This window comes from Klebsiella sp. BIGb0138, from assembly GCF_004342285.1.
In the GTDB taxonomy this organism is placed as follows: domain Bacteria; phylum Pseudomonadota; class Gammaproteobacteria; order Enterobacterales; family Enterobacteriaceae; genus Klebsiella.
The window spans coordinates 227,224-283,275 of sequence record NZ_SMCV01000005.1 but is presented as its reverse complement, the minus strand read 5'-3'; the positions used below and the strand labels follow the sequence as shown (position 1 = coordinate 283,275).

Sequence of the window (56,052 nt, the reverse complement as noted above, 5' to 3'; positions counted from 1 at the left end):
GGCAATTTGCGCATAGTTGCTGGTCAGCGTGTGGGCGGACTTTTTGCCCTTCAAATCCGCAAAGGTGTGAATATCCTGATTGTTGTTATTCACGATAAGGACCGCTTTCGGCGTGATATAGGGTACAGAAAAATCATATTTCGCCTGGCGTTCCGGCGTAATCGAGACCTGATTAATCACCGCGTCGTAGCGGTTAGCATCCAGCCCGGCCACCAGACCGTCCCACTTGCCTTCAACGAACTCCGCTTTCACGCCAATCCTCCGGGCAATTTCACGCGCGATATCGACATCAAACCCCACCAGCTTGCCGGAGGTATCATGATAGGTAAAAGGCGGGAAGGTCCCTTCGGTGCCGACTTTAAACACCCCCGCCGATTTTATCTTCGCCAGGTTTTCGCCGGCGTAGACCGCGTGCGTCACGCTCAGCTGAATGGCGGTAGCCAGCAATGCGGTCATCAGTACTTTCATCATTCACTCCTTCATCTGGATTGCCGTGTTATTTTTTTAAATTTCCCAGGAATCGGGAAACGTCTCCGTCAGCGTGGAAATAAAAAGCTGCGTACGCGTTTTCCTGGCCCGGGTAAAAATGTCCCGCGAGGTCCCGCTCTCCACAATGTGGCCGGACTCGAGGAACACCACCTGGCTGGCAATATTTGCCGCCAGCCGAAGATCGTGGGTCGCCATCAGCATCGTCGTCCCCTCCTGCGCCAGCTGACGCAAAACGGCGATCACCTCCTGGGCTAGCTCAGGATCCAGCGCCGAGGTCGGTTCATCGCAGAGCAGCACTTTCGGCGAGGGGGCCATCGCCCGGGCAATGGCGACCCGCTGCTGCTGGCCACCGGAGAGCATCGCCGGCCAGGCATGGCGTTTGTGCGCCAGGCCGACTTTAGCGAGCAGCTCTTCCGCCCGCGCCCTGGCCCGTTCGCGGGGCCATTTCTGCACCACCATCAGCCCCTGCATAATGTTTTCCAGCACCGACAGATGCGGAAATAGCTGGAAGTTCTGAAAGACCATGCCGGTTTGCTGGCAAATACGACGAATGTCCTTTCTTTTTGGCGCCGCGGCGGGAGAGAAAATAATCTCCTCGTTGCCAATTGTTAATTTCCCGGCCTGCGCGATTTCCAGTAAATTAATACAGCGTAATAATGTACTTTTACCGCTGCCCGATGGACCAATCAGCGCCGTCACGCTGCCTTCCGCAATCGTTAAAGAAATATTATGCAGCACCTTCTGCTGGGCAAAATTTTTATCAAGTCCGGACAGCGTTATCATTATGCTCTTCCTTTATCAGCGTATTTCTTTCTAAACGTAATTCCAGCCGGGACTGTAAATACGCTAAGACCGAACTAATTAATAAATAGAGCAGGGCCGCTTCGCTATACAGAATCAGCGGCTGGTAGGTGACAGCGGCAATACGCTGGGCGGCTAAAAAGAGCTCCGGTACCGTAATCACCGATGCCAGCGAGGTATCTTTGACTAAGGAGATAAAGGTATTCGACAGCGGCGGCACCGCCACTCGCGCCGCCTGCGGCAGGATAATATAGCGCAGCGCTTGCCCCCAGCTCATGCCGATGGAGTGCGCCGCCTCCCACTGCCCTTTGGCGACCGATAGCAGCGTCGCCCGGATCACCTCCGAGGTAAAGGCGCCGACGTTCAGGGTAAAGCCGATAACCGCGGCAGGAAAGGCATCCAGGGTAATCCCGACGCTGGGCAGCGCGTAAAAAATCAGGAACAGCTGCACCAGCAAGGGGGTGCCGCGGATAATCCAGACATAAAAACGCACCACGCTTTTCAACGGTGCCGGGCCATATAAACGAATCAGCGCGACAATAAACCCCAGCAGCAGGCCGAGGAAAAAAGAAATTAAGGTTATGGGGATAGTAAAAACCAGCCCGGCATAAAACATCGGCCAAAATGAACTTATTACTAATGAAATAAATTCCGCCACATCTCACCTTTTCGCGCAGTCATCATTCTTTATTACTGCCCCAGCGGGGGGCAGCTTATTAAAAGAGCTTACCATGCACGCCAGCCCAGCAGCATGTATCAATACTGGCATTGAATAGCCGACTTTGTGCTTTAAGCTCCCCACCGGCGGCCGTCACTGCCGGTGTGTCGGCGCATCGTTGACGCCATCGGTGAAATAACGCAGCCGCCGGAATAATAAAAATGGTCAGCCGTAAAAACGTTCGTCCGGCTATAGAATATTTTCGCCAACCCTTTCCTGAAATAAAGATAAGCGCCGGGCGCGAGGCGCTAATTCGGTGAAAAATACGGCAAAAAAGGCCTTATCTGGAAATCAACACGCCCAGGCGGCTAACAGGCTTTCCCTCCGGATGGCCAAAAAGCATCTTATATTCCATTTTGCTCTTAATGACGGACAAATATTCTTTAAATTACCAATTTTGCAGACCTACCATTCAAATATCTCGATACGAATGGGCAAATTGTTATGTCAGTCTTTCACTCCGTTAGCGACCTGATTGGTCACACTCCGCTGCTTCAGCTGCACAAGCTGGATACCGGCCCCTGCAGCCTGTTTTTAAAGCTGGAAAACCAGAACCCGGGCGGGTCGATTAAAGACCGCGTCGCGCTGTCGATGATTAATGAGGCGGAACGGCTGGGTAAATTAAAGCCCGGCGGAACCATTATTGAAGCGACGGCCGGTAACACCGGACTGGGGCTGGCGCTGATCGCCGCGCAAAAAAATTATGCCCTGACGCTGGTGGTTCCCGACAAAATGAGTCGGGAAAAAATTTTCCATCTGCGCGCCCTGGGAGCCAAAGTGCTCCTCACCCGCTCGGATGTGACGAAGGGCCACCCGGACTATTATCAGGATTATGCGCGCCGCCTGGCGGATGAAACGCCGGGAGCCTTCTATATTGACCAGTTCAATAACGAAGCCAATCCGCTGGCGCACGCCACCACTACCGCGCCCGAAATATACGCTCAGCTGGACGGCGATATCGACGCCATCATCGTCGGCGTCGGCTCCGGCGGCACCCTCGGCGGCCTGCAGGCCTGGTTTGCCAGACACTCGCCAAAAACCGAATTTATTCTTGCCGACCCGGCGGGATCGATCCTTGCCGACCAGGTTGAAACCGGGCGCTACGGTGCAACAGGCTCCTGGCTGGTCGAAGGGATTGGCGAAGACTTCATTCCACCGCTGGCCCATCTGGACGGCGTCCGTACCGCATATCGCATCAGCGATGGCGAAGCGTTCGCGACCGCCCGCCAGCTCTTACAAACCGAAGGCGTGCTGGCCGGATCGTCAACCGGCACCTTACTGAGCGCCGCGCTGCGCTACTGCCGGGCGCAGACCACCGCGAAACGGGTGGTGACCTTCGCCTGCGACAGCGGCAACAAATACCTCTCCAAAATGTTTAACGACGACTGGATGCGCCAGCAGGGCCTGCTGAGCCGGCCGCCGCGCGGCGATTTAAGCGATTTTATCGCCCTGCGCCACGATGAAGGGGCTACCGTCACCGCGGCCCCCGACGATACCCTCGCCGCCATCCTCGCGCGCATGCGTCTGTATGACATTTCCCAGCTGCCGGTGCTGGAAAACGGCCGCGTCGTCGGTATCGTCGATGAGTGGGATCTGATCAGCCACGTCCAGGGCGACAGCCAGCGCTTTTCGCTGCCCGTTCGGGAGGCGATGACCCGCAACGTAGAAACGCTGGATAAACACGCGCCGGAAAGCGCGTTGAAAGCCATTTTCGATCGCGGTCTGGTGGCCGTTATCGCTGACAACGAACGTTTTTTAGGTCTCATCACCCGCAGCGACGTGCTGACGACCTGGCGCAACCGACTTGAACACTAAGGACGAAAGATGAAAAATTTGCATACGTTGAGCGTACATAGCGGCGTCTTTAACGACGGGCACGGCGCCGTAATGCCGCCGATTTACGCTACCTCCACCTTTGCCCAACCCGCGCCGGGGCAACATACCGGCTATGAATACTCGCGTAGCGGCAACCCGACCCGCCACGCGCTGGAGACGGCGATTGCCGAGCTGGAGAGCGGCGCCCGCGGCTACGCGTTTGCGTCAGGCCTGGCGGCGATTTCCACCGTCCTCGAGCTGCTGGATAAAGACAGCCATCTGGTGGCCGTCGATGATGTCTACGGCGGCACCTATCGGCTGCTCGAGAATGTCCGCCGTCGCAGCGCGGGGCTGCGGGTCAGCTGGGTCAAGCCCGACGATCTGGCCGGTATTGAAGCGGCCATTCAGCCGGATACGCGCATGATCTGGGTCGAAACCCCAACCAACCCGTTGCTTAAGCTGGCGGATCTCAGCGCCATCGCGGCGATTGCCCGTCGGCACAATATTATCAGCGTCACCGATAACACCTTTGCCTCCCCGATCGTCCATCGCCCCCTCGAGCTGGGCTTCGATATCGTGGTGCATTCGGCGACGAAGTACCTGAACGGCCATTCCGACGTTGTCGCCGGGCTGGCGGTCGTCGGTGACAATCGCCAGCTGGCGGAGGAACTGGGCTATCTGCAAAATGCGGTGGGCGGCGTGCTTGACCCGTTCAGCAGCTTCCTGACGCTACGCGGTATCCGGACGCTCGCGCTGCGTATGGAGCGTCACAGCAGCAATGCGCTGGCCCTCGCCGAATGGCTTGAACAGCAGCCGCAGGTGGAGAAAGTCTGGTTCCCATGGCTGGCATCGCACCCCCACCATCAGCTGGCGCGCCGGCAGATGGCCCTGCCCGGCGGGATGATTTCGCTGGTGGTGAAAGGCGATGATGACTATGCGCAGCAGGTCATCAGCAAGCTGAAGCTGTTTACCCTTGCGGAAAGTTTGGGCGGCGTGGAAAGCCTGGTCAGCCAACCGTTCAGCATGACCCACGCCTCTATTCCGCTGGAACAACGGCTGGCCAATGGCATTACCCCTCAGCTGATTCGCCTTTCCGTCGGTATCGAGGATCCACAGGATCTGATCGCCGACTGGCAGCGCGCACTCAGTGAGTAAACAAAAAACCCGCCGGACGGCGGGTTTTTGCTTTTGCTGACAAGGCGGCGCCTATCAGCACTCAGCTAAACAGTTTGCCTTTCAGCAGACTCATACCCTCTGACAGTAGATCCTGCTGGGCGGGCGCCTCGCCCGCTGGCGATAAACCATCAACAATGTCAGGCAGATATTGCGCGATCAGCGCCGACGCGGTTTGCGGATCGATCCCGAGTTTCGCCCCGAGATCCTGCAGCGTAGAGGATCCGAATACCGAGGTCACCTGGTCACTGGAGACCGGCAAATTATTTTGCTGGCTAATCCACGACTCCACGATCTCGCCGAGGCCGCCGCTGCGGAATTTCTCCACAATTCCCTGAATCCCGCCCTGCTGCTGGATCCAGCTCATTATGGCCTGTAGCTGCTCCGCTTTACCGGCCTGGCCGCCCAGCATACCGCCGATTTGATCAAGTAATCCCATTGCAGACTCCGTATAAATGGGGGGTGGTTAATGAACGCCGATTTTCCCGTCTTACTTCGCCGGAATAATCAGTACCTGTCCCGGATAGATTTTGTCGGGATGGGTCAACATCGGTTTATTGGCTTCAAAAATCCGCGGATAGTCATTCGCGGAACCATACATGTTTTTGGCAATCGCGCTCAGGGTGTCGCCGGATTTCACCGTGTAGTAGCGGCTTTCCGCTCCGCTTTGCGTCACGGTAACGTTATCGCTGACCTGAGCAATACCGGTCACGTTACCCACCGCCACCATAATTTTCTCTTTATCCTCCTGCGAAGCCACGTCGCCGGTCACCGTGGCGGTACCATCTTCTGCCACGGCAATATTGACCTTGTCCGCGCCAGGCAGATTAAGCGCATCGATGTGCTTTTTCAGCTTGTCGGCCTGGTCCTCTTTGTCGCCGCCTGAAACCGCGTCCCAGATTTTCTCACCCGCTTCCTTCACAAAACTCAACAATCCCATATTCCCTCCTGTGACTGGCAATGACCTACGAAAAACTTATATCAGACCCAATAAGCGTAGTTCATAAATAGCGTTTTCCCTCTTTCAGTAGATACTCCACGAAACGGGTCAGCTTCGGCAGCGGGCGAAGATCCTGACGCCAGAGCAGATGTATCGGCCGTGGCCGCGGGGTATACGCCTCCAGCACCCGCACGAGTTTTCCACTGGCCAGCTCCTCGGCCAACAGAACTTCCGGCTGTAGCAACAGCCCGGCTCCGGCAATCGCCGCCATCCGCAGCGCATAGCCGTCATTGCAGCGCAGGATCGCATCGCGCTTCCAGCGCACCTCCGCTTGCGCGCCGGGCAGGATCCACTCATTCCGCGCGGTCCATACCGTATGGGACAGGCAGAGATGATCCACCAGATCCTCTGGCGCCGTGGGCGTGCCGTGGCGGGCGAGGTACGCGGGCGCAGCGCAAATCACCATCCGGTATGGACAGAGATATTTCGCCACCAGGTCGGTGTGGTGAATATCGCCAATGCGGATCGCCAGATCGAACCCTTCATCCACCAGATCGATCGTCCGGTTGGTCAGATCCAGCTCCACGCGCACATCCGGCCACGCCTGTAAGAAAGCGGCGGTCAGCGGGGCGATCGCACAGGCGCCAAAGGAGGTCGGCGCGCTGATGCGCAGCGTCCCGGCGGGGGCAAGGCGCAGGCGTTCTACTGAACTTTCGGCAATCGACACCTGTTCAAGCACCCGCTTAGCCTCTTCATAGTAGACCCGACCGGCATCGGTCAGGCTTTGACGCCGGGTGTTGCGTTCCAGCAGGCGGGTAGCGAGCTGACGCTCGGTCAGGGCGATATATTTGCCGACCATCACCGCCGACATCTCCAGCCGCGATGCCGCTTCGGTAAAGCTGCCGCACTCCACCACGGCGATAAACGTCTCCATTCCGCGGAGCTTATCCATATTACAAACCTCTGGTTAGTAATCATCTAACTTTTAGCCAGTTTATCCGATGTCGGTTTCATTAAAGAATAGAGACTCACCACAGATAAGGAGTCAGCCATGAAAATCGTCGTTATTGGCGCCAGTGGAACCGTAGGCCGTGCGGTTACCGAAGAACTGAGCCGCCGCCATGAAGTCATCCGCGTCGCTCGTACCCAGGGCGATCGGCAGGTTGATATCACCTCCCAGGCGAGCGTCGAGGCGCTATTTGCAGACGTGGGTCAGATCGATGCGATTGTCTCGGCCACCGGCAGCCTGTTCTTTGGTCCGCTGGCGACGATGAGCGATCGGGATTTCAACCAGGGTTTGCAGGATAAGCTGCTGGGACAGATCCGCCTGGCGCTCACCGGCCAGCATTATCTGAAAGATGGCGGTTCGATTACGCTGATTAGCGGCATTGTCGCCCATGAGCCGATTGCTCAGGGGGTCAACGCCACCACGGTGAACGCCGGGCTGGAAGGTTTTGTCCGCGCCGCCGCCTGCGAACTGCCGCGCGGGATCCGCATCAACCTGGTCAGCCCCACCGTGCTGACCGAGTCGGCCGCGGCCTATGATGGCTTCTTCCCCGGCTTCGCCAGCGTACCGGCGACGACCGTCGCCCAGGCCTATCGCCGCAGCGTGGAAGGCGTGCAGAGCGGCCGGGTCTACACCGTCGGTTATTGAATTGCGGCGGGTAAAAATGCGCCTGAATCAGGCGCATACTCTTAAGAAATCGCCATCCAGCGGCGCAGGTTATCCAGCATCGCCAGACATTTTTCCAGTTCGCTCAGGGCAATAAATTCGTCCGGCTTGTGCCCCTGCTCCATGCTTCCCGGCCCGCAGATAAGCGTTGCCACGCCCGCCTCGTCAAACAGGCCGCCTTCGGTGCCAAAGGCGACGGTAGAGAACGCCTCGCTGCCCGCCCATTGCGCCAGCCAGCCGGCAAAAGCCGACTGCGGGTCGCTTAACAGGCCTGGATACTGGCTCAGCGCACGCAAGGTAATATTTGCCTCCGCCGCCACCGCCCGCATCGCCGGCACTAACTCATCGCCGGCATACGCCTGCAGCTCGCTAAGCGTCTGCGCAAGGGAGACATCCGGCAAATGGCGAATTTCAAAATCAAACTCGCAGCTTTCAGGCACAATATTGAGCGCCGCGCCCCCCTTAATCACCCCCACCTGCAGGGTGCTGTAAGGCGGGTCAAACCGGGGATCCTGCCTGAGCGCCAGCTTTTCACCCAGCATGCCTAAACGGCTAATCAGCTTTGCCGCATACTCGATAGCATTCACCCCACGAGGGGCATAGGCCGAGTGGCAAGCCTTACCGTGCACCTGGCAGCGCATGGCTAATTTGCCTTTATGACCATAGACCGGGCGCATCTCCGTAGGCTCGCCGATGATGCACAACGCGGGCTTGTCTTTTGAGGCCTTAAGATGATCCACCAGGCTACGAACGCCAAGACAACCCACCTCTTCATCATAGGAAAAGGCCAGATGCAGCGGCATGCTTAACGGCTGGGCGAGAAAGGCGGGAATAGAGGCCAGCACGCAGGCAATAAACCCCTTCATGTCGGTGCTGCCGCGCCCGTAGCACAGGCCATCGCGGAGGGTCAGCTGGAACGGCGGAACCGTCCAATGCTGACCGTCAACCGGCACAACGTCGGTATGGCCGGAGAGCATCACGCCACCCGGCCCCGGCGGGCCTAACCGGGCGTAGAGATTCGCCTTTTTACCTTCTTCATCGTAGAAAAGCCGGGTCTCAATGCCGAAACCGCCCAGAAGGCGGTTAATGTAGTCAATCATCTGCAGATTGGATTCACGACTGGTGGTATCAAACGCCAGTAGCGTGGCCAGAAGCGTTGTCACCTCATGATTCATCGCCTGGTACTCCGTAACTGGGGGCCTCCCGGGGATCGAGCGCGCGCGTAATATAGGCCTGCATCTGCGGTTCATACGCCTGCCAGAGCGCGGCAAGCTCAGCAACAGGATCGTGCTCGCTCCAGTCAACGCGCAGGTCCACCAGCGGCCATGAATAGTCATCCACGACTTTCACCGCCGCCGAGTGGACCGGCCCCGCTTCGCCGCCGCAGGCCAGTCCGGCCTGCAGCGCGGCAACCAGACGCATCGCCATTTCACCTTCGCTTTGCCCGAAGCCGGCGACCATCGCCTCAATCACCGAGGCGCTGGCCAGCATATTGCCAGCGGCAATGCAGTTCTCTCCTTCGGCAACGTGATAGATGCCCAGCGTCTTATCGCCGCTGAATGAGGCCGTCCTGCCGTTGGCATCGATGGCGATAATCTGCCGGTAGCGGCTAAAGTCATCCTCCGCCAGCGCTCTGCGTAGCGCCTTCTCTGGCTCTAAACCTTGTTCCAGTTGCGCCAGCGCCAGCTGGCCGAGCGCCGGCAAAGTGATGTTCTGGCTGGACACCGCCCCTACTCCGGCCTGCAGCCAGGGGCAGCGGGCACCGACGGCGATACTGGAGGAACTGATGGCAATACCAAACTGCCCGCTTTCCGGGCAGTATGCTGCGATAGAAAAGGTCATCGTCGCTCCTTATTTGACAAAATCATCGGGAATTACGGCAATCACATCGATCTCCATCAGCCATTGCGGCTGTGCCAGCGCGGAAATCACCAGCCCGGTGGAGATAGGGAAGACCCCTTTCAGCCATTTCCCCACCTCCTGATACACCGGCTCGCGGTAGCGCGGGTCAATAATATAGGTCGTGGTTTTCACGATGTGCGACAGATCGCTCCCCGCCTCTTCCAGCAGCTGCTTGACGTTTTTCATCGCCTGCTCGGCCTGCGCCTGCGGATCGCCCAGCCCCACGAGGTTACCGGCAAAATCGGTCCCCACCTGTCCACGCACATAGACGGTATTCCCGGCGCGAACCGCCTGACATAAATCGTTATCGAGAGTCTGATTGGGGTAGGTCTCTTTGGTATTAAACATGCGAATGCGGGTATGCGTCGGCATCATTTTTATCCTCTAAGTAAGCGGGTGTTCAGCGCTGGCCGGCATCCCGGTACTGGCTGTATTTACGCTGGGTGGCGATATGGTCGGCGATGTGTTTCGCGTCATGCCACACGCCCCAGATGAAGGTCGAGCCACGGCGTGACAACCACGGCAGTCCGAGGAAATAGACCCCGGGTTCGCTGGAGACGCCGCGTTGATGCTGCGGACGATGGTGCTCATTAAAGGCATTCACATTGAGCCAGCTGTAATCCACGGCGTAGCCGGTCGCCCAGATAATGGTGGTGATGCCCGCGTCCGCCAGGTTCAGAGAGAGGATCGGCGAGGTCATGCACGGCGGGTCAGGTAAAAACTCGCGGGCGGCAGGTTCTTCCGGCAAATCCAGGCCATTGGCCGCGATGTAGGCATCCGCGGCATCCAGCAGCGCGAGGTAGTTCTCATCCCCGCGACGGATGTTGTCGCACAGATCCGGCTGGAAGGTGGCGGTACCGGATACAAAGTCTTTTGTCAGCCCCACCAGGGTGATACCGCGCTGCGCCAGCTCGCGAAAATCCACCGTGTGGCCGCCGTGGGCGCCGCTGACCGCAATCGTAACATGTTCTTTACCCGGGGCGCTGGCAGGCGCATCCCACAGCCCCAGCACCCCCAGCCACCAGCAAAAGTCGCGGTTGCGATAAGCGCGCGGCGGACGGTCGTGGGCGCCCACGGATAAATAGACCTCGCGACCGGCACGCAGGAGTTCGTCGGCAATCTGTACCCCGGAGGAGCCCGCCCCGACGACCAGCACGGCACCGACCGGGAGCTGCGCAGGGTTGTAGTAGCCGGCGGAGTGAATTTGATGAATACCGGGCTCTTTCGGCGCGATTGGCGGAATGACCGGTTTCTGGAAGGGCCCGGTGGCGGCCACAATACGCTGTGCCTCAATGACCCCCGCGGTGGTTTCAATGGTAAACCCCGGGCGCCCGCTGTTGCGTACCGCGCTCTTCACCTCAACGCCGGTACGCACCGGCAGAGCGAATTCCCGGACGTAATCTTCAAAATAAGCCGCCACCTCGTCCTTCGGAATAAAGCTGTCGGGGTCAGCGTCTTTAAATTCCATCCCCGGGAAGCGGTCATGCCACGCCGGGCCGTTCGCCACCAGCGAATCCCAGCGCCCGGTGCGCCAGGCTTCGGCAATACGCTTTTTTTCGATAACCAGATGCGAGATCCCAAGCTTCGTCAGATGCTCACTCATGGCAATACCGGCCTGGCCTCCGCCAACGATCAGCGTATCAATCTCTGTTTTTTCTACGGTCATAATGTGTCCTTCGAATGGTGTTCAATCGCCAGGAATAAACCACTGCGCAGGACCGAGGTTAATAAAGCGTAACAATCAGGTAAATTATTATAAATTTAGAACCTGAGAATAAAATAGTGATGCAGAGCGCAGCACGTTGAATCTACAAGATAAAAACAACATTCCCCCTCAAACCGGGTAAAAATATAATGAGTCAAAGGGCGAATTATCCAGGAAAAATAAATAGCAAGTTTTTCGGCATATAAAAAATATCGCCAGAGGATCGTTTTTTCCTGTTCAGAAAACCCGCTACCGGCGAGCCATACGGCTCCTCACCCTGACACGGCGGCCCGGAACCTTGTTCCGGTTCGGGATGGTCAGCGGATGATGCGCCGCTGTTTTCCGTTATTTTTCGTCATCGTTAATGCGGCGCCGTTAACATAGCGTCGCATCGTCGGCGATATTCACTATTAAAGGCCAATCCCGGAGGGATATACGCTGTAAGCGACTCAACGATCGGCCGCCATTTATTTTTTAGCGATGCATATGATGACTCTGAATACTCCTGCGGCGAATGCGCTCACCTGCTCTTTTATCGCTGTGCAGCGCCTGCCTCCCTCAGTCCGCAGGCGAAATGATGCCAGCGGGATGACATCCGCTTTCCACAGCGGGTACACTCAGGTTCCCGTTTCCCCTTCGCGACTGAGCTATGCTAAAGAAATTACCATTTATTATCCCGCCGTTGGCGCTTATCGCGCTGCTTGCCTGGTGGCTCACGCCGCACTATTCCGCAGAAGATGAGGCTTACTACCGCTCGGTTTTCTGCGTCATCGATCGTCACGATAGTGGGACGTTTCTCCGCGACATGGAAAACATCGTCGAAGGCGGCAACTCGGATTATGCCCTGCACAAAACCCATTTTATTCCGGCGCTGGCCGAGCGAATGCGCCAGACCTGGCTACAGTTAAGTCAGGAAGAGCAGGACAGTATCCGTGAGGATCAGCAGCGCTGCCGTCAGCTGATGAGCGAAAAGCAGCAGGGTTAAACCTTACCCTGTTAACCCGTCGGTCAGGGGGATACGCGGCGGCCTGCCCGGTATTCCCGCGCGCCCGCCTTTTCCCCGGGAAAAGTACGGAAATAAACTCCTGCCGACGAGCATAAAAAAGAGTTGATCTGATATGCACAAACTCTTACTTTGCTAAGCAGTTTTCACACGAGATAAGACGATGCCGACAATTACAGCCAGCAGTATGCAAGAAGCGAAGGAATTAATAACCTGTGGAAAATACAGAGAAATCGTGCTGAATTTTGATATTGATGCTGATGATTTCTTTACTCTCGCCACCTCCCAGCAGGCAACAAAAGTCACCATACTCAACAGAAACAACCACTCACCGGTCAAAGCAGAAAAATAATAAAACCTCTGAGGTATTTTTTATGTGGCTATTTATTGGCACACTCGCCATCGCCTTTCTCTCCTCCCTGATGCTCATTTGGCTCGACGATCGCATCGCTGAGCGGGATTAATTCCTGTTCCGACGCTCACCCCCTCTCCACAAACAGGCTCGTCTTCCGTTACCGGGACGACGAGCCGCGTGCTTGTCCAGCCATGCGCTGACCGCAGCTGCCAACGCCATATAGCCCACGAGGGAGAATCCGGGCAGGATAACGCGCGGCGGTAGTTCGCTGGCGCGGCAATACTGTCACCCCGCGTGAGGCTGGCGCGGATAAAGGTCCGTTGCGGTGGAAAATCGGCGCTAAAATCATCCCGCAGGGTCTCATCCAGCATAAATCCAGGGAGCAATACCACGGGCAGGGCATCAAGGCTCATCGGCTCATCCGGCGTTTTGCCGTTCATCACCGGACTCTGCGCCGGGCGGCGCAGAGTCAACTCAGGCAGGTTACAGCGATTTCGCCAGCCGTTCGACGGCGGTCATCAGCCCCTCTTCCGACACCGTAGAGTAGGAGAGACGCAGCGTGCGGGTATCCGGGTTATCGTTATAAAACGCTTCGCCAGGCACGTAGACCACGCCGTTTGCGAGGGTCTTTTTCATCCATTCCATAGTATCGAACGGATAGCGGAAACGGGCCCACAGGAACATACCGCCTTTTGGTCGGCTGAACTCGATGTGCTCGCCCAGACGGGATTCGAGAGCGTCAGCCAGCGCCACGCACTTCTTACGATAATCTTCGCGGATCAGCGCGATCTGGCTATCCAGGCGGTTCATCGTCAGATATTCCGCGGTGATCACCTGAGATAACATATTGGTGTGCAGATCCGCCGCCTGCTTGACGATCACCGTCTGCTGCGCCAGCCAGTCCGGCATCACGATCCAGCCGATCCGCATTCCCGGCGCAAGGATTTTGGAGAAGGTCGAGGTGTAGACCACCCGATCTTCACAGCCCAGCTCGACCGCGTGCTGATACAGCGGACGGCGCACTTCATCGGTGAAACTGATTTCACCGTACGGATCATCTTCGATAATGACAAAATCATACTGCTTCGCCAGGGCAACCAGCCGACGCCGACGATCTTCACTCAGGGTTTTACCGCCCGGGTTACCGAAGGTCGGCACCAGATAAACGGCTTTCACGCGGGTGGTCGTCAGCAGATCCGCCAGCTGTTCAACCAGCATCCCGTCATCATCGGTATCCACGCTGAGAATATTCGCCTGCGCCAGCTGGAAGACCTGCAGCGCCGCCAGATAGGTCGGACGCTCGACGACGATCGCATCGCCCGGATCGAGCAGGGTACGAGCCACGATATCCAACGATTGCTGTGAACCGGAGGTGATATAGACATGGCTTGCCGGACAGGCCACGCCGCGCGTCTGGCACAGCTCGCTCACCGCCTGACGCAGCGGCGGGTAGCCTTCGGTCAAACCATACTGGAATGCATCATTGAAACGCCCCCCCATCACCTGCTGCACCGCCAGATTCAGACCTTCGGTATCAAAAAGCTCCGGGGCCGGGATCCCGCCCCCCAGGGAGATCACGCCAGGCAGTTTACTGTGCTTGAGAAGTTCGCGGACGGCGGAGGGTTTGAGTTCACCCGCGCGGGCGGCGAGTCGCCGATCGTGCATATTATTTTCCTTTTCTGTTTCTGTCTTGTTGTTGTATTGGTAGCTCATAACATAGCTTGCTTGCAGGATTTGTCGCCCGGACAGGCCGTTCAGACGCTATCCGGGCAGCCGGTTACCGGCCGTCTTTGTCTTTCAGCACAATTAACGGTTCGATATCACTCTCTTTTTTGACCACCAGCGAATCATCGCCGCGCAGGCAGGTACCGCCGTAGTTACCGCCGACGGTAAAAGTACAGACCTGAATGTATTTACCATCCACCTTCGGCAGGCACCATAGCTGCTGGTAAATATTCTTACGATCGACAAATTTCCCGCTGGTTTTATCCAGCACTTCGTCTTGCGGACCAATCAGGTCGATATTGCTGCCGCAGCGCCCGGAGATAGGTTTCACCGCATAGCCGGTTTTCGCCAGCTCTTCGTTGACCACAAAATCGGTATCCAGCAGATAGCGATGATGCGGGAACAGCGACCACAGCACCGGCAGAATCGCTTTGTTGCCGGGGATCACCGTCCAGAGCGGTTCAAATACCAGGACTTCCGGGCGCAGCAGGACGTCAATCAGCCGTACCTCCCCTTGCGGATGCCCGGTACGGATCGGCACCGCGGCATACTCGTCGGCGCTGACTTCGCGCACCTGTTCGATGGCGGTTTCCCAGGCCCAGGTTTTCCAGACGCAGTTTACCAGGCGCCCGTCCGCGTCGATCAGCTGTCCGGCGGCGTCCCAGCGCAGTTCATCAAGGCCAAAGAGGATTTTACTCTCGAAGCCGGCCTGGGTGAGCGAGCGCTGGATAAAGCGGGCGTGATAGTGCTCCTCCAGATCCTTATCCTGCATGATATGCACGAAAGGACGGGCCCGACTGTGCTTCCAGGCGCCCGCCAGCTCGTCCAGCAGGTTTTCCGCCGGGTTATGCCCGGTGCCGTAATAGCCCTGTTTCAGCCACTGCTCGAGGATCAGACCGCCTTCGGTATGGCAGGAGGCGGAGTCGGCATTGTATTCATAGACCTTCAGCCCGCGCTCATCCATACAGAAATCCATGCGCCCGGTAATCATATGATGACGACGTCGTTGCCAGGAGAGACGCAGGCGCGGCCAGAGGATTTTGGGGATATCGAACAGCGCCAGCAGGTTGTCATCTTTCATCACCTTGTCGGTGGCGTGCAGGTACATCAAATGCAGCTCATTGGTCGCTTTGATCAGCTCCTGCTCGGCGCTTTCGGTGATAGTGAAATACTGGTAGGGGTCTTGATTAATGAAGTGACCGTTGGCTTCAACGTAGGCTTTTTGCAGCGCGTCCTTCTCGTTCAGCCAGTTACCGCGGAACTGGCCTTTATTCGGCAGGCGCGCCCCGTGGATCGCCATCGCTTCACCGGGCAAGACCGGCTGCGGCAGACTGTGCTCGGTGTCGGCGGTCTGAATCATCCAGCCCAATATCTCCGTATCGGCAAAGGTATCCTTGATGGTGTAGAGGCCGTCTTTGACCTCCAGCGTGAGTTCACGGGTCCATTGCTGGCCCTGCGGCAGCGCGGTGTGAATCACGTTTTGCTCGGCGATTCTGACCTTATTGCCGACCAGTTGGGTAATCACCGCGACATGGCCGGTATGTTTAAACTCACCGCCCTTTTGCCAGATCAGCAGGGAGCCGGCTATCGGCGGACGGCGGGAACCATTGGCGAAGGCCTGGAGCGGCAGAATATTGTCATTAACCACTTCGCGCAGAAAGCGCAGGGAGAAGATTTCATAGGCCATGCCGACATCGGTAAAGACAAAGCCGTAGGTGAGAAACAAAAAGCGGCGGGCGAACTCGACGCACTGCCATTTGTGCCCCATATACTCATTGCCGATGTAACTGCGGAACGTCGCGTCATCCGGATAGTCTCGCGGATTTAAGCTACTGTAATTCGATGAATAAATTGCTACGCCGCCCGGCGCGTAGCCTAACAATGTACCAAAAGGGGCATCGCTGCTAGTCGATCCTTTACTCATTAGCCTGACCTCAAATTAATGCAGCCCGGGCAGTTGGCGGAACAAAACTCCCTCTTCTTATCCTGCCGCAGGCACTTACCAGACAGAGGTGGAATCATAATACCACTCATTCGATTCGCTATTTGTGCCCTGTGGGAAAATAACCCGGCGCCTTCAGGTAAAAGTGATATCGTTATTTGAGATATCTCCCGGTAATACTTCGGGTTGCATCGGCGTTGATGGCAACACGAATGAGACAGGGAAGAACAACGAATAACGCAAACGTCAGGAGTTGATTATGAGCACACAACCTCATCTGCAAGCCCAACCGCTGGTCTGGGGCCACGGCCCGCGTACTTTTGAAGTTTTCCTCGAACCAACCTGCCCGTTTTCAGTCAGGGCCTTCAACAAGCTCGACGACCTGCTGGATGAAGTCGGCGCCGATAATGTGACGATCAAGATTCGTCTGCAGTCCCAGCCGTGGCATCTGTTTTCCGGCGTCATCGTACGCTGTATCCTTGCCGCCTCCACCCTGCCGCACGGCAGAGAGCAGGCGCACAAGGTGCTAAAGGCGGTCGCCGATCATCGCGAAGAGTTTGAATTTACCGACCACTGCAGCGGGCCGAATATGGATGCCACGCCGCAACAAATTATTGAGCGCATCGAACGTTACAGCCACGTTCAGCTCGCAGCGGCCTTTGCTCGCCCGGAACTGCAGACGGAGATCAAATGGCATTGCAAATATGCGCGGCAGAATGGTATCCATGTCTCGCCGACCTTTATGGTCAACGGCCTGGTCCAACCGGACCTCGGCAGCGGTGACGATATCAGCGTGTGGGCCGAGCGGATTATGGCCTGAGCCCCGTGCAGCCGCCCCGGTAGCGCCAGGATTACCGGGGCGATAGCGGCCTGAGGCCGGCGGTATTAAGCCTCAGTGTGTTAAACCCGCGTTGTCACTCCTGCTACACTCCTTCAACACCTCACTAAAAAGGCAGGTCATCATGTCAGAGAATAACTATCAACCACCTAAAGTGTGGGAATGGAAGCAAAACAACGGTGGCGCGTTCGCCAACATTAACCGTCCCGTCTCCGGCGCTACTCATGAAAAAGCGCTGCCGGTCGGCTCACATCCGCTGCAGCTGTACTCTCTGGGAACGCCAAATGGCCAGAAGGTGACGATTCTGCTGGAAGAGCTGCTGGCGCTGGGCGTCAGCGATGCGGAATACGACGCCTGGCTGATTCGCATCGGTGAAGGCGATCAGTTCTCCAGCGGCTTTGTGGAAGTGAACCCCAATTCAAAAATTCCCGCGCTGAGCGACCACTCCACCACCCCGCCGACCCGCGTGTTTGAATCCGGCAGCATCCTGCTTTACCTCGCAGAGAAGTTCGGCTTCTTCCTGCCGAAAGATCCCGCCGGCCGGACCGAAACGCTTAACTGGCTGTTCTGGCTACAGGGCGCTGCCCCGTTCCTCGGCGGCGGCTTTGGTCACTTCTATAACTATGCGCCGGTGAAAATCGAGTACGCCATCGACCGCTTCACCATGGAAGCCAAACGCCAGCTCGACGTGCTGGATAAACAGCTCGCCCGTAACCGCTATGTGGCCGGGGAAGAGTACACCATCGCCGATATGGCCATCTGGCCGTGGTACGGTAACGTGGTGCTGGGAGGGGTGTATAACGCAGCCGAATTCCTTGACGCCGGAAGCTATAAAAACGTCCTGCGCTGGGCGCAGGACGTGGGCAACCGCCCGGCAGTAAAACGTGGCCGTATCGTTAACCGGACTAACGGCCCGCTTAACGAACAGCTACATGAGCGCCACGACGCCAGCGACTTCGACACCCGGACCGAAGATAAACGCCAGGCGTAATGCGCCAGCGACCGGGGGCCTCGGCCTTCGGTCGTTAACTTTCCAGCCGGTATCCGGCCATAAAGTAGCGCATCGCGGTGCAGGAATGTCCCTCCTTGAAAAAATCCATCACCATATTCCTGTCCAGACCATAGCGGCGGGTCAGAATCCCGGCCTCCCACGCGCTAAGCTGACGATCGCCGGTTTGTTCAAACATGCGCTGAGAATAGCCGAGCACAAACCCGCGCTTATAATCCGCACAAAAACCGGCCGCATTGCTGGCGCTTTCGGCCTGAGAGGCCTTTAGCCCGGCCATTAAACCTTTACCAAAATGGTTATCCATCGCTTTCACCCTCAATCGTTATATACAAAATTATATAGCGATTTTTTGAGCGAGTGCTAGCGCTATTTCCCCCATTTTTAGCTGAGGTATTGCGCAAACCACGCCAGGGTTCGCTGCCAGGCAAGCTCGGCTGCCGCCCGGTCATAGCGCGGCGTGGAGTCATTATGGAAGCCGTGATTGACCTGCGGATAGACGTAGGCCTGATAGACCTTATGCTGCGCCTTCAGCGCCTCTTCATAGGCGGGCCAACCGTCGGTGATCGGTTTATCCAGTTCCGCGTAGTGCAGCAGCAGCGGCGCATGAATTTTGGCTACGTCATTAAGCGGCGGCTGGCGGCCGTAAAACGGCACCGCGCAGGCCAGTTCCGGGATCGCGACGGCGGCAGCGTTGCAGACGCCTCCCCCGTAACAAAACCCGGTTATCCCCACCTTGCCGTTCGCCTGCGGGTGTTTTTCCATAAAGGCGACGGCGGCAAAAAAGTCGTTCATCAGCTTCAGCGGATCGACTTTCTGCTGAAGCTCGCGCCCTTCATCATCGTTGCCGGGATAGCCGCCGACCGAGCTCAGACCATCCGGCGCCAGCGCGATATAGCCCGCCTTTGCCACCCGTCGGGCGACATCTTCAATGTAGGGGTTAAGGCCGCGATTCTCATGAACCACCACCACGGCCCCGGGTTTCGCGGTCAGTTTCGTCGGCACCACCATGTAGGCGCGAACCTCTCCGTGGCCGTCAGGAGAAGGGTAGTGAATATATTCCGCACGAATATCGGGATCGGTAAACGGTACCTGTTCAGCAAGCGCATAGTTGGGTTTAAGCAGATTAAACAGCGCCAGCGCGGTCATTCCGCCCACGGCATATTTCCCGGCCAGCTGTAAAAACTGCCGTTTACTGATTTTGCCGTGGGCGTAATAGTCGTAATACTCCAGTAGTTCTTGCGGAAAATCTTTCGCCGTCAGTCGCGTCATCGTTTGTTCTCCGGAAATAAGGCCCCTTTAAGCAAAGCATAAGCTCGCGATGACGCCAGCAATCTTGCGCATTGTGATCCAGCAAACGCCGCCGAAGTGCCATACTAGTTAATATAGAAACGATGTTTTAACTCAATAAGGAGAGATGATGTCCTGGTTAGCTGACCCCACCCGCTACGAGCGGATGCAGTATCGCTATTGTGGTAAAAGCGGTTTACAGCTGCCCGCGTTATCGCTGGGGCTGTGGCACAATTTTAGCCACGGCAACGCGCTGGATGACCAACGCGCCCTGCTGCGTAAGGCTTTTGATCTGGGTATTACCCATTTCGACCTGGCCAATAACTACGGCCCGCCTCCCGGCAGCGCCGAGGAAAATTTTGGTCGCCTGCTGCGCGAGGATTTTGCCGCCTACCGTGACGAACTGATCGTGGCCACCAAAGCGGGCTATACAATGTGGCCCGGTCCCTACGGTAACGGCAGCTCGCGAAAATATCTGCTGGCCAGCCTTGACCAGAGCCTCAAGCGTATGGGGCTGGATTACGTCGACATTTTCTATTCACATCGCGTCGATGAAAATACGCCGATGGAAGAGACCGCCGCGGCGCTGGCGCAGGCGGTGCAGAGCGGTAAAGCTTTATATGTCGGCATCTCCTCCTATTCGCCGGAACGCACCCAGCAAATGGCCGCGCTGCTGCGCGAATGGAAAATCCCACTGCTTATTCATCAGCCCTCCTATAACCTGCTTAACCGCTGGGTCGACAGCAGCGGCCTGCTGGATACCCTCGAGGAGCATGGCGTCGGCTGCATCGCCTTTACCCCGCTGGCGCAAGGCCTGCTGACCGGCAAGTATCTCCAGCAGATCCCGGAAGGTTCGCGGATGTTCTATGAAGGGAAAAGAGACCGCGGCCTGACGGAAAATATGCTCAGCGAGGCAAACCTGCGCAGTCTGCGTTTATTGCAGGAGATGGCCCACCGCCGCGGGCAGAGCATGGCGCAGATGGCGCTGAGCTGGCTGCTGAAAGACGGCCGGGTGACGTCGGTACTGATTGGCGCCAGCCGCCCACAGCAGCTAGAGGAGAACGTGCAGGCGCTGCAAAATCTGGCCTTTAGCGCCGAAGAGCTGGCCCAGATCGACCAGCACGTGGCGGACGGCCAGCTCAATTTATGGCAGGCCTCGTCGGATAAATAAACCGTTCACCCGGCGGGCTGTCTCATGCCGCCGGGCAGACGAAATCAGTGCTTAACCTTGGTCAGGCGATCGAGATAGCCCATCACAAACGCCGACAGCACAAAGGTCAGATGGATAATGACATACCACATCAGCTTGTTGTCCGGCACGTTTTTGGCATCCATAAATACCCGCAGCAGATGGATCGAGGAGATCGCAACGATAGAGGCCGCCACCTTATTTTTCAGCGACGTAGCGTCCATTTTGCCCAGCCAGCTGAGCTTTTCTTTTCCTTCGTTGATATCCAGCTGGGAGACGAAATTTTCGTAGCCGGAGAACATCACCATCACCAGCAGTCCCCCCACCAGCGTCATATCCACCAGCGACAGCAGGGTAAGGATCAGATCCGACTCACCCACGCTGAAAATATGCGGCAGGATGTGGAGAATCTCCTGAAAAAATTTGATCGACAGCGCAATCAGCCCCAGAGAAAGGCCAAAATAAACCGGTGCCAGCAACCAGCGCGAGGCATACATAGTATTTTCCAGAAAGCGTTCCATAAGATCCTGTGAGTTAACCAAAACGGCCGCCATTATATCGCAACCCGCCGGCGCGAATACAACAGCCAGCCCGCGTAGCCGGTGAGCTGCAGGCATAAAAAAGGCTGGCGCAAGGCCAGCCTGGGGAGATCGGTCGGGGAGTTACTGCGCTTTAACGGTTTCTTCACCCACCAGACCAATCTTCAGATAACCCGCCTGATGCAGGGTATCCATGACTTTCATCATCGTCTCATAGTCCACGGTTTTATCCGCGCGGAAGAAGACGGTGGTGTCTTTTTTACCGTCAGTCAGCGCATTCAGCGCGCCGATCATGCTCTCTTCGGTCACCGGGTCGTTGCCGAGGAACATGGTTTTATCCGCTTTCACCGACAGATAAATCGGTTTTTCCGGGCGCGGCTGAGGCTGGCTGGAGGAGGCCGGCAGGTTCACCTTCACATCCACCGTGGCCAGCGGCGCGGCCACCATGAAGATAATCAGCAGCACCAGCATAACGTCGATAAACGGCGTCACGTTGATGTCATGCATCTCGCCGTTATCATCGAGGTTTTCGTTAAAATGCATCGCCATAAAGCATCAACCTACCCGTAATTTCTGCGCGGTACGCACCGGCGTAGTGCCGCTGGCGCTGAGGTCCAGATCGCGGCTTTGCAGCAGCAACACCTGGGCGGCGACATCGCCGAGAGTGGCTTTGTAGCTGCCGATCATGCGGGCAAAGATGTTGTAGATAACCACCGCCGGAATCGCGGCAAACAGGCCGATAGCCGTCGCCAGCAGCGCTTCGGCGATACCCGGTGCGACAACCGCGAGGTTGGTGGTCTGCGTCTGGGCGATACCGATAAAGCTGTTCATGATGCCCCAGACGGTACCAAACAGCCCGACGAACGGAGAAATCGCCCCGATGGTCGCCAGGTAACCGTTGCCGCGGCCCATATAACGGCCCACAAACGCCACGCGGCGCTCAAGGCGGAAACCGGTACGTTCTTTAATACCTTCGTTATCTTCGACGCCTGAAGAGAGTTCCAGTTCGTTCTGCGCTTCGTTAATCAGCTGGCAGCTTAAGCTCCTGGCATGGAAACTGTTGGCAATATCGCTGGCCTGATCGAGGGAACGAGCTTCGCTCAGCAGTTGCTGTTCGCGCTTGAGGCGGCGCTTGCTGGAGAGAATTTCAGCACCCTTGCCGAAGAAGATAGCCCATGTCACAACCGACGCCAGAATCAGGCCGATCATCACCACCTTTACGACAATATCGGCATGATGATACATACCCCAAACGGACAGATCCGCCTGCATCAAATTATTACCCACACTGAATCTCCACGACGTAAATCATAAATTCTGAGCATAATAATATCAAAACGGCATCGAATTGATAGTGGTTCTCATTAGTATTTACACTGTGCAGCAAATCACGTTTATATTCCCTGCGCTTACGCAGAAAAAAAGTTGTCAACGGCGCGTTTGGTAAAATTTTCGCCTGTATCAGCGCTTCCCCGGTACACAATGGGGTAATCATGCTAGTTTAGACGTCCAGACGTATAAAAACAGGTTTGAAAAACATGGCTGACAAACATCTTGATACTACGCTCGTCAACGCCGGGCGCAGTAAAAAATATACCCAGGGCTCGGTAAACAGCGTGATTCAGCGTGCTTCGTCGCTGGTTTTCGATACCGTCGACGCTAAAAAGCACGCCACCCGCAACCGGGCGAAGGGCGAGCTGTTTTACGGTCGTCGCGGCACGCTCACCCATTTTTCCTTGCAGGAAGCGATGTGCGAGCTGGAGGGCGGCGCCGGCTGCGCGCTGTTCCCGTGCGGCGCGGCAGCGGTCGCCAATACGATTCTGGCTTTTGTCGAGCAGGGCGACCATGTCCTGATGACCAATAGCGCCTATGAACCGAGTCAGGATTTCTGTACCAAAGTTCTCGCCAGACTCGGCGTTACCACCAGCTGGTTTGACCCGCTGATTGGCGCCGATATCGCCCGCCTGATCCAGCCCAATACCCGGGTGGTGTTTCTTGAGTCCCCGGGCTCGATCACCATGGAGGTGCATGACGTCCCGGCGATCGTCGCTGCCGTCCGCAGCGTGGCGCCAGAGGCGATTATCATGATCGACAACACCTGGGCGGCGGGCGTGCTGTTTAAAGCGCTGGATTTCGGCGTGGATATCTCGATTCAGGCCGCCACCAAGTACCTGATTGGCCATTCCGACGCGATGGTCGGTACCGCGGTGTCCAATGCCCGCTGCTGGGATCAGCTGCGGGAAAATGCCTATCTGATGGGGCAAATGGTCGATGCCGATACCGCCTATATGACCAGTCGGGGCCTGCGAACCCTGGGCGTGCGCCTGCGTCAGCATCATGAAAGCAGCCTGCAGATCGCCGAATGGCTGGCGCAGCATCCGCAGGTCGCCCGCGTCAACCACCCGGCGCTGCCGGGAAGTAAAGGTCACGAGTTCTGGCAGCGCGACTTTAGCGGCAGCAGCGGTCTGTTCTCTTTTATCCTCAATAAACGCCTGACCGATGCCGAGCTTTCCGCCTATCTCGACAACTTCAGCTTGTTCAGCATGGCCTACTCCTGGGGCGGTTTTGAATCGCTGATTCTGGCCAACCAGCCGGAGCAAATTGCCGCGATCCGCCCGGGAGCTGAAGTCGATTTCAGCGGCACGCTGATTCGGGTCCATATAGGTTTAGAAAATGTTGACGATCTGCTGGCGGATTTAGCGGCGGGCTTCTCCCGTATCGTGTAAAGTGACAGCAAGTGGCAACAATGGCGGACGTTCTGTTAAAAACGGCCGCTTTTGTTGCGCCCGAGATCAAGGTGTTCGGGCCGCTTCAGGAGTACACTAGTCAAAAATACGGTACCACTTAGGAAAGTCCATGGTTGTCATTCAAGAGATTGTCGCCGCGCTGTGGCAACATGATTTTGCCGCACTGGCGAACCCTCAGGTTGTCGGTTTTGTGTATCTGGTTATGTTCGCGACCCTGTTTCTGGAAAACGGTCTGCTGCCGGCCTCGTTTTTACCCGGCGATAGCCTGCTGCTGCTCGCCGGCGCGCTGATCGCCAAAGGCGTCATGGACTTTGTGCCCACTCTCGCGATCCTGACCGTGGCGGCCAGCCTCGGCTGCTGGCTCAGCTATCTGCAGGGGCGCTGGCTCGGCAATACCGCCACCGTCAAAGGCTGGCTCGCCCATCTGCCGCAAAAATATCATCAGCGTGCCACCTGCATGTTTGACAAGCACGGTCTGCTGGCGCTGCTCGCCGGGCGTTTTCTGGCCTTCGTGCGCACCCTGCTGCCCACCATGGCCGGCATTTCCGGGCTCTCAAACCGCCGTTTCCAGTTCTTCAACTGGCTGAGCGCGCTGCTGTGGGTGGGTGTGGTCACCGGCCTGGGATATGCCCTCAGCATGATCCCGTTCGTCAAACGCCATGAAGATCAGGTGATGACCTGCCTGATGATTCTGCCGATCGCCCTGCTGGTTGCCGGGCTGGTGGGCACTCTGGTCGTGGTTATCAAGAAAAAATTCTGCAGCGCCTGACCGCGCGAACCCGGGAGCGACGCTGCGCCGCCTTCCCGGGTTCGGCAGCCGCCGCTCCTCGCCCGTCACATTCCCTGAATCATTCTGATCCGCGCGGCGTCTTCGCCCGGCGTCATGCCGAAATAGCGTTTAAACTCACGGCTGAACTGGGAGGCGCTTTCGTAGCCGACCCGCATCGCCGCCGCGCTGGCCTTCATGCCATCGTGGATCATCAGCATCCGCGCCTTATGCAGGCGATAGCTTTTGAGATACTGCAACGGCGAGGTGCTGGTCACCGATTTGAAATTATGATGAAACGCCGAGACGCTCATGTTGGCTTCCGCCGCCAGCTGGTCGACGCTGAGGTTCTCGGTGTACTGGCTTTCAATGCGTTTCAGGACGCGGCTGATCAGGCTGAAATGGGTTTGCCGGCTCACCAGCGCCAGCAGCGCCCCGCCGCACGGCCCGGTGAGCACGTAATAGAGCATCTCGCGGATAATCTGTTTGCCCAAAATACGCGCGTCCAGCGGGCGTTCCATCACATCCAACAGTCTTTCCGCCGCACACAAGATTTCCTCCGATAAGGCTGCCGAGTTGATCCCGCTCGAAGCCATCGCCGGCTGAAACAGCTCATCCTCACCAATATCCATCAGCAGCTCCTGGAGCTGGAGAATATCCACATTCAGCCGCATCCCTGCCAGCGGAACCTCGGGGGTGGCGAAGGTCTCGCACTCAAAGGGGAGCGGTACCGTCAGCAGCAGGTATTCATTGGTGTCATAGCGAAAAGTCCGCTCGTTGATGTAGCCAATTTTATGCCCCGAAAAGAGAAAAACAATGCCGGGCTGGTACATCACCGGCGTGCGGGTACCCGGCTGCGTACCGTAGAGCAGGCGAATATCGGGCAGCAGCGTACTGAGTTTTTCCTCATTTTCTTTCAATGCGTTAACTTTTTCCGTCAACAGCTGGCATATCTCGGCGCGGTTCATTTACGGGGGTTCTCCAGACGTTTTTGCACTCTTGCATTGTGCGCACTTTCCTGCCTTTTCTCCAGTCCCGTAGAGAAATGGGCAAGACAACGGCAGGAATGTGCATTGAGAGGAGCAGGTTACAGGACCACAATGACCGTCATCTGGCCGAGGCATCTTCTCTGTCGGCAGTTTTACTATTTGAGGGCACGAGCAATGAACAATTTCGATCTACATACCCCAACCCGCATTCTGTTTGGCAAAGGCGCCATCGACAATCTGCGCGATCAAATCCCGGCAGGCGCACGTATTCTGGTGACCTACGGCGGCGGTAGCGTGAAGAAAACCGGCGTGCTTGATCAGGCGCTGAAGGCGCTGAGCGGTTTCGAGGTGCTGGAGTTTGGCGGCATTGAACCGAACCCATCCTACGAGACGCTGATGAACGCCGTCAAAATCGCCCGTGAAGAGAAGGTCACGTTCCTGCTGGCCGTGGGCGGCGGTTCGGTACTGGATGGCACCAAGTTCATCGCCGCGGCGGCGCATTATGATGAAAACGTCGATCCGTGGGAAATCCTCGAAACCCGCGGCAACAACGTCAAAAGCGCGATCCCGATGGGGTCGGTGCTGACGCTTCCGGCAACCGGTTCCGAATCCAATAAAGGCGCCGTCGTTTCGCGTAAAACCACCGGTGACAAACGGGCCTTTATGTCATCCCACGTACAGCCGGTGTTTGCGATTCTTGACCCGGTTTACACCTACACCCTGCCGCCGCGTCAGGTGGCCAACGGTGTGGTTGACGCATTTGTCCATACCGTCGAGCAGTATGTCACCTACCCGGTTGATGGCAAAATTCAGGACCGCTTTGCCGAAGGCATTCTGCTGACTCTGATTGAAGATGGCCCGAAAGCGCTGCAAGAGCCGGAAAACTACGACGTGCGCGCCAACATCATGTGGGCAGCGACCCAGGCGTTAAACGGCCTGATTGGCGCTGGCGTACCGCAGGACTGGGCAACGCACATGCTGGGTCACGAGCTGACCGCGATGCACGGCCTCGATCATGCCCAGACGCTGGCCATCATTCTGCCGGTACTGTGGAATGAAAAACGCGACGCCAAACGCGCCAAACTGCTGCAGTATGCCGCTCGCGTCTGGAATATCACCGACGGCTCTGAAGATGAGCGTATCGATGCCGCTATCGCCGCGACGCGTCAGTTCTTTGAGCAGCTGGGCGTCGCAACCCGTCTTTCCGACTACGGTCTGGACGGCAGCTCCATCCCGGCGTTACTGGCTAAACTGGAAGAACACGGCATGACGGCGCTGGGGGAAAATCAGGATATCACCCTCGACGTCAGCCGTCGGATTTACGAGGCTGCACGCTAAGTTTTCCCTGTCCCCCCTCCTCGTCTTCAGCTGAACTCGCGCGAAGGCGAGGAGTTTAACTACCGTTTTTAGCTATTTCGTCCAGACTTAATGCTACCCCTCAGCGGAATGTATACCGCTGAGTTTCATTAACAGGAGGAAGGCATGACACATCCAACCGTTATAAAACTGCACGACGGCAATCTGATGCCACAACTGGGTCTCGGCGTGTGGAAAGCAGGCAACGAGGAAGTCGTCTCCGCCATTCATAAGGCGCTGGAAGTCGGTTATCGCTCTTTTGACACCGCCGCCGCGTACCAAAATGAAACCGGCGTCGGTCATGCGTTAAGCCGCGCAGGCGTCGCTCGCGATGAGCTCTTTATCACCACCAAGCTGTGGAACGACGATCAGAAACGCCCGCATGAAGCCCTACAAGAGAGTCTGCGCAAACTGCAACTCGACTATGTCGATTTATACTTAATGCACTGGCCGGTTCCGGCGATTGACCACTACGTCGATGCCTGGAAAGGCATGATTGAGCTGCAAAAACAGGGGCTGACAAAAAGTATCGGCGTCTGTAACTTCCAGGTCCACCATCTGCAGCGGCTGCTGGATGAAACCGGCGTCGTGCCGGTGATAAACCAGGTGGAACTCCATCCCTTACTCCAGCAACGTCAGCTACACTCCTGGAACGCCACGCATAAAATCCAGACCGAGTCCTGGAGCCCGCTGGCGCAGGGGGGAGAAGGCGTGTTCGATCAGAAAATTATTCATGAGCTGGCGGATAAGTACGGTAAAACCCCCGCGCAGATTGTTATCCGCTGGCATCTCGACAACGGCCTGGTGGTGATCCCGAAATCGGTCACGCCGTCACGCATTGCGGAAAACTTCAACGTCTGGGACTTCCGTCTCGATAAAGACGAACTCAGTGAGATGGCAAAACTGGACCAGAACAAACGTCTGGGTCCGGATCCGGATCAGTTCGGCGGTTAATCTTCTTTCCCGCCGAAGAGCGTTTCTTATACCGTCCCGGATCGCGGCACAACCGCCCAATCCGGGTTTTCCCTATCATCCTGTTACCCCGGCAGGCATCGCGCCGCCGGGGAATACGTCTTAGCGGGAAGCGGATTTAATCCGTTTTTTCGCCGTAGCCGGCGTCTGACGCTGATGCGCAACCGGCGTATGTTTGGTCAATGCCGGGCGGGTATTGCGGTTCTGACGACGCGCTTCGCGCATCTCATCCAGCGTTGGCGCGGGTACCAGACAATCGCGGCGTGAACCAATCAGGTGCTTCTTGCCCATCGCTTCCAGCGCCTGACGAATCAGCGGCCAGTTTGCCGGATCGTGATAGCGCAGCAATGCTTTATGCAGACGACGCTGCTTGTCGCCCTTCGGCACCACCACCTCTTCACTCTTATAGCCAATCTTACCCAGCGGGTTCTTGCCGGTGTAATACATGGTGGTCGAGTTGGCCAGCGGCGACGGATAGAAGTTCTGCACCTGGTCGAGACGGAAACGGTTCTTCTTCAGCCACAGCGCCAGATTCACCATATCTTCGTCGCGGGTGCCCGGGTGCGCAGAGATAAAGTACGGGATCAGATACTGCTCTTTACCCGCCTGTTTCGAATAGGTATCGAACAGCTCTTTAAAGCGGTCATAGCTTCCCATTCCCGGCTTCATCATTTTCGACAGCGGACCTTCTTCCGTATGCTCCGGCGCAATCTTCAGATAGCCGCCAACGTGGTGGGTCGCCAGCTCTTTGATGTAGCGCGGATCCTCAACGGCGATGTCGTAACGCACGCCAGAGGCGATGAGGATTTTTTTAATCCCTTTCAGGTCGCGGGCGCGGCGGTACAGATTAATCGTCGGCTCGTGGTTGGTATCCATATGCGGGCAGATATCCGGATAGACGCAGGATAAACGACGGCAGGTCTGCTCGGCGCGCGGGGACTTACAGCGCAGCATGTACATGTTGGCCGTTGGGCCGCCAAGATCGGAGATAACGCCGGTAAAACCGGGAACCGTGTCGCGAATCGCTTCGATTTCGTTAATGATCGAATCTTCGGAACGGCTCTGAATGATGCGCCCTTCATGTTCGGTGATCGAACAGAAAGAACAGCCGCCGAAACAGCCGCGCATAATGTTAATCGAGAAGCGAATCATCTCGTAAGCCGGAATGCGGCTGTCACCGTACGCCGGGTGCGGGACGCGCTTATACGGTAGCGCAAACACGCTATCCATCTCTTCCGTCGACAGCGGGATCGCCGGCGGGTTAACCCAGATATACCGTTCGCCATGCTTTTGCATCAACGCCCGCGCGCAGCCCGGGTTGGTTTCGTGGTGCAGGATACGTGACGCATGGGCGTACAGCACCTTGTCCCCTTTCACCTTTTCAAAGGACGGCAGCAGCACGTAGGTCTTTTCCCACGGCTTCGGACGCGGCGGTTGAACGGTCACGCGTTTAGCTTCTTGTTTTGGCGGCGCAACGGTTTTGTTATCCGCGCACGGCAGATCTTCGCCATACGGATGCGGGATGGGGTCAATTTTACCCGGGGTATCCAGACGGGTGGAGTCGACGCCGCTCCAGCCGGGGAGCGCCTCTTTGACCATAATGGCGGTATTGCGGACGTCACGAATCTGGCCGATCGGCTCACCTGCGGCCAGACGATGCGCCACTTCAACCAGCGGACGCTCGCCGTTGCCAAACATCAGCATATCGGCCTTGGAGTCCACCAGCACCGAACGCCGCACGGTATCGGACCAGTAATCATAATGCGCGGTACGGCGCAGGCTGGCTTCAATACCGCCGAGAATAACCGGCACCTCTTTCCACGCCTCTTTGCAGCGCTGGGTATACACCAACGTGGCGCGATCCGGACGTTTACCGGCGACATTGCCCGCGGTATAGGCGTCATCATGACGCAGCTTGCGGTCAGCGGTGTAGCGGTTGATCATCGAATCCATGTTGCCCGCGGTAACGCCGAAGAACAGATTCGGTTTCCCCAGACGCATAAAGTCATCTTTGCTGTTCCAGTCAGGCTGCGAAATAATCCCAACGCGGAACCCCTGCGCCTCCAGCATGCGGCCGCAGATCGCCATGCCGAAGCTCGGATGGTCGACATACGCATCGCCGGTGACCAGGATGATGTCGCAGCTATCCCAGCCAAGTTGATCCATCTCTTCGCGTGACATGGGTAAAAATGGCGCGGGACCAAAGCAGGCGGCCCAGTACTGCGGCCAGGAAAAAAGGTCACGATCCGGTTGGATCAGGGATATTGCGCTCATATTGCTTCCGGGGAAAAAAATGATAAAAAAATAACCAAAGGGCGGCGATTATAAGCCGGATTGCGGACAGAAATGAAGGGAGATTTTCTTATGCCCTGACCGCTGCTGGCCGGGGCATCGGGGATTACGGCGCCGGATTGACCAGGATCTGGCCAATCGAGCCGCGATCGGCGAGTTCCAGCGTCTGGCTTAAGAACTGGAACGGGAAGTGCGGCCAGGAAGGCTGGGTGTAGTACACCAGCAGCTCCACCTGCCCGTCGACCCAGACGGTATCTTTCCAGCCGCGGTCTTCCGGGAACGGCGCGGAACCGTTCACGTTCCGCACCTGGAACATCACCCCTTCGATATGGAACGACTGCGGTCGATCGGCACGTACCGTCCAGCGCTCCCATGTGCCCTGCTGCGCGGTCACGTCAATGCGCTGCGGGTCCCACAGGTTGCCGTTAATCCCCGGATCGTCGCCAAGGGAGATATCGCGAGAGCGAATCGCCGCGCCGGACAGAACTTCCGTCGGCAGCAGACGCACCGGCAGGCTATCGGTCACCAGCGGCAGCAGGCCCGTTGGACGCAGGGTTAACAGCAGCGTGGAAATCAGGATGCTCGACGGCTCGAAGAAGCCGCGAATGCGGTCAACGATGCTTGCCGCTTCACCGCAGGTAATCGACACCTCATCGCCGTTGGTCATATCGACCAGAATTTCACGCCGCTCGCCGGGCGCCAGCGACAGCTGCTTTAACGACACCGGGGCCGGTAAAAAACCCTGGTCGCCGGAGATAACGTGTATCAGCCGACCATCGCTCATCTGCAGCTGGTAGCGCCGGGAGTTAGAGGCGTTCAGCAGGCGCAAACGAACCCAGCCGCGCGACACTTCAACATACGGACTCTGGACGCCGTTCACCAGCAGCGTATCCCCGACAAAGCCGCCGCTGCCGGGTTCGCTGTATTCCGGCGTACCGAAATTATCCAGACGCTTGTCCTGAATAATCACCGGGAAATCATCGACGCCGTAATGGTTGGGAACGGGGAGATTTTTACTGATTTCATCTTCCACCAGCCACATGCCGGCAAGACCGTTATAGACCTGTTTAGCCATATGGTTCGGGGTATTCGCCTGATACCACAGCGTGGCGGCGCTCTGGCGAATCGGCAGCACCGGCGCCCAGTCGGCATTCGGCGACATCATGCGCGCCGCGCCGCCAATCAGCGGACCGGGAACCTGCAGACCGCGGATGGTCATGGCGACGTTTTCCGTCAGGCGGTTACTGTAAATCAGCTTTACGTCATCGCCATTCCACACGCGAATCGTCGGCCCAAGATAGCGGCCGTTCACCCCCCAGACCGACGCGCGGGTGCCGGAGGTAAAGGACCAGTGGGCGCGTTGCAGAGTCAAAAACAGCGGCTGGCCGCGACGGGACTCCAGCAGCGGAGGAACCGGCAGGACGGGCTGTTGGCCGGCGGCATGTGCGTTCAGCGGCACGGCTCCCGCGCACAGCGCTACGCCTGAAGCCTTAATAAACTGACGCCGACTGAGTGACATATTAACTCCATGAAATACTGACAAATCAAAAAGGGAATTCGTTTCCCGCTAGCAATCTGCTCGCGTTATCGCGGCGTTTCCTGTTTTATTTCTTTGCTGCGGCTTCGCGCTCCGCGACTTCGCGATCCAGCTCTTCAATTTTCGCGGCCATCAGCTCGCGGCAGTGCGTCGCCAGCGCGCGTACGCCCTCTTTACCAAACTGGCTGGTATCGACCGGCGGCAGCATTTCAACAATCACCAGGCCGTTATTCAGGCGATTGAGATTAATTTTATTCGATGTATTAGAAACGCATACCGGAATAATCGGCACGCCGGCGGCGATGGCCGCGTGGAAAGCGCCGGTCTTAAAGGGCAGCAGGCCGCGACCGCGGCTGCGGGTCCCTTCCGGGAACATCCAGAAAGATATTTTACGTTTTTTAAAGGTATTCACCACCTGCGAGATCGTCCCATGCGCTTTCGCCCGGTTATTACGATCAATCAGCAGGTTACCCGTTAGCCAGTAGAGCAGGCCAAAGAACGGGATCCATACCAGGCTCTTTTTGCCCACGGTCACGGTCGGCGGCTGTACGATATTGGATGCCGTCACCATATCATAGTTGTTCTGATGGTTAGCAATGTAGATTGCATTGCCATAGTTTTTCGCATCCGCAGGCTTACGCGTTTCGACCTTCAGACCGAATAACGGGGACAGCCGGCCAAACAGGTGCCCGAAGGTGGCAACGTGCTTAGGATTACGCGGGCTGAACAAACAGTAAATACAGCCAAATATACAGACAAAGATACAATAAATAACAACAATAATGAGTCGAAAAATAAATAGCATAGCTACCTCTAAAACCCAAACCGCTTAGAATGATACCCGCAAACTTTCGCTGGCATGTGCGTTCGCAGGATAACCCGGTCCACCGGTCCGCTGCGTACTGCACGCGCCTGAATCCCTCGTCGTCGCTCTCTTTCCGCGACCCGAAGATAGGGGGTACTTACTCGCTGTTCAGCAGATTGCAGGCGTCGGGCATCAGTTGCTGACGGCCTCGACGTATCTTGAATGATTTTGCGTCTATTGTTAATCGCAACATCTGAATAAACAACGATTTTGCGGCATATTTTAGCATCCTCTACCCTTCGGTAGAGGATCCTTATCTTACTCTTCGCTATCACCCGCCGCTGCGCGACGCGGCGAATCGATTTCCACACGGTCGATTTTCTGCAGCCCGCGCATCAGTGAGCCGCGGCGACCGCGTTCCCCGGTGACTTTCTGCAGCTCTTCCGGACGCAGTTTAATCTTGCGCTTACCGACGTGGATAGTCAGGGTGCTCTGCGGCGGCAGCACAAACAGGTGCGCCAGCCCATCCTGCCCGGAAGCCGCATCCGCCGACGGAATATTGATAATCTTGTTCCCCTTGCCTTTCGACAGCTGCGGCAGATCGTTCACCGGGAACATCAGCATACGCCCGGCGGAGGTGATCGCCAGCAGCATGTCTGACTCATCTTCAATCACCAGCGGCGGCATCACCCGGGCGTTATCCGGCAGCGTAATCAGCGCCTTGCCCGCGCGGTTGCGCGCCACCAGATCGTTGAAGGTGCAGACGAAACCGTAGCCGGCGTCGGAAGCCATCAGCAGCTTGCGATCGTCATTCTCCATCAGCATATGCTCAACGCTGGCCCCCGGCGGCAGCGTCAGTTTGCCGGTAATCGGCTCACCCTGACCGCGCGCCGACGGCAGCGTAATCGGATCGATGGCGTAGCTACGCCCGGTCGTATCAATAAACACCACCGGCTGGTTGCTCTTGCCTTTCGACGAGGCTTTCCAGCTATCGCCCGCTTTGTAACTCAGCCCCTGGGCGTCAATGTCGTGGCCTTTGGCGCTACGTACCCAGCCCATTTGCGACAGCACGATGGTGACCGGTTCGGACGGCAGCATGTCATGCTCGCTCATGGCTTTCGCCTCTTCGCGCTCGCGCAGCGGGGAACGCCGATCGTCGCCGAAGGCGTCGGCGTCGGCCTGCAGCTCTTTCTTCAGCAGGTTATTCATCTTCCGTTCGGACGCCAGAATCGCCTGCAGCTGATCGCGCTCTTTTTCCAGATCGCTCTGCTCGCCGCGGATCTTCATCTCTTCCAGTCTGGCAAGATGACGCAGTTTCAGCTCAAGGATCGCTTCCGCCTGGGTTTCGCTGATGCCGAAGCGGGACATCAGGGCCGGCTTCGGTTCATCCTCGTGGCGGATAATTTCGATCACCTCATCGATATTCAGAAAGGCTACCAGTAAACCTTCGAGGATATGCAGGCGCTTGAGCACCTTCTCCAGGCGATAGCTCAGGCGGCGACGCACGGTATCGCGACGGAAGGTGAGCCATTCCGCGAGGATCTCCAGCAGGTTTTTCACCGCCGGGCGGTTGTCGAGGCCGATCATATTCAGGTTGATGCGGTAGCTTTTTTCGAGATCGGTGGTGGCGAACAGGTGGTTCATTACCTGCTCCATATCCACGCGATTAGAACGCGGGACGATCACCAGACGGGTCGGGTTTTCGTGATCGGACTCGTCGCGTAAATCGTCAACCATCGGCAGCTTTTTATTGCGCATCTGGGCGGCGATTTGCTCCAGCACGCGGGCACCGGAAACCTGATGCGGCAAGGCCGTGATCACGACCGCGCCATCTTCTTTCTTCCACACCGCGCGCATACGCACCGAACCACGACCGTTCTGATAGATTTTGCGGATCTCGGCGCGCGGGGTAATGATTTCAGCTTCGGTGGGGTAATCCGGCCCGTGGACGATATCCAGCAGCTCGTCGAGCGAGGTCTGCGGTTTTTCGATCAGGGCTATCGCCGCCTGCGCCACTTCGCGCAGGTTGTGCGGGGGAATATCGGTTGCCATCCCCACGGCGATACCGGTGGTGCCGTTCAGCAGGATATTCGGCAAACGCGCAGGCAGCATTTTCGGCTCCTGCATCGTTCCGTCGAAGTTCGGCACCCAGTCAACGGTTCCCTGGCCCAGTTCGCCGAGCAGCAGTTCCGCATACTTCGACAACCGGGATTCGGTATAACGCATTGCGGCGAAGGATTTGGGATCGTCCGGGGCCCCCCAGTTTCCCTGGCCGTCCACCAGCGGGTAGCGGTAGGAGAAGGGCTGCGCCATCAGCACCATGGCTTCATAGCATGCGCTATCGCCGTGCGGATGGTATTTACCCAGCACGTCACCGACGGTGCGGGCGGACTTTTTGAACTTCGCGCTGGCGTTCAGCCCCAGCTCGGACATCGCATACACGATGCGACGCTGTACCGGCTTCAGACCATCGCCAATAAACGGCAACGCCCTGTCCATGATGACGTACATGGAATAGTTCAGGTAAGCATTTTCCGTAAATTCATGCAGCGCGAGGCGCTCTGCCATATCGCTCATTAATCGTGAATCCTCAATCTGCGTACCGACCGTGCGGGCGGCAAAACTACCGGCGATAATACCCTATCTGACGCCCTGAGTCACAGGGCGTTAGACCGGTTGAAGATTCTGCGGTTAAGCGTAGCAAAGTCACCCGGGTCAGCGGCGTTACGGGGTGACTTTATTGATTTGCTTGACGTCGATTTCCACCGAGTTCCAGTCTTTATCGACCTCCCCCTGAATTTCGACCGTATCCTGCGGCGTGACGGTCAGGCCGTTCCAGCGTTTATGGTCGATATCGACATTCACCGTCCCGGTGGCGTCCTGGAATTTATACACCTCGTCAGAGACGCGCTGAACGATTTTGCCGCGCAGAGTGACCCAGGTATCGTCACGCAGCGATTTGGCATTTTCCACCGTCGTCACGCTACCGCTCGGGCCGATAAAGCCGCCTTTTGGCGTGGCAGTCTGGCTGGTTTGTGTCGAGCCCGGGCCGGTGAAACCGCCTTGTTCAGCCGCCAGCACCGGCATGGAAATCAGAGCAACGATAGCGGTCACTGCAGCGATTTTCTTCATGATATGTTCTCCCTTTATGTTGATATCGTTACCATTACAGCAGGCAAAACTTAACGACTTCTTAAGCGGAAAAAAGAAATTTTATTGCTGTACAGTACGCGCCACAACGCGCTTTACTGCGCGTATTCATGATGGCCACAGGAGCAGGCAATGCGCATTTTACTGGTGGAAGACGACAAGCTGATCGGCGATGGCATTAAAGCCGGACTGGCAAAGATGGGCTTGAGCATCGACTGGTTTACCCGTGGCGAAGAGGGAAAAGCCGCGCTCTACAGCGCCCCTTATGACGCGGCGATCCTTGACCTGACGCTGCCGGGCCTTGACGGGCTGGATATCCTGCGCGAATGGCGCGCCACGGGCCGCCACGAGCCGGTGCTGATCCTTACCGCCCGGGATGCCCTCAGCCAGCGGGTCGAAGGACTCCGCCTCGGCGCCGACGACTATCTGTGTAAACCTTTTGCGCTGATTGAAGTGGCCGCCCGCCTTGAGGCGCTGGTTCGCCGCGCCCACGGGCAGAGCAGCAGCGAGCTGCGCCACGGTCGCGTCACGCTCGACCCCAGCGGCCTGACGGTGACGCTGAACGGCGAAAACCTGGCGCTGAAGCCGAAAGAGTTCGCCCTGCTGGAGCTCCTGATGCGCAATGCCGGACGGGTCCTGCCGCGAAAGCATATCGAAGAAAAGCTTTATAACTGGGACGATGACGTCTCCAGCAACGCGGTTGAAGTTCATGTTCATCACCTGCGCCGCAAGCTCGGCAGCGAATTTATTCGTACCGTCCACGGTATCGGCTATACCCTGGGTGATGCATGAAACCACTGAGCCTACGCGTCCGCCTGACGCTGCTTTTTTTCCTGTTGACCAGCGCCGCCTGGGGCATCGCCAGTTTTATCGCCTGGCAGCACACCCGCGACAAGCTGGACAAGCTCTTTGATACCCAGCAGCTGCTGTTTGCCCGCCGCCTGAGCGCAATGAACTTCGACGAGCTGCACACGCTGACCCCGCCGGTACAGGCAAAGAAAATGAAACATGGCCATCTCGATGATGATGCGCTGGCGTTCGCGATTTTCACCGCCGACGGCAAACGGGTGCTCCACGATGGCGAGAACGGCCAGGACATTCCGTGGCACAACCGTCGGGAAGGGTTTAGCGATGGCTATCTGGAAAACGACGATGACGAATGGCGCTTTCTGCAACTGACCACCCGCGACGGCCGCTACCGCATTGTCGTCGGCCAGGAGTGGGATTACCGGCGGGAAATGGCGCTGGATATCGTCACCTCCCAGCTGACGCCCTGGCTGATGGCGCTGCCGCTGATGTTCCTGCTGCTGATTGTCCTGCTGAGCCGGGAGCTGGCGCCGTTGAAGCAGTTGGCCCGAACGCTGCGCCTGCGCGCGGCGGATTCAGCCGAATCGCTTAACGTCGACAAGGTGCCCAGCGAGGTCCGGCCGTTGGTTGATGCGTTGAATCAGCTGTTTGCCCGTACCCATGACACCATGATGCGCGAGCGTCGGTTTACTTCCGATGCCGCGCACGAGCTACGCAGCCCGCTTGCCGCGCTGAAGGTGCAGACCGAAGTCGCCCAGCTGTCGATAGACGACCCGCAGGGGCGCGACAAGGCATTGGCGCAGATGCATCAGGGGATTGACCGCGCAACCCGCCTGGTCGACCAGCTACTGACCCTCTCGCGTCTGGATTCACTGGCGCAGCTTGATGACGTGCAGACCCTCGGCATGGACGAGCTGCTGCAATCGGCGGTGATGGAGATGTACCATGCTGCGCAGCAGGCCGGCATCGACCTCCGTCTGCATTTGAAGGCTGCCAACGTCACACGCCCTGGTCAGCCGCTGCTGCTGAGTCTGCTGGTGCGCAATCTGCTGGATAATGCCGTGCGCTACAGCCCGCGCGGAAGCCGGGTGGATATCACTCTCGCGGCGCGCGGATTTGACGTGCGCGATAATGGCCCGGGCATCAGCGCCGAGGCGCTGGCGCGTCTCGGCGAGCGATTCTATCGCCCCCCCGGCCAGGATGAGCCCGGCAGCGGGCTGGGGCTATCTATCGTCCGGCGCATCGCCACGCTGCACCGCATGACCGTCACCTTCAGCAATTCGTCGGCGGGCGGCTTCGAAGCGCGGGTGCGCTGGTAGCCGGGATTATTGCGAATAACGCAAAAGACTTTGCACATTTTGCTCATTTTACCGCCCCGCCTCACGGGGTAAAATCAGTGACAAACTCGAAAATCGAAGGGTAAAAAATGAGCAACATCCTGATTATCAACGGTGCGAAAAAATTCGCCCACTCCAACGGCCAGTTGAACGACACCCTGACCGAGGTCGCGGATGGTTATCTGCGCGACGCCGGGCATGATGTTAAAATCGTCCGCGCCGAAAGCGATTATGCTGCGCAAGAAGAGGTACAGAATTTCCTCTGGGCCGATGTGGTCATCTGGCAAATGCCGGGCTGGTGGATGGGCGCGCCGTGGACCGTGAAGAAATATATCGATGATGTCTTCACCGAAGGCCATGGCTCGCTGTACGCCAGCGATGGCCGTAGCCGCTCCGACGACAGCAAAAAATATGGCTCAGGCGGTTTGATTCAGGGCAAACGCTATATGCTTTCCCTGACCTGGAATGCGCCGATGGAGGCCTTTACCGATAAAGAACAGTTCTTCCATGGCGCTGGCGTTGACGGCGTGTATCTGCCGTTCCATAAAGCGAACCAGTTCCTCGGGATGAGCGCTCTACCGACTTTTATCGCTAACGACGTCATTAAAATGCCGGATGTGCCGCGCAACATCGCAGAATATCGCAAGCATCTGGCGCAGATTTTTGGTTAACTAAAGATCTACATACAGAAGGAGTTGAGTTAATCATGTTGACAGTGATCGCAGAAATTCGCACTCGTCCGGGCCAGCATCACCGCCAGGCCGTGTTGGATCAGTTCGCCAAAACTATTCCGCTGGTTTTACAGGAAGAAGGCTGCCACGGCTATACGCCGATGGTCGACCATGCCGCAGGCGTCAGCTTTCAGAGCACCTCGCCAGATTCCATCGTGATGGTGGAACTATGGGACAGCGTGGCCCATCTCGAAGCGCACCTGCAAACCCCGCATATGAAAGCGCACAGCGAAGCGGTGAAAGGGGACGTGCTGGAAGTCAGTATCCGTATTCTGCAGCCGGGCGTTTAAGCCAGCGCGCAGCCGGGAAAAATACCCGGCGAAGCAAAGAGAAGTGAACCAGAACTGGCGCAGCGCCAGTTCTGATTAAAGCCGGTATCAGGCTTCCAGGTCCGCCATATCCCCTTTTTCCTGCAGCCAGTTGCGCCGGTCTTCCGAACGTTTCTTGGCTAACAGCATATCCATCATTGCCGTTGTCTGCTGCTCATCTTCGTCGCTGATAACCAGCTGGACCAGACGGCGGGTATTAGGGTCAAGCGTGGTTTCACGCAACTGCATCGGGTTCATTTCCCCCAGCCCTTTAAAGCGCTGTACGTTGGGTTTGCCCTTCTTACGCTTGAGCTGCTCCAGTACCCCGGCCTTCTCTTCCTCCGTCAGCGCGTAGTACACCTCTTTGCCGAGATCGATACGGTACAGAGGCGGCAGCGCGACATGGACGTGGCCGTGTTTCACCAACGTGCGGAAGTGCTTAACAAACAGCGCGCACAGCAGCGTGGCGATGTGCAGACCATCGGAGTCCGCATCCGCCAGAATGCAGATTTTACCGTAGCGCAGCTGGCTCAGGTCATCGCTATCCGGGTCGATACCAATGGCCACCGAAATGTCGTGGACCTCCTGCGAGGCCAGCACTTCGTCTGACGAGACTTCCCAGGTATTAAGGATTTTACCCTTCAGCGGCATGATCGCCTGATATTCCCGGTCGCGCGCCTGCTTGGCAGAGCCGCCCGCCGAGTCCCCTTCGACCAGGAACAGCTCGGTACGGTTCAGATCCTGCGCGGTACAGTCCGCCAGCTTGCCCGGCAGCGCAGGGCCGCTGGTCAGCTTTTTTCGCACCACTTTTTTCGCCGCGCGCATCCGGCGCTGAGCGCTGGAGATCGCCATCTCGGCGAGCAGCTCCGCCGCCTGCACGTTCTGATTCAGCCACAGGCTGAAGGCATCTTTCACCACCCCGGAGACAAATGCCGCACACTGGCGTGAAGAGAGGCGCTCTTTAGTCTGCCCGGCAAACTGCGGATCCTGCATTTTCACCGATAGCACATAGGCGCAGCGATCCCAGATATCTTCCGCGGAGAGCTTCACGCCGCGCGGCAGGATATTGCGATATTCACAGAACTCACGCATCGCCTCCAGCAGCCCCTGACGCAGACCGTTGACGTGGGTGCCGCCCTGCATGGTCGGGATCAGGTTAACGTAGCTTTCGGTCAGCAGCTCACCGCCTTCCGGCAGCCACAGCAGCGCCCAGTCCACCGCTTCGGTTTCGCCGGAGAAGTTGCCGACAAACGGTTTTTCCGGCAGCAGCGGCAGGCCATTAACCGCTTCACACAGATAGTCGGTCAGCCCATCCTGGTAGCACCAGCGCTGCTCGCTGTTGTTCACCTGATCGCGGAACACGATCTCCACGCCGGGGCATAGCACGGCCTTGGCTTTGAGCACATGCGTCAGACGCGAAACCGAAAAACGCGGGCTATCAAAGAAGCTTTCATCAGGCCAGAAGTGCACGCTGGTACCGGTATTGCGTTTGCCGCAGGTGCCGGTCACGTGGAGCTCTTCGACCTTATCGCCGTTCTCGAAAGCGATACTGTAGATCTGACCGTCGCGGCGGACGTTAACTTCCACGCGTTTGGACAAGGCGTTGACGACCGAAATCCCCACCCCATGCAAACCGCCTGAGAACTGGTAGCTCTTGCTGGAAAATTTGCCGCCCGCATGCAGGCGACAGAGAATCAGCTCAACCGCCGGAACCCCTTCTTCCGGGTGGATATCAACCGGCATCCCGCGCCCGTCGTCGATCACTTCCAGCGATTGGTCGGCATGAAGAATAACCTCCACGCGTTTCGCATGGCCAGCCAGTGCTTCATCCACACTGTTATCAATAACTTCCTGACCAAGATGGTTAGGACGTGTTGTGTCAGTGTACATCCCCGGACGGCGGCGAACCGGCTCAAGCCCGGTGAGTACCTCAATGGCATCAGCGTTATATGAAGATTGCGTCATGGTGTGTATTCGTAGGTAGTCCAGGGCTGCTTAACGCAGACCCAGAAAATCGATAATCTGAGTGAAATGATCTTCAAAGCCGACAAATGCGTGATTGCCGCCCTCCTCTACCGTCTGCCGGCATGAGGCGTAGTAAGCAACGGCCTGGCGGTAATCAAGCACTTCATCGCCCGTTTGCTGCAGCAGCCAGATTAAATCAGGCGCTTCCAGCGGGTCGATTTGCATAACTTTGAGATCGTAAATATGGCGAGACTCTAGCACATATTGCTGCCCCGTGTACGGATTCTCATTGGGGCCCAAAAAATTGTTCAGCAGTTCAAACGGGCGTACCGCCGGGTTAACCACCACCGTCGGCAGCATAAAACACTGCGATAGCCAGGTGGCATAGTATCCCCCCAGAGACGACCCCACCACGCCCAGCGGTTCCCCGCCGCGTTCGAGGACAATCGCTTCCAGTAATTCCGCCGCCTCTGCCGGATAGGCGGGCAGTTCCGGCACCACCATCGTAATCTCGGGAGAGGTCTGCGCCAGCCACTCCTTTAGCGCCATCGCTTTGGCCGATCGCGGTGAGCTGTTAAAACCATGCAGATAAAGGAGGGTAGCCATCAGTATCCTTCTGAAGCAATATCCGGGTGAAACTTCACGCCCTCAAGGCGGCAAACTTCGGTGATCAGAGTGCCATCGGCATGCAGTTCCAGCCAGCGCCAGCCGGGAGAAACGGTATCCAGCGTGAAGTTGGCGCAGTGCGGCTTAAACTGCACGCAGGTCGAAGGCGTGGCCATCATTCGGCGCCCGTTCCAGTCGAGGTCCAGCTCCTGGTGAATATGCCCGCAGAGCAGATGCTTAACCCGAGGATAGGCGGTCAACGCGCGGTCCAGCGCGCCGGCATTACGCAGGCTATGCTGATCAAGCCAGCTACAGCCCGAAGGCAACGGATGATGATGCAACAGCAGCAGCGTATATCGTTCGGGTTCTTCCGCCAGCTTATGCTCCAGCCATTCCAGCTGAAAGTCGCTCAGTTCGCCGTGCGGCACCCCGAAAACCTGGCTATCCAGCAACAAGATTTGCCAGCGATCGCCCAGCAGAACCCGCTTGGCCGGGGAGATGCCGGACTCCTGCAGCGTGCTGTACATCGCCGGCTGGAAATCATGATTGCCCGGCAGCCAGACGCAGGGCGCGGCGAAACTCGCGATGCCCTCAGCGAAGTGCTGATAGGCCGCGGCTGAATGGTCCTGTGCCAGATCGCCTGTTGCTACAATCAGATCGCACTGACGCTGTGAGGCATGGATGGCATCCAGCACGGCCTGATAGCTTTCCCAGGTATTGATGCCCAACAGCGTTTCATGCTTTTCAGCAAACAGGTGAGTATCAGTAATTTGTAATATCCTGACTCTGGTCTCACCAGCCAGAGGCAGATTTAACAGGCTTTCCAAATGGTGTCCTTAGGTTTCACGACGCTAACAAACCGGAATCGCCATCGCTCCATGTGCTAAACAGTATCTCAGCCAGTCCGCCAGGAACTGATTAATTTGATGCTTTTCGTCGCGTTGATGCAACTTTTTATTAGGATAATCATACTTTGCTTTGAAGCGAAAGATCTGCTGAGTCGAACACACTTCAGCCACCATCGCATCATGATAAAGGCGCACCGTCATTGACGGCAGGCTCCAGTAACTCACTGCGGGGACCGTCTGCTCAATCGACACCAGTGTAGTGTAGCGGGTCGATTCGACGATAGTTAATCGATATTGCGCATTGCCCACCTGATAGCCCGCCACATCGCCGGCCGCATCGGTTCGAGGCAACAGGCGGCGCAACTGAGCAAAATTGGTTTCACACAGGCGCATCATTTCCGGGAAGTCAGGTGTATAACGCTTCATTTTGTCCACTCATTACGTAAATTGTGATAATGCAATTGCAGCCATTGCAAGGCGATGACAGAGGCTGCGTTGTCGATTTTCCCCTCTTCAACCCACTGATAAGCCTGCTCCCGACTTACCACATGCACCCGGATGTCTTCATGTTCATCCGCCAGGCCATGAATGCCTTTGGCCGTCGCGGCATCCACTTCCCCCACCAGAATCGACAGCCTTTCGCTGGTGCCGCCGGGGCTTGCCAGATAGCTCAGAACCGGTTTGGTCCGCCCAACGTCCAGCCCGGCCTCTTCGACCGCTTCCCGGCGGGCGACATCCTCAGGCGTTTCCCCTTCTTCTATCATACCGGCGACCATCTCAAGCAGCCACGGACTCTCGCTGGTATCATACGCGGCAATGCGAATCTGTTCGATCAGCACAACCTCATCGCGTATCGGGTCAAAGGGTAGCAAGACGGCGGCATGCCCGCGCTCAAAAATTTCTCGCGTCACTTCGCCGCTCATCCCGCCGTTAAACAGGCGATGGCGAAAGCGGTATAAATCCAGCGAAAAAAAACCACGATAAAGCGTTTCGCGTGCAATAATTTCTACATCGTTTTTCGAGAAGGTAATTCCCTGCTGATTGGGCTTGTTCATTGTCTGTGTCCTGCGCATCCGAAAGTAAGGATTTATAAGCCGTTTGGCTACCGTTTTACAGTCTGTATGTTAGATTGGTGCAAATTACCGCCGGATGGCACGTAACGCCAACTTTTTACCGCGGCAGAGTCGATACAATCAGCAGATATATTTAGAATTTGGGCGGCGCTTTATGCTTCACAACAAGGAATGCAAATGAAGAAATTTTTCCCCATCCTTATCGGCCTGGGCCTGACTGGCTTCAGTGCCATGAGCCAGGCAGAAAACCTGATGCAGGTTTATCAGCAGGCGCGTATCAGCAACCCTGACCTGCGTAAATCAGCAGCCGATCGCGATGCTGCATTCGAAAAGATCAACGAAGCACGTAGCCCGTTACTGCCTCAACTCGGTCTGGGCGCGGATTATACCTACACCAATGGCTACCGCGACAGCAACGGCGTGAACTCTAACGTCACCAGCGGCTCGCTGCAGCTCACGCAAACGCTGTTTGATATGTCGAAATGGCGTGCCCTGACGCTGCAGGAAAAAGCAGCCGGTATTCAGGACGTCACCTATCAGACTGACCAGCAAACGCTGATCCTCAACACCGCTACGGCTTATTTTAACGTACTGAGCGCCATCGATACGCTCTCCTATACCGAAGCGCAGAAACAGGCGATCTATCGTCAGTTGGATCAGACCACCCAACGCTTTAACGTCGGCCTCGTGGCGATCACCGACGTGCAGAACGCCCGTTCACAGTACGACTCGGTGCTGGCGAACGAAGTGACCGCGCGTAACGATCTCGATAACGCGGTGGAAGCGCTGCGCCAGGTAACCGGGAACTACTATCCGGAGCTGGCGTCGCTGAACGTCGACGGTTTTAAAACCAACAAGCCGCAGACGGTCAACGCCCTGCTGAAGGAAGCGGAAAACCGCAACCTGTCGCTGCTGCAGGCGCGTCTGAACCAGGACCTGGCGCGCGAACAGATTCGTCAGGCGCAGGACGGCCACCTGCCGACCCTGGATTTAACCGCCTCGACCGGGGTGTCCAATACCTCCTATAACGGTTCTAAAACCAACGACCCAACGCGCTATGGCGACAGCGACGTCGGGCAGAATAAAATCGGTCTGAGCTTCTCGCTGCCGCTGTATCAGGGCGGGATGGTTAACTCGCAGGTGAAACAGGCGCAGTACAACTTCGTCGGCGCCAGCGAACAGCTGGAAAGCTCGCATCGTAGCGTGGTACAGACCGTTCGTTCTTCCTTTAACAACATCAATGCTTCTATCAGCAGCATCAACGCCTACAAACAGGCGGTGGTCTCTGCGCAGAGCTCACTTGATGCCATGGAAGCGGGATATTCGGTAGGTACACGTACCATCGTGGATGTGCTGGATGCCACAACCACGCTGTACAACGCCAAACAGCAGCTCTCCAGCGCGCGTTATAACTACCTGATCAACCAGCTGAACATTAAATCCGCGCTCGGTACGCTGAATGAGCAGGATCTGATTGCGCTGAACAATACGCTGGGCAAACCTGTCGCAACGTCGCCGGATAGCGTCGCGCCGGAGAACCCGCAGCAGGACGCCAGCGCCGACGGCTACAGCGGCAATGCCGCTCCGGCAGCCACACCGGCGGCTACCCGCACCACGAAAACCAGCGGCACGAATCCTTTCCGCCAGTAATCGTCCTTGCGTGAAGGCGCTTCGCTTAACGAATTTCGCTAAGCGAAGCGCTAAACGTAAGGCAACGTAAAGATCCCCTGCTTTCCGCCCCTCTTCGCTTCATTTTCCACCAGTCATCCTCTATCCTGAGCGTTAACAAACCGCAATACCACTGGGTCCTGGAAGACAAATATGAAACGGACAAAAAATATTAATCATGCCTCGTTCCGTAAAAGCTGGAGCGCACGTCATCTGACGCCGGTCGCTCTTGCCGTTACGGCCGTATTTATGCTCGCCGGCTGTGAACAAAGCGACGAGACGGTTTCTCTGTATCAAAATGCCGACGACTGCTCTGCGGCCAACCCTGACAAAAGCGCGGAGTGCACCACCGCATTCAATAACGCCCAACAAGAAGCTGTACGTACCGCGCCGAAATACGCCACGCGTGAAGATTGCGTAGCCGAATTCGGTGAAGGCCAGTGCCAGCAGGCGCCGGCTCAGGCAGGCGTCGCGCCGGAAAACCAGGCGCAGGCGCAAAGCAGCGGCAGCTTCTGGATGCCGCTGATGGCAGGCTACATGATGGGTCGCATGATGGGCGGCGGCATGGGCGCGCAGCAGCCGCTGTTCAGCTCGAAAAACCCGGCCAGCCCGGCCTACGGTCAGTACACCGATGCCGGCGGTAAGAGCTACGGCGCCGCGCAGCCCGGCCGCACAATGAACGTACCGAAGACGGCGATGGCGCCAAAACCGGCCACCACCAGCACCGTAACCCGCGGCGGGTTTGGTGAATCGGTGGCGAAGCAGTCCACCATGCAGCGTAGTGCGGCAGGCACCTCTTCTTCGCGCTCAATGGGCGGCTAAACACCATGGAAAGAATCAGCATCACGGAGCGCCCGGACTGGCGCGAAAAGGCGACCGAATACGGCTTTAACTTCCATACCATGTATGGCGAGCCGTACTGGAGCGAAGAAGCCTATTACAAGCTGACGCTGGCCCAGGTAGAGAAGCTCGAAGAGGTGACCGCCGAGCTGCATCAAATGTGTCTGCAGGCGGTGGAAAAAGTGATCGCCAGCGACGAGCTGATGGCGAAGTTTCGCATCCCGAAACACACCTGGGGCTTTGTGCGCCAGTCGTGGAAAACCAACCAGCCATCGCTCTACTCTCGCCTCGATCTGGCCTGGGATGGCGTGGGTGAGCCCAAGCTGCTGGAGAACAACGCGGATACGCCGACTTCGCTGTATGAAGCCGCGTTCTTTCAGTGGATTTGGCTGGAAGATCAGCTCAATGCCGGCCAGTTGCCGCAAGGTAGCGACCAGTTCAACAGCCTGCAGGAAAAGCTGATTGCGCGTTTTAGCGAGCTGCGTGAGCAGTTTGGCTTCCAGCTGCTGCATATGGCGTGCTGCCGCGATACCGAAGAAGATCGCGGTACCGTTCAGTATCTGCAGGACTGCGCCGCGGAAGCGGGCGTCGCCACCGAGTTTCTGTATATCGAAGATATCGGCCTGGGTGAAAAGGGGCAGTTTACCGATCTGCAGGATCAGGTCATCGGTAATCTGTTCAAACTCTATCCCTGGGAGTATATGCTGCGCGAAATGTTCTCCACTAAGCTGGAAGATGCCGGCGTCCGCTGGCTGGAGCCGGCGTGGAAAAGTATCATTTCAAATAAAGCGCTGCTCCCGCTGCTGTGGGAGATGTTCCCGAACCACCCTAACCTGCTGGCGGCCTGGTTTAGCGAAGACGCACATCCGGAGATGGAAAAGTACGTCATCAAACCGATTTTCTCCCGCGAAGGCGCGAACGTGTCGATCGTTGAAAACGGCAAGGTGCTGGAAGCGGTAGAGGGTCCATACGGTGAGGAAGGAACTATCGTGCAGGAGTTTTATCCGCTGCCGAAGTTCGGTGACAGCTATACGCTGATCGGCAGCTGGTTGATTAACGACCAACCTGCCGGGATTGGCGTGCGCGAGGATCGGGCGCTGATTACCCAGGATCTGTCGCGTTTCTATCCGCACATTTTCGTCGAATAAGATCTTCCCCGGCGGCGTTTACGCCAGCCGGGGTTATCGCGTTACTTTTATGCCCCAATCAGCACCGACAGCATACTCAACGACCCCATCTCCATCCCTTCTACCGGAATAGAAATCGGCTCTTCGCCGTCCCAGGTGCCGAGCACGTACAGCAGCGGCAGATAGTGCTCCGCCGTCGGGTTAGAGAGCGAACCGCCCTCGTGCGCCAGATAGTTCACCAGCGGATGCTCGGCAACCGGCCCTTTCCAGCGGAGGTTGCTTTTCACATACTCATTGAATGATTCCGCCCATGGGTAAGGCGTATTCTCGCCATGCCAGCGCGCGGTGCGCAGGTTATGCACCACGTTACCGCTCGCCACCAGCATGATGCCTTCATCGCGAAGCGCGGTCAGCTTGCGCCCCATCTCCAGATGCCACGCTGCTGGTTTGGTGCTGTCGATGCTCAGTTGCACCATCGGGATATCCGCATCGGGGTACATCTTAATCAGCACGCCCCATGAACCGTGATCGAAACCCCAGGCTTCTTTATCCAACGTCACCGGTACCGGTGCCAGCAGCTCGACCAGGCGCTGCGCCAGTTCAGGGGAGCCGGGCGCCGGGTAGTGCGTATCGTAGAGCGCCTGCGGAAAGCCGCCGAAATCATGGATCGTTTTCGGCGTTTCCATAGCCGTGACCCCGGTGCCGCGCGTAAACCAGTGCGCAGAGACCACCACGATGGCTTTAGGGCGTGGCAATGTTTCGCCAAGATGACGCCAGGCGCGGGTATAGACGTTATCTTCCAGCACGTTCATCGGGCTACCGTGGCCTAAAAACAACGCTGGCATTCGGGTACGGGACATGGTGATATCCTTAAGTAAAGAGGAAATGTGATGCCTTCACATTACGCGTTTTTGCATCAGGATAAACTCAGATAAGCATGATGATGATCGTCAGAAAATTTGAATGTAATTCGCTGTAAAGGGCCCTGTTTCCCTCTCGCCGTTAGCTGGCAAGCCAGATATTATGAATGATAATCATTATCAAAGGAGCTGAATGATGTCGTCCCCCTTAATATTGACCCTGCTGGCCGGGAGCGCCACCTTCATCGGGGCGAGATGGGGCTGAGCCTGGTTGCGCTGCAGGCGATGGGGATTGGCTAACGGCCAAAAACAACAAAGCCCACCATAAGGCGGGCTTTGCGATGAAGCGGGCCAGGATCAGCTGGCTTTGCGCTCATGTTCACGACGGTAAGCCACCAGATCTTCAATGGTGACCACCGCCATATTGTGCTGCCGGGCGAACGCGATGCATTCTGGCGCACGCGCCATTGAGCCATCGTCGTTGGTCAGTTCACACAGTACGCCAGCCGGCTTGAAGCCCGCCAGCGTCACCAGATCGATAGTCGCTTCCGTATGGCCACCGCGGGTCAGCACGCCGCCCGGCTGCGCGCGCAGCGGGAAAACGTGGCCAGGACGGTTCAGATCGGCAGGTTTTGCGCCATCGGCAATCGCCGCACGCACGGTGGTCACGCGGTCAGCAGCGGAAACCCCGGTAGTCACGCCTTCCGCGGCCTCGATGGTCACGGTGAAGCCGGTACCGTATGCGCTGGTGTTGTTCTCCACCATCATCGGCAGGTCAAGCTGTTTACGACGTTCATCGGTCAGGCACAGACAAACAATGCCGCTGCCGTGACGAATCGTCAGCGCCATCTGTTCAACGGTCATGGTTTCGGCGGCGAAAATCATGTCGCCTTCGTTTTCACGGTCTTCATCGTCAAGCACCATCACACCGCGGCCTTCGCGCAGTGCATTTAAAGCGTGTTCCACACGTTCAAAAGCGGTACCAAAAGAAGAAAGGAGCGTCTGATTCATGGTAAAAAAACCTCATTAAAATTATGGTTACCAGAATCAGGGCAGTCTTAGGAGCGCCGGTTAAGCGGCAAAAGTCAACGCAAGCGGATCGAAACCCGACTGAGCCGTTACTCTCTCCCATCCGGACTTTAACCGTCGGCCCCGGAATTACACCGGATCTGCTGACCTTTCTGCTTTCACAGAAAGCGCTCGCGGGCTTTCAACGCGATGGTTGATTTACCGCCGGTGGGGAATTTCGCCCCGCCCTGAGAATAAGCAAGATCACTATAACGCTATTGATTATCATCGGCAATGCATAAGCTTCAAACATTTTTGGTTTATAGGCTGCGTCGTTCGCACTACAATGAGCGGTAAATCGACCAGAGCAGGAAACCACCATGATTGACCCGAAAAAAATTGAACAAATCGCCCGCCAGGTCCATGAATCGATGCCGAAAGGTCTTCGTGATCTTGGGGAAGATGTGGAGAAAAAGATCCGTCAGGTGCTCCAGTCACAGCTGACCCGCCTGGATCTGGTAAGCCGCGAAGAGTTTGATGTGCAGACTCAGGTGCTGCTGCGCACCCGCGAAAAACTGGCTCTGCTGGAGCAGCGTATCAGCGATCTCGAAAGCCGCCCGGCCACTCCGAGCGCCGAAGAGAAGCAGTAAAAATAACGGGCCATCAGGCCCGTTGTTGTATCAGTGTTCCAGCTCTGGTGCCGGTGTAACCTCTTCACTGACCTGGCGGCAGTAGAGCTCATACCGTTGGCAAAACCATTCACGCTGATCTTCATCCATATTACCGACAATGGCCTGCAGATCAACGGCATGACCTTGCGTATGCATTCTGGCGAAACTCAGGGCCAGAAAATCAAAGTTCTTCATCAAATACAGTTCGTTGTGATTCATCCGCATACTCCTTCAGCCGTTGCTGTTCTGATTGGTCATATGCTTTTTACTCACTTAAGTATTTACCCTGACGCACACGCTTTCTGTACGAAAAATGCGCTCTAATCGCATATTTATTGCGCTGCATCATGTCTGTCAGCATTAAATTAAAAAAGCCCGCGATCGGGCGATCGCGGGCCGGTTTCATATTCCCCCGCGAGTGCGGGAAACGCCTATTGGCCGCCGTCTTTCTGGATCTTCCTGATGATATTGGTGGTTGAGCAACCATCTTCGAAGTTGAGCACCAGCACTTCACCACCGTTGGCCCACACCTCTTCGCTTCCCGCGATATCCTCCGGCTTATAGTCGCCGCCCTTCACCAGCAGATCCGGCAGGATCCCGGCAATCAGGCGCTGCGGCGTATCTTCTTCAAAGGAGACCACCCAGTCGACGGCTTCCAGGGCGCCCAGGACGATCATCCGCTGCTCCAGCGGGTTAACCGGACGGGACTCCCCTTTCAGACGTTTGGTCGACGCATCGCTGTTCACGGCAACAATCAGGCGATCGCCGAGCTTGCGCGCATTGGCCAGATAAGAAACGTGACCGGCGTGCAGAATGTCAAACACGCCGTTGGTCATGACCACTTTCTCGCCGCGCTTACGCGCCGCCGCGACGGCCTGCTTCAGCTCTTCTTCGTTCATCACGCCAAAACCGGTCTCGGCGCGCCCGCGCACCGCGTTTTCCAGTTCGATAGGCGAAACGGTAGAGGTCCCCAGCTTGCCGACCACGACGCCTGCCGCCGCGTTGGCGAAGTAGCAGGCCTCTTCCAGCGTATTGCCGGAGGCGAGCGTCGCCGCCAGCACGCCAATGACCGTATCACCGGCGCCGGTGACGTCATACACTTCCTGCGCCTGCGTCGGCATATGCAGCGGCGGTCGGCCCGGCTGCAGCAGCGTCATCCCCTGTTCGGAACGGGTCACCAGCAGCGCGGACAGCTCGAAATCGGCAATAATTTTCAGACCGCGTTCGACAATATCAGCTTCATCCTTACATTTGCCCGCCACCGCTTCAAACTCAGAGAGGTTCGGCGTCAGCAGCGTTGCGCCGCGATAACGCTCGAAATCGGTGCCTTTCGGGTCGATCAGCACCGGTACGCCCGCCTCACGCGCCAGCTTAATCATGGTCTGGACGCTGGCCAGCGCGCCTTTCGCATAGTCAGACAGTACCAGCGCGCCGATGGTGCTCAGCGCCTGCTGAATACGTTCATGCATGGGCTGCGGATCGACGCCGGAGAACCCCTCTTCGAAATCAAGGCGGATCAGCTGCTGGTTGCGCGACAGCACGCGCAGCTTGGTGATGGTCGGGTGCGTCGGTACGGAGACGAAATCGCACTTCACGTTGACGTCGGCCAGCGCTTTACTGAGCGCACGCGCGGCGTCGTCAATCCCGGTCAGGCCAACCAGGCGGGAAGTCGCACCGAGAGAAGCGATATTCATCGCCACGTTTGCCGCGCCGCCGGGGCGTTCTTCGATCGTTTCCACCTTCACCACCGGCACCGGGGCTTCAGGGGAAATACGACTGGTGGGACCATACCAGTAGCGGTCCAGCATCACATCGCCAACCACCAACACTCCTGCACGTTCAAACTCCGGCAGCGTTACTTTCATGACTCTCTCCTGCGAGATGCAAACTTTGCGCGCGATAATAGCACACCCGGTTTTTTAGTTAAGCCATCAACCACTTCTGCCAGCTGGCGCTAACCTGCTCACGTTCATGGGTGAAGGCGTCCAGGGCAACGTTCCCCGGCTGTTCCTGCAAGGCCAGATGATGCAGCGCATCGCGCAGCGTGGTATACGCGTGGGTCAACGCCCGTGCTTCTTGCTCATCCATAATGTCGTTTTGCGCCAGCAGCTCCAGAATGCGCACATTATCAGACCAGCGCGTCAGCTTCGGTTTATCGTGCGCATAGCGTAGGACCAGATACTGGGTAATAAATTCAATGTCGGTAATGCCGCCGGCATCGGCTTTAATATCAAAGCGATCGCGGTGTTTATTCCCGAGATGCGCGCGCATCTTCTCGCGCATTTCCCGCACCTCGGTCTGCAGCGTCTCCCCTCCACGCGGGGCGCTGAGAATATCGCGCCGGATGGTATCAAAACGCGCCTGCAGTTCCGGATCGCCATACACCACGCGGGCGCGCACCAGCGCCTGATGCTCCCAGGTCCAGGCTTCATTTTTCTGATAATCGGCAAATGAATCGGCGGTCGTAACCAGCATGCCCGCGGCGCCGGAGGGACGTAAGCGAGCGTCCACTTCGTACAGAATCCCCGAGGACGTGCGGGTGCTGAACAGGTGCATGATGCGCTGAGCCAGACGCAGATAGAACTGGCGACCGTCAATTTCGCGCTCGCCATCGGTCATCACCTCAACCGGACAATCATGCAGGAACACCAGATCCAGGTCGGAACTGTAGCCTAGCTCCCACCCCCCCAGTTTACCGTAACCGACGACCGCAAAACCGCGGCCCGGGCGGTCATGCAGATGGGTTGGTTGGCCATAACGCGCCACCATCTGCCCCCACGCCTGCTGCACTACCGCATCAATCATCGCCTCGGCCAGCCAGGTTAAGTGATCGCTCACTTTCATCACCGGCAGCGTTCCGGCGATATCAGCGGCGGCAATATGCAGCAGCTGCGCCTGCTTAAACTGCCGTAGCGCCTCCAGTTGCTGCTCTTCATCCTCTTCCGGCACGCGCAGCAGATACTGACGCAGCTCATCGCGATAGGCATCGGTGGCCGTCGGTTGATAGAGGGTGTTCGGGTCCAGCAGTTCATCCAGCAGCAGCGGATGGCGCGCCAGCTGGCTGGCGACCATCGGCGAGGCGGCGCACAGGCTAATCAGATGTTTCAGCGCGCCGGGGAATTCGCTGAGTAGCTCAAGATAGGTGGTCCGGGTGACGATGCCGGTCAACAGCGGCGTAATTCGCGCCAGCGGCACCGGCGCATCGGCACGCGAGCATACTTCGCTGAGCAGATGCGGCATCAGCTGATCCAGCACCTGGCGCCCGCGCGGGCCGATGGTGCGTTTATCCAGCTCCTTACGGAAATCGGCAATCAGCGCCAGCACGCTACGGCGATCGCTATCCGCAAGGTGGGCCAAAGCCGGGCTGGTGTCATCCTCTTCCAACGCATCCTGCCATAGCTCGCGCCAGTACTCTTCCAGCTGTTCATCCGGCGATTGCGCTTCATCGTCGCCAATCAGCTCGTTGAACACCCGCCGTACGCTGGCCATTTTCTCTTCCAGCTGCGCGCTCAGGGCCTCCCAGTCATCAACCTGCATCCCCCACGCCAGCCGGGCGCGGTTGAGCGCGTCCTGCGGCAGAGTTTGCGTCTGCTCATCATTGATGCTTTGCAGCAGGTTTTCGAGGCGGCGTAAGAACAGATAGGCTTCGCGCAGCCGCGCGGCATCGCCTGCCGGCAGCAGGTGCAGCTCATCGATGGCGGCCAGCGTCGGGAGCAGCGCCCGCAGCTGCAGCGCCGGTTCGCGCCCGCCGCGGATCAGCTGAAAGACCTGCACGATAAATTCAATTTCGCGGATCCCGCCCGCGCCAAGCTTGATGTTGTCTTTCAGGCCGCGGCGGCGAACCTCACGGGCGATCATCCCTTTCATGTTGCGCAGCGACTGGATCACGCTGAAGTCGATATAGCGACGGAAGACAAACGGCCGCAGCATCGCGCGCAGCTCGCTGGCATAGGTGCCTTCGTTATCGCCCATGATCCGCGCTTTGACCATCGCATAGCGCTCCCAGTCGCGCCCCTGCTCCTGATAATAATCTTCCAGCGCGGCGAAGCTCAGCACCAGCGGTCCGCTGTCGCCAAAGGGGCGCAGGCGCATATCCACCCGGTAGACAAAACCGTCCTGCGTCGGCTGATCGAGAACTTTAATCAGCCGCTGACCGAGGCGGGTAAAGAACTGTGCATTATCGAGCTCGCGGCGCCCGCCGCGGGTGGCACCATGCTCCGGCCAGGCAAAAATCAGGTCGATATCCGACGAGAAATTGAGCTCGCCGCCGCCGAGTTTACCCATCCCGAGGATCAGCAGCGGCTGCGGCTTTCCTTCAGCGCTGCACGGAGTGCCCCATTCGCTGCAGCAGGCGGTATAAAGCCAGTCGCGGGCGGCAACGATGAGGGTCTCCGCCAACGCGCTTAGCTGCTGCAAGCTGCTCTCTTCGCTGACCAGCGACAGCGCCTGTGCCCAGGCGATACGCACCATCATTCGGCGGCGAAACAGGCGCAGCTCGCGCATCAGCGCCGCTTCGTCGTTGACCTCCGCTAATGCCGCCTGTAGCCACTCGGCATAGTGACGCCACTCCTGCGCCTCAGGCGGTGAGTTTTCCAGCTCCGCCAGCCACTGCGGCTGGGCCACCAGGCTCTGCTGGACGAAATCGCTGAACGCCATCACCGACTGCGCCTGCGGACTTAACGTGGATAATGGAAAATCCGCCGGTAGCCGGTCCACAACCGTCTGCCAGTGCTGCTGCAACTGCGAAGAAAGCGCCATTATAGGGGTCTCCCTGGCCTGAAATTATCGTTTTCCACTATGCAGCCAGAACGGTTCCGCGACCAGCGCCTGGCGGCGGAAATATTCAATAACGCTGCTATCCCGGTGTTCAATGGCGCGGCGAACTTCCTGCCAGTTTTCCAGCCACGCTCCCGCGGCGTCGGCATAGGCGCCGGCTAACAGCTGAACGCAGTCGATTTCACGGGCCAGACGCGGCAGCTGGCCATCATAATCGTCGCCCAGCGTTTGCTGGAACGCATTTTTGAGCTCAGCCGCCGCCCGCGAAAGCTGAATATCCGCAAAACGTTTAAACGAGCCGGCGATCTTCTTTTGCCCGTTTTCATTTAAAAACGCGCGCCAGCCGCGGCCCACCAGCCACTCCGTCAGGGTTAGCTTCGCGCTGACCGTGGCGATACTGAACAGCGCGGCCGGGTCTTTTCCGGCCTCCTCCAGCGCCGCTTCGGCTACGCTGAGCTGCTCACGCAGCTGCGCGGTGGCCTTACGCGGGACAATGCCGCCAAACAGCACCAGCGCATGACGTACCCGCGCGATAGCGCGGAGAATTTGCGCTTTCGCCGCCGGGTTGCCGCGGTTCCAGACCTCATCATGATAGAGCCAGTGCGCCAGCGCGTTCTCCAGCGCCGCTTCCAGCCCCTGCTCAACGCTGGCTTTTGCTGCCACCGGCAGAATGCCGCAGGACCGCAGCGGGCGTTGGTCGTTGCCCTGGGCCAGATGGTAGCCGCGCGCGGCCTTGCTCAGACTCCCCTGACGCAGTACGCCGGTGTCGAGCAGACGACGCGCAAGCGTCAGCACATCGGCCGTATCACCGGACAATAGCTCCAGCTCCAGTTCACAAATCGCTTCCTGATGCTCTGCGGTTTTGACCTCGCCGCGATCGAGGGCGATTTCAATCTGGCTGTCGCCTTCGCTCACCAGCCATTTTTCACGTTCAAAATCGGTGCTGAACAGCGGCTGTACGTTTTGCGCGAGCCCCGCGGGCAGCTCGCCCTGCGGCCAGACCCCGGCAGGCAGACGTTCCAGCGCCAACTCGGGTTTCTCCAGCGGGATATTATATTCCGGGCGCTGATGCAGCCCGCCCACCACCCGACCGGCGATTTTCAACGTCATTTCGTAACGGCCGCGATCGCCACGGATGCGTAGTCCCATATCATGGCGGCGCAGCCAGTTGTCTGCCGTTTCGTAGTAAATATTGAGCAATGGACCCGCAGGCGTATGCTGGGCATTAAGCGTATTAAGGTGCTGACGTAATGTGTCTACGCCGCCGTCGGAAACGATAAACTTTAATTCGATTTCTTGAGCCATGACTGAATTCTTCCGCTTCTCTGCGCTGTCGGGAAAATACGGCGAACTAACGCCGATATTTTTTGTCAGTAGATAGTATTTTGCGGCGAATCGCCATGCAATGCGCATTTTGCCGGGCCACCTCCTGGATGTTTCCGATTGTGGCAGAAAACTTTGCGTCGCTATGGCGATGCCACTACTATCGTTCAACTTTTTATGATCAAACGATGACCTGATGCCAAAATTACGCCTTATCACTTTTACTTTGCTGGCGCTGAGCGCCGCCACGGCGGTTCATGCAGAAGAAAAGCGCTATGTTTCTGATGAACTGAACACCTGGGTTCGCACGGGTCCTGGCGATAATTATCGTCTGCAGGGCACCATCAACGCCGGGGAAGAAGTCTCTCTGCTGCAAACTAATGACAGC

55 protein-coding genes, 2 pseudogenes and 1 riboswitch (2 of these 58 cut by a window edge) are annotated in these 56,052 nt (G+C 57.4%); of the genes and pseudogenes, 23 read left to right on the top strand and 34 right to left on the bottom strand.

Translation table 11 applies throughout. The features are described from left to right. The 3 genes in view from EDF73_RS14065 to EDF73_RS14055 are tightly spaced (at most 36 nt apart) and all read right to left on the bottom strand, a layout consistent with a single transcriptional unit that may run on beyond the window. Positions 1-468 carry the 5' portion of an amino acid ABC transporter substrate-binding protein gene (locus tag EDF73_RS14065; RefSeq protein WP_132729813.1) on the bottom strand. The gene continues 306 nt to the left of window position 1, outside the view, so the window shows 468 of its 774 coding nt (coding positions 1-468); the start codon lies at positions 466-468; its stop codon lies off the left edge, out of view. A 36-nt stretch (positions 469-504) separates the two neighbouring features. Beyond that, positions 505-1,272: an amino acid ABC transporter ATP-binding protein gene (locus EDF73_RS14060; RefSeq protein ID WP_132729728.1), complete on the bottom strand. Its 768-nt coding sequence runs from the start codon at positions 1,270-1,272 to the stop codon at positions 505-507. Beyond that, complete coding sequence (locus EDF73_RS14055; RefSeq protein WP_165905718.1) at positions 1,250-1,948, bottom strand: amino acid ABC transporter permease; 699 nt, start codon at positions 1,946-1,948, stop codon at positions 1,250-1,252. Before EDF73_RS14055 ends, EDF73_RS14060 begins: the two co-directional genes overlap by 23 nt. Before the next feature lie 498 nt (positions 1,949-2,446). On the opposite strand from EDF73_RS14055, the gene EDF73_RS14050 reads away from it, so the two are divergent. Beyond that, positions 2,447-3,823, top strand: coding sequence for a cystathionine beta-synthase (locus tag EDF73_RS14050; protein ID WP_165905720.1), 1,377 nt, complete (start codon positions 2,447-2,449; stop codon positions 3,821-3,823). 9 nt (positions 3,824-3,832) lie between these two features. After that, positions 3,833-4,978 carry a PLP-dependent aspartate aminotransferase family protein gene (locus EDF73_RS14045; RefSeq protein ID WP_132729726.1) on the top strand — a complete coding sequence of 382 codons (1,146 nt, stop codon included), beginning with the start codon at positions 3,833-3,835 and terminating at the stop codon, positions 4,976-4,978. A gap of 61 nt (positions 4,979-5,039) precedes the next feature. Here the strand turns inward: EDF73_RS14045 and EDF73_RS14040 are convergent, their stop codons facing one another. The 3 genes from EDF73_RS14040 to EDF73_RS14030 all read right to left on the bottom strand — a co-directional run bounded on the left by EDF73_RS14040 (position 5,040) and on the right by EDF73_RS14030 (position 6,888). After that, positions 5,040-5,435, bottom strand: a complete 396-nt coding sequence (locus EDF73_RS14040; protein WP_132729725.1) for a YidB family protein — start codon at positions 5,433-5,435, stop codon at positions 5,040-5,042. A 51-nt stretch (positions 5,436-5,486) separates the two neighbouring features. Then, positions 5,487-5,936: a peptidoglycan-binding protein LysM gene (gene lysM / locus EDF73_RS14035; RefSeq protein ID WP_132729724.1), complete on the bottom strand. Its 450-nt coding sequence runs from the start codon at positions 5,934-5,936 to the stop codon at positions 5,487-5,489. A gap of 61 nt (positions 5,937-5,997) precedes the next feature. Continuing rightward, positions 5,998-6,888: a LysR family transcriptional regulator gene (locus tag EDF73_RS14030; RefSeq protein WP_132729723.1), complete on the bottom strand. Its 891-nt coding sequence runs from the start codon at positions 6,886-6,888 to the stop codon at positions 5,998-6,000. 99 nt (positions 6,889-6,987) lie between these two features. On the opposite strand from EDF73_RS14030, the gene EDF73_RS14025 reads away from it, so the two are divergent. Next, on the top strand, positions 6,988-7,590 hold the full coding sequence (locus EDF73_RS14025; protein ID WP_132729722.1) for a short chain dehydrogenase: 603 nt from the start codon (positions 6,988-6,990) through the stop codon (positions 7,588-7,590). A gap of 41 nt (positions 7,591-7,631) precedes the next feature. Here EDF73_RS14025 and argE read toward each other — a convergent pair whose 3' ends face one another. The 4 genes from argE to EDF73_RS14005 are packed head-to-tail and all read right to left on the bottom strand — an operon-like array spanning position 7,632 to position 11,176. Then, positions 7,632-8,783 carry an acetylornithine deacetylase gene (gene argE, locus EDF73_RS14020; RefSeq protein ID WP_132729721.1) on the bottom strand — a complete coding sequence of 384 codons (1,152 nt, stop codon included), beginning with the start codon at positions 8,781-8,783 and terminating at the stop codon, positions 7,632-7,634. After that, on the bottom strand, positions 8,773-9,450 hold the full coding sequence (locus EDF73_RS14015; RefSeq protein ID WP_132729720.1) for a DUF1028 domain-containing protein: 678 nt from the start codon (positions 9,448-9,450) through the stop codon (positions 8,773-8,775). The genes argE and EDF73_RS14015 overlap by 11 nt, the downstream gene beginning before the upstream one ends. Before the next feature lie 9 nt (positions 9,451-9,459). Continuing rightward, positions 9,460-9,882 carry a RidA family protein gene (locus EDF73_RS14010; protein ID WP_132729811.1) on the bottom strand — a complete coding sequence of 141 codons (423 nt, stop codon included), beginning with the start codon at positions 9,880-9,882 and terminating at the stop codon, positions 9,460-9,462. Between the two features lie 28 nt (positions 9,883-9,910). Then, the gene (locus EDF73_RS14005; RefSeq protein ID WP_132729719.1) at positions 9,911-11,176 is read right to left on the bottom strand and encodes an NAD(P)/FAD-dependent oxidoreductase; all 1,266 of its coding nucleotides are present in this window, start codon (positions 11,174-11,176) and stop codon (positions 9,911-9,913) included. 688 nt (positions 11,177-11,864) lie between these two features. Between EDF73_RS14005 and EDF73_RS14000 the strand changes: the two genes are divergently transcribed. Together EDF73_RS14000 and EDF73_RS13995 are read left to right on the top strand one after the other, a co-directional pair. Further along, on the top strand, positions 11,865-12,200 hold the full coding sequence (locus tag EDF73_RS14000) for a hypothetical protein (protein ID WP_132729718.1): 336 nt from the start codon (positions 11,865-11,867) through the stop codon (positions 12,198-12,200). Positions 12,201-12,381: 181 nt separating this feature from the next. Beyond that, the gene (locus EDF73_RS13995) at positions 12,382-12,570 is read left to right on the top strand and encodes a hypothetical protein (protein ID WP_132729717.1); all 189 of its coding nucleotides are present in this window, start codon (positions 12,382-12,384) and stop codon (positions 12,568-12,570) included. Between the two features lie 486 nt (positions 12,571-13,056). Here EDF73_RS13995 and EDF73_RS13990 read toward each other — a convergent pair whose 3' ends face one another. Both EDF73_RS13990 and gss read right to left on the bottom strand, forming a co-directional pair. Next, positions 13,057-14,238 (bottom strand): PLP-dependent aminotransferase family protein, encoded by a 1,182-nt coding sequence (locus EDF73_RS13990; RefSeq protein WP_132729716.1) that lies wholly within the window; start codon positions 14,236-14,238, stop codon positions 13,057-13,059. Positions 14,239-14,350: 112 nt separating this feature from the next. Then, the gene (gss, locus tag EDF73_RS13985; protein ID WP_132729715.1) at positions 14,351-16,222 is read right to left on the bottom strand and encodes a bifunctional glutathionylspermidine amidase/synthase; all 1,872 of its coding nucleotides are present in this window, start codon (positions 16,220-16,222) and stop codon (positions 14,351-14,353) included. A 277-nt stretch (positions 16,223-16,499) separates the two neighbouring features. Between gss and EDF73_RS13980 the strand changes: the two genes are divergently transcribed. Both EDF73_RS13980 and yghU read left to right on the top strand, forming a co-directional pair. After that, a complete protein-coding gene (locus tag EDF73_RS13980) occupies positions 16,500-17,060 on the top strand; it encodes a thioredoxin domain-containing protein (protein WP_132729714.1) in 561 nt (186 codons plus the stop codon). A gap of 142 nt (positions 17,061-17,202) precedes the next feature. Then, the gene (gene yghU / locus EDF73_RS13975; protein WP_132729713.1) at positions 17,203-18,069 is read left to right on the top strand and encodes a glutathione-dependent disulfide-bond oxidoreductase; all 867 of its coding nucleotides are present in this window, start codon (positions 17,203-17,205) and stop codon (positions 18,067-18,069) included. A 34-nt stretch (positions 18,070-18,103) separates the two neighbouring features. Here yghU and EDF73_RS13970 read toward each other — a convergent pair whose 3' ends face one another. Continuing rightward, positions 18,104-18,391, bottom strand: coding sequence for a DUF2623 family protein (locus tag EDF73_RS13970; protein WP_132729712.1), 288 nt, complete (start codon positions 18,389-18,391; stop codon positions 18,104-18,106). Positions 18,392-18,468: 77 nt separating this feature from the next. Then, a complete protein-coding gene (yghX, locus tag EDF73_RS13965) occupies positions 18,469-19,356 on the bottom strand; it encodes a YghX family hydrolase (RefSeq protein WP_132729711.1) in 888 nt (295 codons plus the stop codon). A gap of 148 nt (positions 19,357-19,504) precedes the next feature. On the opposite strand from yghX, the gene mgrA reads away from it, so the two are divergent. Then, entirely contained in the window at positions 19,505-20,545 is a 1,041-nt protein-coding gene (gene mgrA / locus EDF73_RS13960) for an L-glyceraldehyde 3-phosphate reductase (RefSeq protein WP_132729810.1), read from the top strand. A 44-nt stretch (positions 20,546-20,589) separates the two neighbouring features. On the opposite strand, the gene EDF73_RS13955 is transcribed toward mgrA, so the two are convergent. The 3 genes from EDF73_RS13955 to exbB all read right to left on the bottom strand — a co-directional run bounded on the left by EDF73_RS13955 (position 20,590) and on the right by exbB (position 22,389). Further along, complete coding sequence (locus EDF73_RS13955; RefSeq protein WP_132729710.1) at positions 20,590-21,084, bottom strand: TIGR00645 family protein; 495 nt, start codon at positions 21,082-21,084, stop codon at positions 20,590-20,592. Between the two features lie 141 nt (positions 21,085-21,225). After that, entirely contained in the window at positions 21,226-21,651 is a 426-nt protein-coding gene (gene exbD / locus EDF73_RS13950; RefSeq protein WP_132729709.1) for a TonB system transport protein ExbD, read from the bottom strand. 6 nt (positions 21,652-21,657) lie between these two features. Then, the gene (exbB, locus tag EDF73_RS13945) at positions 21,658-22,389 is read right to left on the bottom strand and encodes a tol-pal system-associated acyl-CoA thioesterase (protein ID WP_132729708.1); all 732 of its coding nucleotides are present in this window, start codon (positions 22,387-22,389) and stop codon (positions 21,658-21,660) included. 251 nt (positions 22,390-22,640) lie between these two features. Between exbB and metC the strand changes: the two genes are divergently transcribed. Both metC and yghB read left to right on the top strand, forming a co-directional pair. Continuing rightward, complete coding sequence (gene metC, locus EDF73_RS13940; protein ID WP_132729707.1) at positions 22,641-23,828, top strand: cystathionine beta-lyase; 1,188 nt, start codon at positions 22,641-22,643, stop codon at positions 23,826-23,828. A gap of 130 nt (positions 23,829-23,958) precedes the next feature. Next, positions 23,959-24,618, top strand: a complete 660-nt coding sequence (gene yghB / locus EDF73_RS13935; RefSeq protein ID WP_132729706.1) for a DedA family general envelope maintenance protein YghB — start codon at positions 23,959-23,961, stop codon at positions 24,616-24,618. Positions 24,619-24,683: 65 nt separating this feature from the next. Here yghB and EDF73_RS13930 read toward each other — a convergent pair whose 3' ends face one another. Continuing rightward, positions 24,684-25,583, bottom strand: a complete 900-nt coding sequence (locus EDF73_RS13930) for an AraC family transcriptional regulator (protein ID WP_132729705.1) — start codon at positions 25,581-25,583, stop codon at positions 24,684-24,686. 195 nt (positions 25,584-25,778) lie between these two features. On the opposite strand from EDF73_RS13930, the gene yqhD reads away from it, so the two are divergent. Then, positions 25,779-26,942, top strand: a complete 1,164-nt coding sequence (yqhD, locus tag EDF73_RS13925) for an alcohol dehydrogenase (RefSeq protein ID WP_132729704.1) — start codon at positions 25,779-25,781, stop codon at positions 26,940-26,942. A gap of 144 nt (positions 26,943-27,086) precedes the next feature. Continuing rightward, positions 27,087-27,914, top strand: a complete 828-nt coding sequence (gene dkgA, locus EDF73_RS13920; RefSeq protein ID WP_132729703.1) for a 2,5-didehydrogluconate reductase DkgA — start codon at positions 27,087-27,089, stop codon at positions 27,912-27,914. A 120-nt stretch (positions 27,915-28,034) separates the two neighbouring features. Here dkgA and EDF73_RS13915 read toward each other — a convergent pair. The 5 genes and pseudogenes from EDF73_RS13915 to EDF73_RS13895 form a co-directional block, all read right to left on the bottom strand. Beyond that, a pseudogene (locus tag EDF73_RS13915) lies at positions 28,035-30,298 on the bottom strand (YgiQ family radical SAM protein). Between the two features lie 32 nt (positions 30,299-30,330). Then, on the bottom strand, positions 30,331-31,743 hold the full coding sequence (ftsP, locus tag EDF73_RS13910) for a cell division protein FtsP (protein WP_132729701.1): 1,413 nt from the start codon (positions 31,741-31,743) through the stop codon (positions 30,331-30,333). An 85-nt stretch (positions 31,744-31,828) separates the two neighbouring features. Next, complete coding sequence (plsC, locus tag EDF73_RS13905; protein WP_132729700.1) at positions 31,829-32,566, bottom strand: 1-acylglycerol-3-phosphate O-acyltransferase; 738 nt, start codon at positions 32,564-32,566, stop codon at positions 31,829-31,831. Between the two features lie 318 nt (positions 32,567-32,884). Continuing rightward, the gene (parC, locus tag EDF73_RS13900) at positions 32,885-35,143 is read right to left on the bottom strand and encodes a DNA topoisomerase IV subunit A (RefSeq protein WP_132729699.1); all 2,259 of its coding nucleotides are present in this window, start codon (positions 35,141-35,143) and stop codon (positions 32,885-32,887) included. 147 nt (positions 35,144-35,290) lie between these two features. Continuing rightward, positions 35,291-35,698: a YgiW/YdeI family stress tolerance OB fold protein gene (locus EDF73_RS13895; protein ID WP_132729698.1), complete on the bottom strand. Its 408-nt coding sequence runs from the start codon at positions 35,696-35,698 to the stop codon at positions 35,291-35,293. Between the two features lie 150 nt (positions 35,699-35,848). Between EDF73_RS13895 and qseB the strand changes: the two genes are divergently transcribed. From qseB to EDF73_RS13875, 4 genes are all read left to right on the top strand, one after another. Then, positions 35,849-36,508: a quorum sensing response regulator transcription factor QseB gene (gene qseB, locus EDF73_RS13890; RefSeq protein WP_132729697.1), complete on the top strand. Its 660-nt coding sequence runs from the start codon at positions 35,849-35,851 to the stop codon at positions 36,506-36,508. Further along, on the top strand, positions 36,505-37,842 hold the full coding sequence (qseC, locus tag EDF73_RS13885) for a quorum sensing histidine kinase QseC (RefSeq protein WP_132729696.1): 1,338 nt from the start codon (positions 36,505-36,507) through the stop codon (positions 37,840-37,842). The genes qseB and qseC overlap by 4 nt, the downstream gene beginning before the upstream one ends. A gap of 107 nt (positions 37,843-37,949) precedes the next feature. Then, entirely contained in the window at positions 37,950-38,531 is a 582-nt protein-coding gene (locus EDF73_RS13880; protein WP_132729695.1) for an NAD(P)H-dependent oxidoreductase, read from the top strand. A 35-nt stretch (positions 38,532-38,566) separates the two neighbouring features. After that, positions 38,567-38,881, top strand: coding sequence for a putative quinol monooxygenase (locus tag EDF73_RS13875; protein WP_132729694.1), 315 nt, complete (start codon positions 38,567-38,569; stop codon positions 38,879-38,881). Between the two features lie 87 nt (positions 38,882-38,968). Here the strand turns inward: EDF73_RS13875 and parE are convergent, their stop codons facing one another. Genes parE through nudF form a run of 5 tightly spaced genes read right to left on the bottom strand, consistent with a single transcriptional unit; the run spans position 38,969 to position 43,373 of the window. Next, on the bottom strand, positions 38,969-40,864 hold the full coding sequence (parE, locus tag EDF73_RS13870; RefSeq protein ID WP_132729693.1) for a DNA topoisomerase IV subunit B: 1,896 nt from the start codon (positions 40,862-40,864) through the stop codon (positions 38,969-38,971). 30 nt (positions 40,865-40,894) lie between these two features. Beyond that, positions 40,895-41,470 carry an esterase YqiA gene (gene yqiA, locus EDF73_RS13865; RefSeq protein WP_132729692.1) on the bottom strand — a complete coding sequence of 192 codons (576 nt, stop codon included), beginning with the start codon at positions 41,468-41,470 and terminating at the stop codon, positions 40,895-40,897. Then, entirely contained in the window at positions 41,470-42,297 is an 828-nt protein-coding gene (gene cpdA / locus EDF73_RS13860) for a 3',5'-cyclic-AMP phosphodiesterase (protein ID WP_132729691.1), read from the bottom strand. Before cpdA ends, yqiA begins: the two co-directional genes overlap by 1 nt. Before the next feature lie 24 nt (positions 42,298-42,321). Continuing rightward, positions 42,322-42,744, bottom strand: coding sequence for a DUF1249 family protein (locus EDF73_RS13855; protein ID WP_004867771.1), 423 nt, complete (start codon positions 42,742-42,744; stop codon positions 42,322-42,324). Beyond that, a complete protein-coding gene (gene nudF, locus EDF73_RS13850; RefSeq protein ID WP_132729690.1) occupies positions 42,741-43,373 on the bottom strand; it encodes an ADP-ribose diphosphatase in 633 nt (210 codons plus the stop codon). The genes EDF73_RS13855 and nudF overlap by 4 nt, the downstream gene beginning before the upstream one ends. A gap of 195 nt (positions 43,374-43,568) precedes the next feature. On the opposite strand from nudF, the gene tolC reads away from it, so the two are divergent. From tolC to EDF73_RS13835, 3 genes are all read left to right on the top strand, one after another. Beyond that, the gene (gene tolC / locus EDF73_RS13845; RefSeq protein ID WP_132729689.1) at positions 43,569-45,041 is read left to right on the top strand and encodes an outer membrane channel protein TolC; all 1,473 of its coding nucleotides are present in this window, start codon (positions 43,569-43,571) and stop codon (positions 45,039-45,041) included. 171 nt (positions 45,042-45,212) lie between these two features. Then, on the top strand, positions 45,213-45,881 hold the full coding sequence (locus EDF73_RS13840; protein ID WP_132729688.1) for a DUF1190 family protein: 669 nt from the start codon (positions 45,213-45,215) through the stop codon (positions 45,879-45,881). 5 nt (positions 45,882-45,886) lie between these two features. Beyond that, the gene (locus EDF73_RS13835; protein ID WP_132729687.1) at positions 45,887-47,047 is read left to right on the top strand and encodes a glutathionylspermidine synthase family protein; all 1,161 of its coding nucleotides are present in this window, start codon (positions 45,887-45,889) and stop codon (positions 47,045-47,047) included. A 47-nt stretch (positions 47,048-47,094) separates the two neighbouring features. Here EDF73_RS13835 and ygiD read toward each other — a convergent pair whose 3' ends face one another. Further along, positions 47,095-47,886 carry a 4,5-DOPA dioxygenase extradiol gene (gene ygiD / locus EDF73_RS13830; protein ID WP_132729686.1) on the bottom strand — a complete coding sequence of 264 codons (792 nt, stop codon included), beginning with the start codon at positions 47,884-47,886 and terminating at the stop codon, positions 47,095-47,097. A gap of 196 nt (positions 47,887-48,082) precedes the next feature. Here ygiD and EDF73_RS27685 point away from each other — a divergent pair. After that, a pseudogene (locus EDF73_RS27685) lies at positions 48,083-48,148 on the top strand (hypothetical protein); the annotation flags it as partial. Positions 48,149-48,243: 95 nt separating this feature from the next. Here the strand turns inward: EDF73_RS27685 and ribB are convergent. Continuing rightward, entirely contained in the window at positions 48,244-48,897 is a 654-nt protein-coding gene (gene ribB, locus EDF73_RS13825) for a 3,4-dihydroxy-2-butanone-4-phosphate synthase (RefSeq protein WP_132729685.1), read from the bottom strand. A gap of 105 nt (positions 48,898-49,002) precedes the next feature. Then, a riboswitch (FMN riboswitch) is annotated at positions 49,003-49,154 on the bottom strand. A 120-nt stretch (positions 49,155-49,274) separates the two neighbouring features. Between ribB and EDF73_RS13820 the strand changes: the two genes are divergently transcribed. Beyond that, entirely contained in the window at positions 49,275-49,544 is a 270-nt protein-coding gene (locus EDF73_RS13820; protein ID WP_132729684.1) for an accessory factor UbiK family protein, read from the top strand. Between the two features lie 30 nt (positions 49,545-49,574). Here the strand turns inward: EDF73_RS13820 and glgS are convergent, their stop codons facing one another. Beyond that, complete coding sequence (gene glgS, locus EDF73_RS13815; protein ID WP_132729683.1) at positions 49,575-49,784, bottom strand: cell surface composition regulator GlgS; 210 nt, start codon at positions 49,782-49,784, stop codon at positions 49,575-49,577. Here glgS and EDF73_RS27990 point away from each other — a divergent pair. Next, complete coding sequence (locus EDF73_RS27990) at positions 49,776-49,889, top strand: hypothetical protein (protein WP_347812715.1); 114 nt, start codon at positions 49,776-49,778, stop codon at positions 49,887-49,889. The two genes, glgS and EDF73_RS27990, sit on opposite strands and share 9 nt — an antisense overlap. Positions 49,890-49,996: 107 nt before the next feature. Here the strand turns inward: EDF73_RS27990 and hldE are convergent, their stop codons facing one another. The 3 genes from hldE to EDF73_RS13800 are packed head-to-tail and all read right to left on the bottom strand — an operon-like array spanning position 49,997 to position 55,646. Further along, the gene (hldE, locus tag EDF73_RS13810; RefSeq protein ID WP_132729682.1) at positions 49,997-51,430 is read right to left on the bottom strand and encodes a bifunctional D-glycero-beta-D-manno-heptose-7-phosphate kinase/D-glycero-beta-D-manno-heptose 1-phosphate adenylyltransferase HldE; all 1,434 of its coding nucleotides are present in this window, start codon (positions 51,428-51,430) and stop codon (positions 49,997-49,999) included. Positions 51,431-51,488: 58 nt separating this feature from the next. Then, positions 51,489-54,326: a bifunctional [glutamate--ammonia ligase]-adenylyl-L-tyrosine phosphorylase/[glutamate--ammonia-ligase] adenylyltransferase gene (gene glnE, locus EDF73_RS13805; protein WP_165905719.1), complete on the bottom strand. Its 2,838-nt coding sequence runs from the start codon at positions 54,324-54,326 to the stop codon at positions 51,489-51,491. A gap of 21 nt (positions 54,327-54,347) precedes the next feature. Continuing rightward, positions 54,348-55,646, bottom strand: a complete 1,299-nt coding sequence (locus tag EDF73_RS13800; RefSeq protein WP_132729680.1) for an inorganic triphosphatase — start codon at positions 55,644-55,646, stop codon at positions 54,348-54,350. Between the two features lie 214 nt (positions 55,647-55,860). Between EDF73_RS13800 and EDF73_RS13795 the strand changes: the two genes are divergently transcribed. After that, positions 55,861-56,052, top strand: the 5' end (the start) of a protein-coding gene (locus EDF73_RS13795) for a TIGR04211 family SH3 domain-containing protein (protein ID WP_132729679.1). It continues 429 nt past the right edge of the window; only the first 192 of its 621 coding nucleotides appear in the window; it begins with the start codon at positions 55,861-55,863; the stop codon falls past the right edge of the window.

What these genes read in the sequence shown, in the direction of transcription:
- EDF73_RS13820 (WP_132729684.1), top strand. Translation starts at nt 49,275, where the DNA reads ATGATTGACCCGAAAAAAATTGAACAAATCGCCCGCCAGGTCCATGAA.
- EDF73_RS14000 (WP_132729718.1), top strand. Translation starts at nt 11,865, where the DNA reads ATGCTAAAGAAATTACCATTTATTATCCCGCCGTTGGCGCTTATCGCG.
- EDF73_RS13995 (WP_132729717.1), top strand. Translation starts at nt 12,382, where the DNA reads ATGCCGACAATTACAGCCAGCAGTATGCAAGAAGCGAAGGAATTAATA.
- tolC (WP_132729689.1), top strand. Translation starts at nt 43,569, where the DNA reads ATGAAGAAATTTTTCCCCATCCTTATCGGCCTGGGCCTGACTGGCTTC.
- lysM (WP_132729724.1), bottom strand. Translation starts at nt 5,936, where the DNA reads ATGGGATTGTTGAGTTTTGTGAAGGAAGCGGGTGAGAAAATCTGGGAC.
- yqhD (WP_132729704.1), top strand. Translation starts at nt 25,779, where the DNA reads ATGAACAATTTCGATCTACATACCCCAACCCGCATTCTGTTTGGCAAA.
- EDF73_RS14030 (WP_132729723.1), bottom strand. Translation starts at nt 6,888, where the DNA reads ATGGATAAGCTCCGCGGAATGGAGACGTTTATCGCCGTGGTGGAGTGC.
- parC (WP_132729699.1), bottom strand. Translation starts at nt 35,143, where the DNA reads ATGAGCGATATGGCAGAGCGCCTCGCGCTGCATGAATTTACGGAAAAT.
- metC (WP_132729707.1), top strand. Translation starts at nt 22,641, where the DNA reads ATGGCTGACAAACATCTTGATACTACGCTCGTCAACGCCGGGCGCAGT.
- EDF73_RS13980 (WP_132729714.1), top strand. Translation starts at nt 16,500, where the DNA reads ATGAGCACACAACCTCATCTGCAAGCCCAACCGCTGGTCTGGGGCCAC.
- ribB (WP_132729685.1), bottom strand. Translation starts at nt 48,897, where the DNA reads ATGAATCAGACGCTCCTTTCTTCTTTTGGTACCGCTTTTGAACGTGTG.
- ygiD (WP_132729686.1), bottom strand. Translation starts at nt 47,886, where the DNA reads ATGTCCCGTACCCGAATGCCAGCGTTGTTTTTAGGCCACGGTAGCCCG.
- dkgA (WP_132729703.1), top strand. Translation starts at nt 27,087, where the DNA reads ATGACACATCCAACCGTTATAAAACTGCACGACGGCAATCTGATGCCA.
- parE (WP_132729693.1), bottom strand. Translation starts at nt 40,864, where the DNA reads ATGACGCAATCTTCATATAACGCTGATGCCATTGAGGTACTCACCGGG.
- EDF73_RS13970 (WP_132729712.1), bottom strand. Translation starts at nt 18,391, where the DNA reads ATGGATAACCATTTTGGTAAAGGTTTAATGGCCGGGCTAAAGGCCTCT.
- yqiA (WP_132729692.1), bottom strand. Translation starts at nt 41,470, where the DNA reads ATGGCTACCCTCCTTTATCTGCATGGTTTTAACAGCTCACCGCGATCG.
- nudF (WP_132729690.1), bottom strand. Translation starts at nt 43,373, where the DNA reads ATGAACAAGCCCAATCAGCAGGGAATTACCTTCTCGAAAAACGATGTA.
- EDF73_RS14060 (WP_132729728.1), bottom strand. Translation starts at nt 1,272, where the DNA reads ATGATAACGCTGTCCGGACTTGATAAAAATTTTGCCCAGCAGAAGGTG.
- EDF73_RS13855 (WP_004867771.1), bottom strand. Translation starts at nt 42,744, where the DNA reads ATGAAGCGTTATACACCTGACTTCCCGGAAATGATGCGCCTGTGTGAA.
- EDF73_RS13840 (WP_132729688.1), top strand. Translation starts at nt 45,213, where the DNA reads ATGAAACGGACAAAAAATATTAATCATGCCTCGTTCCGTAAAAGCTGG.
- EDF73_RS14010 (WP_132729811.1), bottom strand. Translation starts at nt 9,882, where the DNA reads ATGCCGACGCATACCCGCATTCGCATGTTTAATACCAAAGAGACCTAC.
- qseB (WP_132729697.1), top strand. Translation starts at nt 35,849, where the DNA reads ATGCGCATTTTACTGGTGGAAGACGACAAGCTGATCGGCGATGGCATT.
- EDF73_RS13875 (WP_132729694.1), top strand. Translation starts at nt 38,567, where the DNA reads ATGTTGACAGTGATCGCAGAAATTCGCACTCGTCCGGGCCAGCATCAC.
- plsC (WP_132729700.1), bottom strand. Translation starts at nt 32,566, where the DNA reads ATGCTATTTATTTTTCGACTCATTATTGTTGTTATTTATTGTATCTTT.
- yghX (WP_132729711.1), bottom strand. Translation starts at nt 19,356, where the DNA reads ATGACGCGACTGACGGCGAAAGATTTTCCGCAAGAACTACTGGAGTAT.
- EDF73_RS13880 (WP_132729695.1), top strand. Translation starts at nt 37,950, where the DNA reads ATGAGCAACATCCTGATTATCAACGGTGCGAAAAAATTCGCCCACTCC.
- EDF73_RS14025 (WP_132729722.1), top strand. Translation starts at nt 6,988, where the DNA reads ATGAAAATCGTCGTTATTGGCGCCAGTGGAACCGTAGGCCGTGCGGTT.
- exbD (WP_132729709.1), bottom strand. Translation starts at nt 21,651, where the DNA reads ATGGCGATGCATTTTAACGAAAACCTCGATGATAACGGCGAGATGCAT.
- EDF73_RS13800 (WP_132729680.1), bottom strand. Translation starts at nt 55,646, where the DNA reads ATGGCTCAAGAAATCGAATTAAAGTTTATCGTTTCCGACGGCGGCGTA.
- EDF73_RS14005 (WP_132729719.1), bottom strand. Translation starts at nt 11,176, where the DNA reads ATGACCGTAGAAAAAACAGAGATTGATACGCTGATCGTTGGCGGAGGC.
- EDF73_RS14045 (WP_132729726.1), top strand. Translation starts at nt 3,833, where the DNA reads ATGAAAAATTTGCATACGTTGAGCGTACATAGCGGCGTCTTTAACGAC.
- hldE (WP_132729682.1), bottom strand. Translation starts at nt 51,430, where the DNA reads ATGAAAGTAACGCTGCCGGAGTTTGAACGTGCAGGAGTGTTGGTGGTT.
- EDF73_RS13930 (WP_132729705.1), bottom strand. Translation starts at nt 25,583, where the DNA reads ATGAACCGCGCCGAGATATGCCAGCTGTTGACGGAAAAAGTTAACGCA.
- EDF73_RS14040 (WP_132729725.1), bottom strand. Translation starts at nt 5,435, where the DNA reads ATGGGATTACTTGATCAAATCGGCGGTATGCTGGGCGGCCAGGCCGGT.
- yghB (WP_132729706.1), top strand. Translation starts at nt 23,959, where the DNA reads ATGGTTGTCATTCAAGAGATTGTCGCCGCGCTGTGGCAACATGATTTT.
- EDF73_RS13895 (WP_132729698.1), bottom strand. Translation starts at nt 35,698, where the DNA reads ATGAAGAAAATCGCTGCAGTGACCGCTATCGTTGCTCTGATTTCCATG.
- argE (WP_132729721.1), bottom strand. Translation starts at nt 8,783, where the DNA reads ATGAATCATGAGGTGACAACGCTTCTGGCCACGCTACTGGCGTTTGAT.
- EDF73_RS14015 (WP_132729720.1), bottom strand. Translation starts at nt 9,450, where the DNA reads ATGACCTTTTCTATCGCAGCATACTGCCCGGAAAGCGGGCAGTTTGGT.
- EDF73_RS13835 (WP_132729687.1), top strand. Translation starts at nt 45,887, where the DNA reads ATGGAAAGAATCAGCATCACGGAGCGCCCGGACTGGCGCGAAAAGGCG.
- EDF73_RS13990 (WP_132729716.1), bottom strand. Translation starts at nt 14,238, where the DNA reads ATGCACGATCGGCGACTCGCCGCCCGCGCGGGTGAACTCAAACCCTCC.
- glgS (WP_132729683.1), bottom strand. Translation starts at nt 49,784, where the DNA reads ATGAATCACAACGAACTGTATTTGATGAAGAACTTTGATTTTCTGGCC.
- ftsP (WP_132729701.1), bottom strand. Translation starts at nt 31,743, where the DNA reads ATGTCACTCAGTCGGCGTCAGTTTATTAAGGCTTCAGGCGTAGCGCTG.
- yghU (WP_132729713.1), top strand. Translation starts at nt 17,203, where the DNA reads ATGTCAGAGAATAACTATCAACCACCTAAAGTGTGGGAATGGAAGCAA.
- qseC (WP_132729696.1), top strand. Translation starts at nt 36,505, where the DNA reads ATGAAACCACTGAGCCTACGCGTCCGCCTGACGCTGCTTTTTTTCCTG.
- EDF73_RS13955 (WP_132729710.1), bottom strand. Translation starts at nt 21,084, where the DNA reads ATGGAACGCTTTCTGGAAAATACTATGTATGCCTCGCGCTGGTTGCTG.
- mgrA (WP_132729810.1), top strand. Translation starts at nt 19,505, where the DNA reads ATGTCCTGGTTAGCTGACCCCACCCGCTACGAGCGGATGCAGTATCGC.
- gss (WP_132729715.1), bottom strand. Translation starts at nt 16,222, where the DNA reads ATGAGTAAAGGATCGACTAGCAGCGATGCCCCTTTTGGTACATTGTTA.